Annotated in this window: 52 protein-coding genes and 7 pseudogenes (2 of these 59 only partly in view); 36 read left to right on the forward strand and 23 right to left on the reverse strand. The window is 56.7% G+C overall.

Features of this window, described 5'->3' with window-relative positions:
* From ACYZTR_RS16150 to ACYZTR_RS16175, 6 genes are all read left to right on the forward strand, one after another.
* Positions 1-1182 carry the 3' portion of a DNA topoisomerase III gene (locus tag ACYZTR_RS16150; RefSeq protein WP_461972431.1) on the forward strand. 768 nt of this gene lie to the left of the window's left edge, so 1182 of the gene's 1950 nt are visible here — the last part of the coding sequence; its start codon lies off the left edge, out of view; it ends in the stop codon at positions 1180-1182.
* 78 nt (positions 1183-1260) lie between these two features.
* A complete protein-coding gene (locus tag ACYZTR_RS16155; protein WP_461972432.1) occupies positions 1261-1890 on the forward strand; it encodes a glutathione S-transferase family protein in 630 nt (209 codons plus the stop codon).
* Between the two features lie 21 nt (positions 1891-1911).
* The gene (locus ACYZTR_RS16160; protein WP_461972434.1) at positions 1912-2415 is read left to right on the forward strand and encodes a GNAT family N-acetyltransferase; all 504 of its coding nucleotides are present in this window, start codon (positions 1912-1914) and stop codon (positions 2413-2415) included.
* Positions 2416-2935: 520 nt separating this feature from the next.
* Entirely contained in the window at positions 2936-3265 is a 330-nt protein-coding gene (locus ACYZTR_RS16165) for a hypothetical protein (RefSeq protein WP_282381476.1), read from the forward strand.
* A gap of 526 nt (positions 3266-3791) precedes the next feature.
* The gene (ltrA, locus tag ACYZTR_RS16170; RefSeq protein ID WP_461972436.1) at positions 3792-5084 is read left to right on the forward strand and encodes a group II intron reverse transcriptase/maturase; all 1293 of its coding nucleotides are present in this window, start codon (positions 3792-3794) and stop codon (positions 5082-5084) included.
* Positions 5085-5235: 151 nt separating this feature from the next.
* A complete protein-coding gene (locus ACYZTR_RS16175) occupies positions 5236-5538 on the forward strand; it encodes a hypothetical protein (protein ID WP_461972438.1) in 303 nt (100 codons plus the stop codon).
* Here the strand turns inward: ACYZTR_RS16175 and cynR are convergent.
* The gene (cynR, locus tag ACYZTR_RS16180) at positions 5524-6429 is read right to left on the reverse strand and encodes a transcriptional regulator CynR (RefSeq protein WP_461972439.1); all 906 of its coding nucleotides are present in this window, start codon (positions 6427-6429) and stop codon (positions 5524-5526) included. The two genes, ACYZTR_RS16175 and cynR, sit on opposite strands and share 15 nt — an antisense overlap.
* Positions 6430-6552: 123 nt before the next feature.
* On the opposite strand from cynR, the gene cynS reads away from it, so the two are divergent.
* Both cynS and ACYZTR_RS16190 read left to right on the forward strand, forming a co-directional pair.
* Positions 6553-7020 (forward strand): cyanase, encoded by a 468-nt coding sequence (cynS, locus tag ACYZTR_RS16185; protein ID WP_461972441.1) that lies wholly within the window; start codon positions 6553-6555, stop codon positions 7018-7020.
* Between the two features lie 114 nt (positions 7021-7134).
* Entirely contained in the window at positions 7135-7797 is a 663-nt protein-coding gene (locus tag ACYZTR_RS16190) for a carbonic anhydrase (protein ID WP_461972443.1), read from the forward strand.
* A gap of 80 nt (positions 7798-7877) precedes the next feature.
* Here ACYZTR_RS16190 and ACYZTR_RS16195 read toward each other — a convergent pair whose 3' ends face one another.
* The 3 genes and pseudogenes from ACYZTR_RS16195 to ACYZTR_RS16205 all read right to left on the reverse strand — a co-directional run.
* Complete coding sequence (locus ACYZTR_RS16195) at positions 7878-8228, reverse strand: BON domain-containing protein (RefSeq protein WP_461972445.1); 351 nt, start codon at positions 8226-8228, stop codon at positions 7878-7880.
* 171 nt (positions 8229-8399) lie between these two features.
* The gene (locus tag ACYZTR_RS16200; RefSeq protein WP_461972447.1) at positions 8400-9902 is read right to left on the reverse strand and encodes an aldehyde dehydrogenase family protein; all 1503 of its coding nucleotides are present in this window, start codon (positions 9900-9902) and stop codon (positions 8400-8402) included.
* A 146-nt stretch (positions 9903-10048) separates the two neighbouring features.
* Positions 10049-10585, reverse strand: a pseudogene (locus ACYZTR_RS16205) (glutaminase); the annotation flags it as partial.
* 418 nt (positions 10586-11003) lie between these two features.
* Here ACYZTR_RS16205 and ACYZTR_RS16210 point away from each other — a divergent pair.
* Together ACYZTR_RS16210 and ACYZTR_RS16215 are read left to right on the forward strand one after the other, a co-directional pair.
* Complete coding sequence (locus ACYZTR_RS16210; RefSeq protein ID WP_461972449.1) at positions 11004-11537, forward strand: HvfX family Cu-binding RiPP maturation protein; 534 nt, start codon at positions 11004-11006, stop codon at positions 11535-11537.
* Positions 11538-11651: 114 nt separating this feature from the next.
* Positions 11652-12350 (forward strand): dienelactone hydrolase family protein, encoded by a 699-nt coding sequence (locus tag ACYZTR_RS16215; RefSeq protein ID WP_461972451.1) that lies wholly within the window; start codon positions 11652-11654, stop codon positions 12348-12350.
* 53 nt (positions 12351-12403) lie between these two features.
* Here ACYZTR_RS16215 and ACYZTR_RS16220 read toward each other — a convergent pair.
* The 3 genes and pseudogenes from ACYZTR_RS16220 to ACYZTR_RS16230 all read right to left on the reverse strand — a co-directional run.
* A pseudogene (locus ACYZTR_RS16220) lies at positions 12404-12541 on the reverse strand (aliphatic nitrilase); the annotation flags it as partial.
* A 140-nt stretch (positions 12542-12681) separates the two neighbouring features.
* Positions 12682-12899: pseudogene (locus tag ACYZTR_RS16225) on the reverse strand (GlxA family transcriptional regulator); the annotation flags it as partial.
* Positions 12900-13077: 178 nt separating this feature from the next.
* Positions 13078-13278 carry a YbdD/YjiX family protein gene (locus ACYZTR_RS16230; protein WP_461972453.1) on the reverse strand — a complete coding sequence of 67 codons (201 nt, stop codon included), beginning with the start codon at positions 13276-13278 and terminating at the stop codon, positions 13078-13080.
* A gap of 151 nt (positions 13279-13429) precedes the next feature.
* Here ACYZTR_RS16230 and ACYZTR_RS16235 point away from each other — a divergent pair, with 151 nt between their 5' ends.
* From ACYZTR_RS16235 to ACYZTR_RS16245, 3 genes are all read left to right on the forward strand, one after another.
* On the forward strand, positions 13430-13915 hold the full coding sequence (locus ACYZTR_RS16235; protein WP_461972455.1) for an adenosine-specific kinase: 486 nt from the start codon (positions 13430-13432) through the stop codon (positions 13913-13915).
* A 223-nt stretch (positions 13916-14138) separates the two neighbouring features.
* Positions 14139-14429: a hypothetical protein gene (locus ACYZTR_RS16240; RefSeq protein ID WP_008151518.1), complete on the forward strand. Its 291-nt coding sequence runs from the start codon at positions 14139-14141 to the stop codon at positions 14427-14429.
* 171 nt (positions 14430-14600) lie between these two features.
* Positions 14601-15035: a hypothetical protein gene (locus ACYZTR_RS16245; protein WP_461972457.1), complete on the forward strand. Its 435-nt coding sequence runs from the start codon at positions 14601-14603 to the stop codon at positions 15033-15035.
* Between the two features lie 84 nt (positions 15036-15119).
* Here ACYZTR_RS16245 and ACYZTR_RS16250 read toward each other — a convergent pair whose 3' ends face one another.
* Positions 15120-15740 carry a cell wall hydrolase gene (locus tag ACYZTR_RS16250; RefSeq protein WP_461972459.1) on the reverse strand — a complete coding sequence of 207 codons (621 nt, stop codon included), beginning with the start codon at positions 15738-15740 and terminating at the stop codon, positions 15120-15122.
* A 175-nt stretch (positions 15741-15915) separates the two neighbouring features.
* Here ACYZTR_RS16250 and ACYZTR_RS16255 point away from each other — a divergent pair, with 175 nt between their 5' ends.
* Positions 15916-16767 (forward strand): CAP domain-containing protein, encoded by an 852-nt coding sequence (locus tag ACYZTR_RS16255; protein WP_461972461.1) that lies wholly within the window; start codon positions 15916-15918, stop codon positions 16765-16767.
* Between the two features lie 74 nt (positions 16768-16841).
* On the opposite strand, the gene ACYZTR_RS16260 is transcribed toward ACYZTR_RS16255, so the two are convergent.
* The gene (locus ACYZTR_RS16260; protein WP_461972463.1) at positions 16842-17630 is read right to left on the reverse strand and encodes a DeoR/GlpR family DNA-binding transcription regulator; all 789 of its coding nucleotides are present in this window, start codon (positions 17628-17630) and stop codon (positions 16842-16844) included.
* 379 nt (positions 17631-18009) lie between these two features.
* On the opposite strand from ACYZTR_RS16260, the gene ACYZTR_RS16265 reads away from it, so the two are divergent.
* Together ACYZTR_RS16265 and ACYZTR_RS16270 are read left to right on the forward strand one after the other, a co-directional pair.
* A complete protein-coding gene (locus ACYZTR_RS16265) occupies positions 18010-18303 on the forward strand; it encodes a hypothetical protein (protein ID WP_461972465.1) in 294 nt (97 codons plus the stop codon).
* Positions 18304-18524: 221 nt separating this feature from the next.
* A complete protein-coding gene (locus ACYZTR_RS16270) occupies positions 18525-20201 on the forward strand; it encodes an MFS transporter (RefSeq protein WP_461972467.1) in 1677 nt (558 codons plus the stop codon).
* Positions 20202-20308: 107 nt separating this feature from the next.
* Here ACYZTR_RS16270 and ACYZTR_RS16275 read toward each other — a convergent pair.
* A pseudogene (locus ACYZTR_RS16275) lies at positions 20309-20638 on the reverse strand (GTP pyrophosphokinase); the annotation flags it as partial.
* Between the two features lie 129 nt (positions 20639-20767).
* Positions 20768-20965 (reverse strand): annotated as a pseudogene (locus tag ACYZTR_RS16280) (hypothetical protein); the annotation flags it as partial.
* Between the two features lie 192 nt (positions 20966-21157).
* Here ACYZTR_RS16280 and ACYZTR_RS16285 point away from each other — a divergent pair.
* The 4 genes from ACYZTR_RS16285 to ACYZTR_RS16300 all read left to right on the forward strand — a co-directional run bounded on the left by ACYZTR_RS16285 (position 21158) and on the right by ACYZTR_RS16300 (position 26847).
* The gene (locus ACYZTR_RS16285; protein WP_461972469.1) at positions 21158-23083 is read left to right on the forward strand and encodes an IucA/IucC family protein; all 1926 of its coding nucleotides are present in this window, start codon (positions 21158-21160) and stop codon (positions 23081-23083) included.
* The gene (locus tag ACYZTR_RS16290; protein ID WP_461972471.1) at positions 23073-24284 is read left to right on the forward strand and encodes an MFS transporter; all 1212 of its coding nucleotides are present in this window, start codon (positions 23073-23075) and stop codon (positions 24282-24284) included. Before ACYZTR_RS16285 ends, ACYZTR_RS16290 begins: the two co-directional genes overlap by 11 nt.
* A 14-nt stretch (positions 24285-24298) precedes the next feature.
* On the forward strand, positions 24299-26407 hold the full coding sequence (locus ACYZTR_RS16295) for a TonB-dependent receptor (RefSeq protein ID WP_461972473.1): 2109 nt from the start codon (positions 24299-24301) through the stop codon (positions 26405-26407).
* Between the two features lie 221 nt (positions 26408-26628).
* The gene (locus tag ACYZTR_RS16300; RefSeq protein WP_461972475.1) at positions 26629-26847 is read left to right on the forward strand and encodes a hypothetical protein; all 219 of its coding nucleotides are present in this window, start codon (positions 26629-26631) and stop codon (positions 26845-26847) included.
* 658 nt (positions 26848-27505) lie between these two features.
* Here the strand turns inward: ACYZTR_RS16300 and ACYZTR_RS16305 are convergent.
* Positions 27506-27871 (reverse strand): PH domain-containing protein, encoded by a 366-nt coding sequence (locus ACYZTR_RS16305; protein WP_461979758.1) that lies wholly within the window; start codon positions 27869-27871, stop codon positions 27506-27508.
* Between the two features lie 205 nt (positions 27872-28076).
* On the opposite strand from ACYZTR_RS16305, the gene ACYZTR_RS16310 reads away from it, so the two are divergent.
* The gene (locus tag ACYZTR_RS16310) at positions 28077-28502 is read left to right on the forward strand and encodes a hypothetical protein (RefSeq protein ID WP_461972477.1); all 426 of its coding nucleotides are present in this window, start codon (positions 28077-28079) and stop codon (positions 28500-28502) included.
* A gap of 4 nt (positions 28503-28506) precedes the next feature.
* Here the strand turns inward: ACYZTR_RS16310 and ACYZTR_RS16315 are convergent.
* Both ACYZTR_RS16315 and ACYZTR_RS16320 read right to left on the reverse strand, forming a co-directional pair.
* Positions 28507-28707, reverse strand: a pseudogene (locus ACYZTR_RS16315) (GNAT family N-acetyltransferase); the annotation flags it as partial.
* A 173-nt stretch (positions 28708-28880) separates the two neighbouring features.
* Entirely contained in the window at positions 28881-31466 is a 2586-nt protein-coding gene (locus tag ACYZTR_RS16320; RefSeq protein WP_461972479.1) for a bifunctional diguanylate cyclase/phosphodiesterase, read from the reverse strand.
* A gap of 254 nt (positions 31467-31720) precedes the next feature.
* Between ACYZTR_RS16320 and dapF the strand changes: the two genes are divergently transcribed.
* On the forward strand, positions 31721-32539 hold the full coding sequence (gene dapF, locus ACYZTR_RS16325; RefSeq protein WP_461972481.1) for a diaminopimelate epimerase: 819 nt from the start codon (positions 31721-31723) through the stop codon (positions 32537-32539).
* A gap of 94 nt (positions 32540-32633) precedes the next feature.
* On the opposite strand, the gene ACYZTR_RS16330 is transcribed toward dapF, so the two are convergent.
* Entirely contained in the window at positions 32634-33113 is a 480-nt protein-coding gene (locus ACYZTR_RS16330; protein ID WP_461972483.1) for a VOC family protein, read from the reverse strand.
* A 262-nt stretch (positions 33114-33375) separates the two neighbouring features.
* Here ACYZTR_RS16330 and ACYZTR_RS16335 point away from each other — a divergent pair, with 262 nt between their 5' ends.
* The 7 genes from ACYZTR_RS16335 to ACYZTR_RS16365 all read left to right on the forward strand — a co-directional run bounded on the left by ACYZTR_RS16335 (position 33376) and on the right by ACYZTR_RS16365 (position 40078).
* Positions 33376-34686 (forward strand): flavin-containing monooxygenase, encoded by a 1311-nt coding sequence (locus ACYZTR_RS16335; protein WP_461972485.1) that lies wholly within the window; start codon positions 33376-33378, stop codon positions 34684-34686.
* Positions 34687-34705: 19 nt separating this feature from the next.
* A complete protein-coding gene (locus tag ACYZTR_RS16340) occupies positions 34706-35122 on the forward strand; it encodes a RidA family protein (protein ID WP_008027166.1) in 417 nt (138 codons plus the stop codon).
* Positions 35123-35289: 167 nt separating this feature from the next.
* Positions 35290-35967 (forward strand): DUF1028 domain-containing protein, encoded by a 678-nt coding sequence (locus ACYZTR_RS16345; protein WP_461972487.1) that lies wholly within the window; start codon positions 35290-35292, stop codon positions 35965-35967.
* Entirely contained in the window at positions 35964-37115 is a 1152-nt protein-coding gene (gene argE, locus ACYZTR_RS16350; protein ID WP_461972489.1) for an acetylornithine deacetylase, read from the forward strand. The genes ACYZTR_RS16345 and argE overlap by 4 nt, the downstream gene beginning before the upstream one ends.
* Positions 37116-37403: 288 nt before the next feature.
* The gene (locus tag ACYZTR_RS16355; RefSeq protein WP_461972491.1) at positions 37404-38819 is read left to right on the forward strand and encodes a purine-cytosine permease family protein; all 1416 of its coding nucleotides are present in this window, start codon (positions 37404-37406) and stop codon (positions 38817-38819) included.
* A gap of 184 nt (positions 38820-39003) precedes the next feature.
* Entirely contained in the window at positions 39004-39222 is a 219-nt protein-coding gene (locus tag ACYZTR_RS16360) for a PLD nuclease N-terminal domain-containing protein (RefSeq protein WP_461972493.1), read from the forward strand.
* A 562-nt stretch (positions 39223-39784) separates the two neighbouring features.
* Positions 39785-40078, forward strand: a complete 294-nt coding sequence (locus ACYZTR_RS16365) for a fructose-bisphosphate aldolase (RefSeq protein WP_461972495.1) — start codon at positions 39785-39787, stop codon at positions 40076-40078.
* A 92-nt stretch (positions 40079-40170) separates the two neighbouring features.
* Here the strand turns inward: ACYZTR_RS16365 and ACYZTR_RS16370 are convergent, their stop codons facing one another.
* From ACYZTR_RS16370 to ACYZTR_RS16380, 3 genes are read right to left on the reverse strand one after another with little or no spacing between them, the layout of a single operon-like run.
* Positions 40171-40527 carry a DUF7079 family protein gene (locus ACYZTR_RS16370; RefSeq protein ID WP_223433039.1) on the reverse strand — a complete coding sequence of 119 codons (357 nt, stop codon included), beginning with the start codon at positions 40525-40527 and terminating at the stop codon, positions 40171-40173.
* Positions 40512-41294: a hypothetical protein gene (locus tag ACYZTR_RS16375; RefSeq protein WP_461972497.1), complete on the reverse strand. Its 783-nt coding sequence runs from the start codon at positions 41292-41294 to the stop codon at positions 40512-40514. The genes ACYZTR_RS16370 and ACYZTR_RS16375 overlap by 16 nt, the downstream gene beginning before the upstream one ends.
* Before the next feature lie 10 nt (positions 41295-41304).
* On the reverse strand, positions 41305-41850 hold the full coding sequence (locus ACYZTR_RS16380) for a PAAR domain-containing protein (protein ID WP_461972499.1): 546 nt from the start codon (positions 41848-41850) through the stop codon (positions 41305-41307).
* 193 nt (positions 41851-42043) lie between these two features.
* On the opposite strand from ACYZTR_RS16380, the pseudogene ACYZTR_RS16385 reads away from it, so the two are divergent.
* From ACYZTR_RS16385 to ACYZTR_RS16395, 3 genes and pseudogenes are all read left to right on the forward strand, one after another.
* Positions 42044-42441 (forward strand): annotated as a pseudogene (locus ACYZTR_RS16385) (tyrosine-type recombinase/integrase); the annotation flags it as partial.
* A gap of 370 nt (positions 42442-42811) precedes the next feature.
* Positions 42812-45808 (forward strand): reverse transcriptase domain-containing protein, encoded by a 2997-nt coding sequence (locus ACYZTR_RS16390; RefSeq protein WP_461972501.1) that lies wholly within the window; start codon positions 42812-42814, stop codon positions 45806-45808.
* 191 nt (positions 45809-45999) lie between these two features.
* Positions 46000-47436, forward strand: a complete 1437-nt coding sequence (locus ACYZTR_RS16395) for an IS1182 family transposase (RefSeq protein WP_461972503.1) — start codon at positions 46000-46002, stop codon at positions 47434-47436.
* Positions 47437-47684: 248 nt separating this feature from the next.
* Here ACYZTR_RS16395 and ACYZTR_RS16400 read toward each other — a convergent pair whose 3' ends face one another.
* Positions 47685-47972, reverse strand: a complete 288-nt coding sequence (locus ACYZTR_RS16400; RefSeq protein ID WP_461972505.1) for a hypothetical protein — start codon at positions 47970-47972, stop codon at positions 47685-47687.
* 72 nt (positions 47973-48044) lie between these two features.
* Positions 48045-48362, reverse strand: a complete 318-nt coding sequence (locus tag ACYZTR_RS16405; protein ID WP_461972507.1) for a DUF6966 domain-containing protein — start codon at positions 48360-48362, stop codon at positions 48045-48047.
* Positions 48363-48593: 231 nt separating this feature from the next.
* Here ACYZTR_RS16405 and ACYZTR_RS16410 point away from each other — a divergent pair, with 231 nt between their 5' ends.
* The 4 genes from ACYZTR_RS16410 to ACYZTR_RS16425 all read left to right on the forward strand — a co-directional run bounded on the left by ACYZTR_RS16410 (position 48594) and on the right by ACYZTR_RS16425 (position 53146).
* Positions 48594-49364, forward strand: a complete 771-nt coding sequence (locus tag ACYZTR_RS16410) for a hypothetical protein (protein WP_461972509.1) — start codon at positions 48594-48596, stop codon at positions 49362-49364.
* 250 nt (positions 49365-49614) lie between these two features.
* The gene (locus ACYZTR_RS16415) at positions 49615-49989 is read left to right on the forward strand and encodes a DUF4238 domain-containing protein (protein WP_461972511.1); all 375 of its coding nucleotides are present in this window, start codon (positions 49615-49617) and stop codon (positions 49987-49989) included.
* Between the two features lie 845 nt (positions 49990-50834).
* Positions 50835-51854, forward strand: coding sequence for a nucleoid-associated protein (locus ACYZTR_RS16420; RefSeq protein ID WP_461972513.1), 1020 nt, complete (start codon positions 50835-50837; stop codon positions 51852-51854).
* A complete protein-coding gene (locus ACYZTR_RS16425) occupies positions 51854-53146 on the forward strand; it encodes a hypothetical protein (RefSeq protein ID WP_461972515.1) in 1293 nt (430 codons plus the stop codon). Before ACYZTR_RS16420 ends, ACYZTR_RS16425 begins: the two co-directional genes overlap by 1 nt.
* A gap of 459 nt (positions 53147-53605) precedes the next feature.
* On the opposite strand, the gene ACYZTR_RS16430 is transcribed toward ACYZTR_RS16425, so the two are convergent.
* From ACYZTR_RS16430 to ACYZTR_RS16440, 3 genes are all read right to left on the reverse strand, one after another.
* Positions 53606-54154, reverse strand: coding sequence for a cupin domain-containing protein (locus ACYZTR_RS16430; protein ID WP_007895886.1), 549 nt, complete (start codon positions 54152-54154; stop codon positions 53606-53608).
* Between the two features lie 440 nt (positions 54155-54594).
* Positions 54595-55893, reverse strand: coding sequence for an NAD(P)/FAD-dependent oxidoreductase (locus ACYZTR_RS16435; RefSeq protein ID WP_461972517.1), 1299 nt, complete (start codon positions 55891-55893; stop codon positions 54595-54597).
* A 52-nt stretch (positions 55894-55945) separates the two neighbouring features.
* A protein-coding gene (locus ACYZTR_RS16440) for an aldehyde dehydrogenase (RefSeq protein ID WP_461972519.1) crosses the window boundary here: on the reverse strand, positions 55946-56709 show its 3' portion. Its footprint extends 727 nt past the window's final position; the window shows 764 of its 1491 coding nt (coding positions 728-1491); its start codon lies beyond the right edge, outside the window — the gene reads right to left on this strand; its stop codon occupies positions 55946-55948.

The following is a 56709-nucleotide window of genomic DNA, read 5'->3' on the forward strand; positions in this document are numbered from 1 at the left end:
GCGGCGATTGGCAGCGCGGCGAGTGCCCGGGTCATCAAACTGCGCACCGAGCGGATGCGCGAAGTGGCCCCCCTGCCCTTCGATCTGGGCACCTTGCAGGAAGTGTGCTCGAAGAAGCTCGGGCTTGGCGCCCAGGAAACCCTCGACATCGCCCAGGCTCTGTACGAGACCCACAAGGTCATCACCTATCCGCGCAGCGACTGCGGTTATCTGCCCGTGAGTCAGCACAGCGAAGCACCGGGCATTCTTGCCGCGCTGAGGCAGGCTGATCCGGCACTGAACGCCTTGAACGATTTCCTGGAGCCTCAGCGACGTTCACGGGCCTGGAACGATGCCAAGGTCAGCGCTCACCACGGCATTATCCCCACCGCTGCGGCGAAAAACCTCGAGCGACTGGCGGGCAAACAGCGGGCGGTCTACACCCTGATCCGCGCGCGTTATCTGGCGCAGTTTCTGCCCAACCATGAATTTGACCGGACCCAGGCCGACTTCGACTGCGCCGGTGAAGCCTTGCGTGCCGTCGGCAAGCAAATCGTCGAGCCCGGCTGGAAGCGCGCCCTGCCCGAGGCCCTCGCCCCGGCCAAGGGCCGCGAAGCACCGGCACCGCAAACACTGCCGGCATTGGCCGAAGGGCGTGACTGCGCGGTGGCCGACGTCAAGCTCAAGGACCTCTGGACGCAACCGCCCAAACCCTTTACCGAAGGTGATCTGATCAAGGCGATGAAGAACGTCGCCAAACTGGTGGAAGATCCACTACTGAAGCAGAAACTCAAAGACACTACCGGTATCGGCACTGAAGCGACCCGTGCCTCGATCATCCAGGGCCTGCTCGACCGTGGTTATCTGATCAAGAACGGCAAGGCACTGGCCGCTACCCCGGCCGCTTTCAGCCTGATCGATGCCGTGCCGCGCGCCATCGCCGACCCGGGGACCACGGCGATTTGGGAGCAGGCGCTGGACATGGTGCAGAGCGGCGAGATGAGCCTGGAAGAATTCGTCACCAAGCAGGCCGCGTGGATGAGCAAACAGGTCGCTCGCTGCGCCGGCCTGAGCCTGACCATCAGCGGGCCGGCAAGCCCCGCCGGGCGCGGTGCCACGCCGTGGAAAAGCAAACGCAAGCCCGCCAAACGCAAGCCCTCGACGGGCACCAAACGCGCGGCAAAACCGGCGAGCAAGGCTTGATGGCACTTCGAACGAGCCACAAGGGTCTAGTGTTCTTCAAGCCCAACGACAACCCCATTTTCTGATAAGGCATCGACCATGATTATCGTGCATCACCTGAACAACTCCCGTTCCCAGCGGATCCTCTGGTTGCTGGAAGAACTGGCCATCCCTTACGAGCTGAAACGCTATCAACGTGACCCGAAGACCAACTTGGCACCGCCGGAATTGAAAGCGATCAATGCCCTGGGTAAATCACCGGTCATCGAAGACGGCGCGCAGAAGCTGATCGAGTCCTCCGCGATCATCGACTACCTGATTCGCCGTCATGGCGAAGGTCGCTTGCAACCCGATCCGTCCACCCCCGCCTATGATGAATACGTTCAGTGGCTGCATTTCGCCGAAGGTTCGGCCATGTTGCCGCTGATGTTAAACCTGTACGTGGGGCGTCTTGGTGACGCCGGCACGCCGTTGCATCCGCGGATCGACTCGGAGGTGGCCAACTACCTGAGCTACCTCGACACGGCGCTGAGCCAGTCCGACTACCTGTTGGGCAATGAATTGAGCGCCGCCGACATCCAGATGAGTTTTATTGGCGAGATCGCCAGAGCCCAAGGCAAGCTCGGCGACTATCCTCATACAGCGGCCTGGATTGCACGCTTTCAGGCTCGCCCGGCCTATCAAGCCGCACTGAAAAAAGGTGGGAAATACGATTTCGCCCCGCACTGAGTGCCTCAGGAGCCACCCCGCATGCCCTTGATAGAACTGCACGCCGCCCAGCGCGACGAACTGGAAACGATTGAAAACCTGATGCAGTTCTATCTGTATGACTTCAGCGAGTGGCTGCCGCTAAAGCTCGGGGAGCATGGTTTCTTCAACGCCCAGCCTAAACCGGGTTACTGGCGCAAACCCGAAACCAAGCCGTTTCTGATCAAGGTCGACGGAGAATTGGCCGGTTTCGTGACCGTGGACGACGAAACCCATACTCACGGCGCCGAGTACAACATTGGCTACTTTTTTGTCAGTCGGCGCTTTCGTGGCCAAGGCGTCGCGAAGTTTGTCGTTTCCACCCTCTTGAGCCGGTTCCCCGGTCAATGGCAAATTTTCCACCTCGACGCGAACCAGCCTGCGCGGGCGTTCTGGGCCCGGGTCATAGCTAATCTCACCCATGGCGAGTTCACCCTGCATCAGCTATCGGTAGACGGTTATCCCTGCACCTTTTACCGATTCCAGATATCGCCGCCATCGTCCTGACTGGCGCCTTCCGATCGCGCTTTTTAATTCCAAACGACTTTGTCCGACAATATGTAGTGACCAAAAATAATCACTACAAAACCGTTGACGCGTCCGATTTGCCCTTGCATGATGCAGACATCTCCCCGATCGGGAGTACAGGCAACACGTTTGAACAAGCTCGTCTGACCGCCGAGCTGTTTTTCCCGGATACACGCTGCCCACAAGGCAGATTGAAGAAGCTGACCTGGCCTGAACGTCCAGTACAAGGACGAGAAACGCTGGCGATCAATCCTCATGAAGCTTGTGGCCGACCCTGAAAATGTTGGCAGTGGCCTGAAGGTTTTCGCTGCTTCTCCTCGTTGTGACGCTATTGCGTAGCAGTTATTCAACACGACTACATGCAACAGACGCGTGACCCCGTCAATTTGGCGGCCGACCGCTGACGTCCTGGTTTCGGTGCCAGGGATCAACTAACCGATGGGCTACCTGTATTAGCGAATCAACTTTGAAAGATCACCAAATGGTCAAGGGGCTTACTATGAATCTGAACAATCAACCCACTATCGATGAACTGGCTCATCTGTTCGCTGCGCAAAAAGACAGCCATGACAGCCATATTCTGTGGATCAGCAAGTCGGGCCAGGTGCATATCGACTGCCTGTCGCCTCACGCCCATGAAGCGGAGTTCGACAAGAACAACCAGAACCTGCTCGCCCGACTGAAGATGTACCGTCGCGGCCAAGGCTATGTCGGCAAGAAAGCCGCGGCCGACAAGGACTTTATCGGTCATGTTCTGCAAACGCTGAAACAGGCGTGGGCATCGATGCAGTACCAGAACGAAGTTCGGGTGATTGATCGGTTCTCCTGATACCCCAGGGGTTTTATTCCACACCCCCTCCATAAAAAGGCCCCGCTCGTGACATCGAGCGGGGCCTTTTTGTTGTGCGCCCAGCATGGGCGCAATCTTGTGGGTGAAAGTCCCGCCGTAAGCTGACCACAGCGAACGAAGTGAAGCGCAACTGCATGAGGGTGACCGAGTGTGGGGAGGAAGCGTGAATCGAAACCGTGAGCCGATGGACAAGAACCGGATATAAGGCGATGCCGATCAGGGCGAGCGGGCAGCAAACCGCGAAGCTCTTGTGGTCAAGGGTCAGGCAGCGTAAATCCGGCGGTTGTGCGGGGAAGGATTGCGTTCTTACCTGGGGAGATCTTGCCTTGTGCCTGAAAGGGCGACGGCGCCAGCCGGAGCGAGAAGTCAGCAGAGGCCGTAGTAGTCTTTTTTTTTGACGAAGGGCCGAACGAGAGAAAGCGTTATAGGCCATGTTGATGCGAACGACCGGAAGTCAGATGCCTGCCAAACGCGGGGCGGATGTGAGGACGGGAGCGGTGAAACCGTGAGAAGCCCCATCAGCGACGAGGTCAATCGCCCGCAAGATGAATCCGACAACGCAGGGCAAGGGCTGTTGGATCGGGCCTTTGCGAGAGAAAACCTGAAGCGGGCGTGGAAGCGGGTCAAAGCCAACAAAGGTGCAGCGGGGGTCGACGGTCTGGATATTCAACAGACGGCCGAACATCTGCTGACTCAGTGGGCGGCGATTCGTGAACAGCTTCTATCCGGCATCTACCGGCCCAGTCCGGTACGCCGCGTGGTCATTCCCAAACCCGACGGTGGTCAGCGCGAGTTGGGAATTCCGACGGTCACCGACCGTTTGATCCAACAAGCGTTGCTGCAAGTCTTGCAGCCACTACTCGACCCGACTTTCAGTGAACACAGCTACGGCTTTCGCCCGGGACGCTGCGCGCAGGACGCCGTTTTGGCGGCTCAGCGCCATGTGTCTTCGGGGCGCAGAGTGGTGGTGGATGTTGATCTGGAGAAGTTCTTCGACCGGGTCGACCACGACATTCTGATGGATCGTTTACGCAAGCGGATTGCGGATCGGGCGGTTATCCGGCTGATTCGGGCGTATCTGGATGCGGGAACGCTGATCAATGGCGTGGTCGAGAAAAGCCGTTGCGGGGCGCCGCAAGGCGGCCCGCTGTCGCCGTTGCTGGCGAATGTGCTGCTGGACGAAGTGGATCGGGAGCTTGAACGTCGAGGTCATTGCTTCGTACGCTATGCCGACGATGCGAATGTGTATGTTCGCAGCCGCAGGGCTGGGCAGCGGGTAATGGCTTTGCTGAAGCGTCTGTATGAAAAGCTGCACTTGAGTGTCAACGAGAGCAAGAGTGCGGTGGCGAGTGCGTTTGGTCGCAAGTTTCTTGGATATGCCTTTTGGGCGTCGCCCCAAGGCGTCAAAAGAGCTGTGGCGGTCAAAGCGCGCAAGCAGTTCAAGCAACGGATACGCGAACTCACCCGTCGCTCAGGTGGCCGCAGTCTGCGACAAGTCGTCGAAAATCTACGCCCTTATCTCTTGGGCTGGAAAACTTACTTTGGGTTGTCACAAACACCGAAAATCTGGCGAGAGCTTGATGAATGGATACGACACCGACTGCGAGCGATCCAGCTTAAGCAATGGCGGCGTGGACCGACGATCTACCGCGAACTGAGGGTGCTGGGAGCCAGCAGTCAAACGGCCCGGAAAGTGGCGGCCAACTCGTGTAGCTGGTGGCGTAACAGCCGATTTGAGCTGAATCGAGTGTTGGATGTGGCATGGTTCGACAGGCTGGGACTGGTGCGACTCTCATAACCTCAATCTCTCGAACCGCCCGGTGCGGACCCGCATGCCGGGTGGTGTGGCAGGGGAGCGGCCTATGAAGGCCGCCCCCTATGCCGATTGTCTCGTGCGCACCAAACAACGCTATCGTTAACCGTGTGCACTGGATTATTGGAGGTTTGCGATGAAAAAACATCTGACGGGCTTGATGCTGCTGGTGCTGGCCAGTGCTGCCCTTGCAAACAGCGTCCCCGGAGTTCCCTCATTCAATATGGACTGCCCCGGAAACATCGTCGTTCAGGCGGATCAGGACGGGCCGGTATTAATCAACAGCAAGGAAGCCGCCACCAAAGCCATCAACGATCGCCGCTTCGAAGCCAAGGGTTCGGGCTACACAATCTCGATCATCCTCACCGATGATGACTCGGTCACGGTGTCCTCCACTGGCAAGACGCCCAATGGCGTGTGCCAATCAATGGATGACTGACGTCGTCGACTCAACTGTAGCCGCACCCAACACCAGCTCCATAAACGCCACCGACGCCGCACTGTGATAGTTGTTTTTGCGTCGAAGCAGCGCGGCCCCTCTTTGGGGCGCCTCCCCTAGCAATGGGATTTTGCGCAATGCACGGTCCTGGGTGGCAATGGGCTCTGGAAGAATAGTGGCCATGGCCGTGTGCCGAATGACTTCCAGCAAGGTGCTCACCGAGTTGACCTCGATCACCACCTTCGGCGTGATCTGCTCTTGGGCAAAGTACCCGTCAATGCGGGTGCGGGTAACGAAGTCCGCAGTCAGCAGCGCAAATTGCAGTTGCGCTACCTCTTCAGCAGACAACGCCACCTGGCTTTCGTATAACGGGTGATCGCGCCCCACCATGACGCCCAATGTCTCGGTAAACGCCGGGATGGACTCGATGTCGGCATTTCTGACCTGGGTAAACGCGATGGCGATGTCCAGTGAGTCATCCACTAGACCGGCCTCGATGTCATCCATCGACAGCTCGAAAATCTGCAGATGGATGTTCGGAAAGCGCGCCACGTAATCGCGCACCAACGGCCCCACCAGGTACGCCATGAACGTTGGCGTCATGGCCAGCCGCAAGGTGCCGCGGGACAAGTCCTTCACGTCATGCAGCGCACGTTTTCCCGCCTCCAGTTCCACCAGCACCCGACGAGCGCATTCGATGTAGGCCTGTCCCGCATCGGTGGGTTTCACCGCGCGCGAGGTCCGGTCGAACAGGCTTACGCCCAGGGTTTCTTCCAGTTGCCGGACCTGTTGGGACAGGGTCGGTTGCGAGACGTGAAGCGCCTCGGCGGCACGGGTGAAGCCGCCGTGGTCGGCCACCGCCAGCAAATAGCGCAAATGTCGTAGCAGCATGGGGGATCACACTCTATAGGCTGTGCTTATGCGCTGCATTGTATATGGGTCTTGGACGCTATGGATCGATCCGCAGAAGATTGCTCCACACCCAAGCAATACCACCCCGGCAGGAGAAACCCCATGCAACAGTCCCACGCTTACAACGACCCAAGTCTGGCGCTGACCACGTCTATCCTCGATGCAAAAGCGCGTAAAAACCTGTCCTGGCAGGACCTGACCGACGGCACCGGCCTGGGTCTGGCGTACGTCACCGCCGCCCTGCTCGGTCAGCACCCACTGCCGGAAAGCGCCGCCAAAGTCATTGGCGAAAAACTGGACCTGGACGCCGAAGGCGTGGCCCGCCTGCAGATCATCCCGTTGCGCGGCAGCCTCTCGGGTGTCTCGACCGACCCGACCATCTACCGCTTCTACGAAATGATCCAGATTTACGGCACCACCTTGAAAGCCCTGGTACATGAACAATTCGGCGACGGCATTATCAGTGCGATCAACTTCAAGCTGGACATGAAGAAAGTCGAAGACCCGGAAGGTGGCTCCCGCGCAGTGATTACCCTCGACGGCAAGTTCCTGCCACTGCGTCCTTTCTAAGTGGATGCCGGTTCTGCGAGGACTTCGTCCGAACGCGGCCCGCCTCGGACGCAGCCTCGCGGGCTCGGCAGCTGCTACAAAATAATCATTCTAATTACGCATGAGGACATCGCCATGAAAGCGCTCATCGAAGGTTTTTTGAAGTTTCAGAAGGAAGCCTTTCCGCAACGCACCGACCTGTTCAAACACCTGGCCACCACCCAGCATCCGGGTACGTTGTTTATCACCTGTTCCGATAGCCGGGTCGTGCCAGAACTGCTGACCCAACAAGAACCCGGTGAACTGTTTGTGATCCGCAACGCCGGCAATATCGTGCCCTCTTACAGCCCGCACCCCGGCGGTGTATCGGCCACGGTCGAATATGCGGTCGCGGTGCTCGGCGTTACTGACATTGTGATCTGTGGGCATTCGGACTGCGGCGCCATGACCGCCGTCGCGAAGTGCACCTGCATGGACCACCTGCCCGCTGTCAGCGGCTGGTTGCAACATGCCGAGTCGGCGAAAGTCATCAACGAATCCCGTCCTCACGCCAGTGATGCGGCGAAGGTGAGTTCAATGGTTCGGGAGAATGTCATCGCGCAACTGGCCAATATCCAGACGCACCCAAGCGTGCGCCTGGCTCAGGAGAAAGGCCTGTTGAATGTGCACGGTTGGGTCTACGACATCGAGACCGGTTCGGTCGACGCCCTGGATGCCAACAGCCGCCGTTTCGTGGCGCTGGCAGAGTATCCGGACACCTGTGCCCTTCGAGCTCAATCCGTAGAAGCAGCAGCCTGAAGCTTAAATCCACTCGCCGCGAGACGATCGATGCAGCGCTCCCGGCTAACGGGAGCGCTGCGCTGACTCGATCGACAGGGTCATTTATCGTCCATCTTGGTGGACGATTGAGGCCGAATCTCAGTGCTCTCTTCGGCGTTGGGTGGTTCTGGAAAACTGCCTGGCGTGAACACGTGAGTCAGCAAGTCTCTGGCATCGACTTCGACGACTCCCTGAACCGAACGGGCCAGAGCAACAGCCTGCTCACACTGTTTATGGGTGTTGACGCGACCGCTCAACGCCACCGTGCTCCCATGGGTTTTGACATGGATTTGCAGGCCGAGGCTGGGTTCGGCCATTGCCAGGGCTGACTTCACCCTGGCGGTAATCCACGTATCGTGAACGCCCCTTTCCAGATCCTGAGAGTAATGTTGAAACGAATGAAGTTTCATGGTGCGACCCTCTTCACGTAATCAGATGCGCTGTCCGTCCCATTTGCTATGCAGCCCTCTGCCTCTCAGGCGAGCGTTATGGGACATCTGATTCGTTTTGGAGTGCTCGCCACGCCAATACAGACGCACATTAAGTATAGTGCGGCCGTCGCCTGGGGTCGGGATGCCGTCTCAGCGTTTGACCGACAGATCCGTCTGGGTCATGCGGCTACGGATCGTGAACACCCCGTCGCCCGAGAGAATCGCGCTGCGAGCAAACAGTCGACCGCTTTCCCAGTTCGAAAGACCCAGTTCCGGCTTGTTCAGCGCGTATTGCCCGTCGACCCAGCGGGTAATTCCGTTGCCGACAAAAGGTGCGTTGACCGCGTTGTAGAAGCGTTCCTGAGCCTCGGCATCCTCACTGATCAATGACACGGTGAACTGCGGGCTATAGCGATTGAACAACGCGATGGCGCTGTCCAGGTCATCGACGATCTTCAGGCTGACTTCCGGGGTTTCTTCCCATTCCCACTCGCGGCCCAACTGATCCTCGGGCAGCGGTTCGGCCAAGGCTTCGGTTTGATAGCCTTCGGCGCGATACACCTCAACGCTTGCGGTCTGCCAATCGGTCGGCAAGTATTGCTCGCTGCCCTCGACGATGTGCAATTTGCAGCCCTGTCCCCGTGCGGTGCCGGCCTGTTGCAGCGCGTCCAGGAACAGCGGCAGCAATTCGGCGACACGGTCACGGTGGATCAGGCAGACGTTCAGGGTGTTGCAGACTTTGCGATCCAGCGAATTGCGCACCACCGCGGCAAAGCGCTTGGCGTCGGCAACCTTGTCGGCAATCAGCCAGGCGCCACCGGTACCATGCAGGCTGACGGCGGTGCCAGCCTGTTGGGCGATGCTACCCAGTTGGCTGACGGCACGACCCGAACCCCGGGCCACCGCCAGCGACAGGCGCCGGTCGGCGAACATCGCCCAGCCGGCGGCGTGATTGACGCTTTCCACCAGCGACACCGCGCCGGTCGGCAACCCGGCGTCGCTCAGTGCCGGATTCAACGCGTGGGTGACGATGGCTTGCGCCGTGCCTAACGCATCGCTGCCGATGCGCAGCACCGCCGTGTTACCCGTGCGCAACACACCCGCGGCGTCGGCAAAGACGTTCGGTCGGCCTTCGAAGACGAAAGCGACGATGCCCAGGGGCGAGACCACTTGCTCGACCTTCCAGCCGTCATGCTCGACGCAACTGACCATTTTGCCGCGCGTGGCCGACGCATCGCGCCAGGCCCTGAGGCCGGCGATCATGTCGCGGCGCATGCGTTCATCCGCCAGAAGCCGCGTGGTGGAGCGTCCGCGCGCCTTGGCCCGTTCGATGTCGGCCAGGTTGGCGGCTTCGATCGAGGCCCAGCAGTCAGGATCTTCCAGGCGTTGCGCGAAGCGATCAAAGAACTCGCTGATGGCTTGGTCCGAGACCGCGGACATTGCGCTGAAGGCCGCTTCGGCACGCTCGATAGCAATGGCCGCCGCTTGCTGGTCAGCCACCGGGATCAGCAGCAACTCGCCGCTGACCTGCTCCACCAGCAAATGGTCCCCGGGCTGAAAGCGCGCGGCCAGTTCGGGGCTGACCACAGAGACACGATTCCCGGCGAAAGGGATAGGCGTGCCAGCGACTAGACGTTCGAGCGCAAGAGACATGAAGCGGTTTCACCATGCGATGGGCGGCCGGAAAATGTATAGGAAAATCCCTGGATCGTCATTAACCGCACGCCTGACCGGAATCGACAACCCGGCAGCCCGTCACCCCTACGCTAAAAGACCACTGTGACCCGGCACCACCGTGTCTAGAACACCGACCAGCCAATCCGCTGACTCAGCACCTCCAGCGCGGCCATGCCTGCGAGGGAGTTGCCGGCGGTGTTCAACTCCGGTGACCAGACGCACACCGTGAATTGCCCCGGCACCACCGCGACAATCCCACCGCCCACGCCGCTCTTGCCGGGCAAACCGACGCGATAGGCAAAGTTGCCGGCTTCATCGTAGAGGCCGCTGGTGGCCATGATCGAGTTGACCTGCTGGGTCTGGCGCGCGCTGAGGATCTGTTCGCCGCTGTGTTTGCAGAAACCGTCGTTGGCCAGAAAACAAAACGCCCGGGCCAGATCCACGCAGGTCATGCGTAGCGCGCAATGGCTGAAGTAACTGCGCAACACGGCTTCGACGTCGTTATGAAAATTGCCGAAAGACTGCATCAGATAAGCCATGGCAGCGTTGCGCGCCCGATGCAGGTATTCGGAATCGGCGACCTTGCCGTCCACCATGACTTGCGGGTTGCCGGACAGCCGGCGGACAAAGTCGCGCATGGACAACGCCGGCGCGGCAAAGCTCGCCCCATGGAATGGCGGGGACACTGACGCTAGACGCCACTGGTCGGTGCTGGATCACACAATCTCAAAAACACCGCCCCCCTTGTGGGAGCGAGCAAGGGATCAATGGTTTACGTATCAGAGTGTGTACAGTTGCGCCCCCGACACACCCCGCCCCTAAAACCCCGCGCCAAAGACACATCGCAGATACACCTGTTTGATGAAATGTGCCTGTCGATTGGCCTCGCCGGTCAAAGCGCTCAACTCACTCAATACTACGGAGTATCACCCTGTTCAAGCTCTCGACTTCTTCTTTGACCCTCGACCTGATCATCGCTGGCGGCCTGGCCTTGTCCTCAAGTGCGGCGCCGGCGAGTAACCCCCTGCGTGGGGCGCGCCGCTGCCCCACTCCCCTGACTGAACGGAGATCAAGTCCATGACCACCTCACTCTCATCGGCCGTGAAAGGCCTGCACCTGAACCTCGACCGTGCCGGCAGCTGGGTCGCGCCGCTGACTCTGCGGGTGTTTCTCGCCTGGGAGTTCTTCGAGTCTGGCCTGGAAAAATTCAATGGCGAAAATTGGTTCGCCGATATTCAGGACAGCTTCCCGTTTCCCTTCAACCACGTGCCGGCCACGCTGAACTGGGAACTGTCGATGTGGGCCGAACTGATCTGCGCCCTTGCCATACTGGTCGGCCTGGGAACGCGGATCTCGGCAATCATTTTGATCCTGGTCACGGTCGTTGCGACCGCTGCCGTTCACTGGCCCGCCGATTGGTCTACATTGAGTGAGCTTGCTCAGGGTTACGCCATCAGCAACAAGGGTCACGGCAACTTCAAGTTACCGTTGATCTACCTCGCGGCCTTTATGCCGCTGTTGCTCTCGGGTGCCGGCAAGCTTAGCCTCGACGCGCTGCTGGCTCGATTTTTCTGGCGTCGTAATAATTGCTCAACACCAGCACGCCGATAATGCCTCGCGCTTCACAAGAACGGAGCAATCGTACGTATGCAGGCACTCCCAAGCTTCCAGGCCACACAACCCCAATAAGCTTCACCCCACTCACATGCGAAGACAGGAGCCACCATGAGCGTGACCACCCAATGGATCGAGATCGACAGCCCCGACGGTAAATTCGGCGCTTACCTGGCAATTCCGCACACCCGCAAAGGCCCGGGGATCGTGTTGATCCAGGAAATCTTCGGCGTGAATGAACACATCCGCTCGGTCGTCGAGCAGTACGCCGCCGACGGCTACCTGGTGATTGCACCGGACCTGTTCTGGCGCAGTGGCCCGCGTATCGAACTGGGCTACGACGAAGCCGGCTGGAAAAAAGCGGTCGAGTTGATGAACGCCACCGACATCGGCAAGGCGCAAAAAGATATCGAACTGGCCATCGACGCCTTGAAAGCCCAGCCCGGCCTGGACGGCGGTATTGCTTCCATCGGTTACTGCTTTGGCGGCCTGCTCTCGTACCACACCGCCGCCAATGGGCTGGTGGACGTGGCCATCGCCTACTACGGCGGCGGGATCCAGAATCATCTGGACCGCGCCGATGAAATCGATGTGCCATTGCTGATGCACTTCGGTGAAGCGGACAGCCACATCCCACTGGAAGCCGTGGAGAAAATCGCCGAGCGTTTCGATACCAACGATAACGTGGAAATAGTCGTGTATCCGGAAGCCGAACATGGCTTCAACTGCTCGCACCGCGACAGCTACAACCAGCGCGCAGCGGTTGAGGCCCATGGCAACACGCTGATCTTTTTGGGTATGGAACTGTAAGGCCAGACGAACAAAAAGGGGACTTCCAGAGTCCCCTTTTTTTCATCTGCCGTTTAACGGCTGACTTCTTCCACTGTATCGGTCACCGCCCGCTTCGGATGAGCACTGCGCTCATGCACATGGGCAGTCGGCGCACGGTCGATCAGCAGGCTCAACAGTTCCGGACGGCTGTAGTGGCCGCGCGAATCCACCTTTTAAGACACCACAGACCTGTAGGAGCCAGGCTTGCCGGCGAAGGCGTCTTAGGAATCGCCTTCGCCGGCAAGCCTGGCTCCTACAAAGCAGAGCGTGTCGTCAGCCTCGATTGGCGCGTTGAATGACCTGCGGTGGGTTCCTCAATCGACAGCGCGGGCTTCAGGTTCTGCTTGGCATAAGCCAGCGCAGCCTGGATGCGATCGGTCTTGGGCTCAAGTTCGAGCATCACTGAAAACTGCGACTGCCCTCCCGCTGCCGGTGGTACACCACCAATTGCCGCGCCACCCGCCGCACTTCCGCACCCAAGTCGCTTTCAACCAGGGCCAGCGCCAGATCGACGCAGGCGCTCATGCCCAGGTGGCATGACTGATTTAACAACCACTGACTTCGCATCGCAAGATGATCGTCATTGCACGCTTTTGGGGTGAGCGTTCTCACGCTACGCCGACGACCCGCTGATCAGGGCGCTGCGACTGTCGCTGACCGGTATCGGCGGCTCGGCCATTGTCGATGCGTTGAACTATGCGAAGTTCTAGCAACAACGCGTATTGCATTTTCCACGGCCGAAGCGGGCTTCCTGACGCTCACGAAAAAACGCCGAATAGCTCATGACCGGCTCGCCGGGATGATTAAGCGCCATCTGCGCCACGTAGTTGTCGTAATCGGGCACGCCAACCATTAAACGCGCACCTTGGCTGATGAATCTGGCGACCTGCTGCAGTCTGCGGTACATGGCAAATCTCTCTATGAGTGTGGGCCTGGCCCATGAAACCGCACTGATGTATCTGCAATGTGTCAGCAGTATCAAAAGCAGTGACGCTCAACACCGGCTCGTTCTCACGCTAGGCTGAAGAGTAACGACATCGTGAAAGGAAGCGTTCGAGATGCAACTCATCACGTTGAAAATCGATAAACCGGAAGCGACGAACTTTATTTTAGGCCAGACGCACTTCATCAAGTCCGTCGAGGACATCCACGAAGCGTTGGTCAATGCCGTGCCAGGTATCCGCTTTGGCGTGGCCTTTTGCGAAGCTTCCGGCAAATGCCTGGTGCGCTGGTCTGGCACCGATACCGCCATGATCGAACTGGCCCAGAAGAATGCGACAGCCATCGCCGCAGGGCATAGCTTCATCATTTTTCTCGGCGATGGTTTCTATCCGCTGAACGTGTTGAACACCGTCAAAATGGTGCCAGAGGTGTGCCGTATTTTTTGTGCAACGGCCAATCCGACTGAAGTGATTCTCGCCGAGACGGAACAAGGGCGAGCGATTCTGGGCGTCGTTGATGGCTTCTGTGCCAGTGGTATTGAAGGCGAGGAAGACATCCTGTGGCGCAAGAACCTGTTGCGGCAGATCGGCTACAAACTTTGAGCACCTTGCGCTAACCATGCGCTGAACGTCACACCATTCAGCGCCTTACACCTTACGCCTGAGAGGCTTTTTGGCGGCCTGCCGCTGTAGCGGCAGATAGGGCCCAGTACGAAGATCACGAACACAGCACAGGTCTCACGGCCAGGAGCTGCCGGTGGTCGTTGCATTTCGCTTGTCACCGGCGTTTGACTAAGCTGAACAAATCGGTACGAAGGAGACGATTATGTATGCGGTTATAAGAACCTACTCGGGTCCCGGCGCAAAGCAGCTTTTCGATGTTTTAGAGAAGCAAAAGGCCGACGTCGAAGCTGCCCTCCGTAAAGTCGCTGGCCTCGCAAGCTACACACTGCTACCTCTCGGTGATGGCGGTATGTCAGTGACTGTTTGCACGGACAAGGCTGGCACCGATGAGAGCATGAAAGTCGCTCGCGACTGGATTCAGAAAAACGCCTCGCACATCCACGCGAACCCACCGGTCGTCACGGAAGGTCCGGTCATTGTGCAGATCAATTAGCGCGCCCTGGCGATCCCTCACGACAATATCGCTGTCGCCGTCATTGCTTTTGCCGGTCCTTGGCACTGCGCAGCCAGCTACCCGCGTGGACATTTTTACCTGCTTGTGCAGCAGAAATTGTGAGTAACGTGGCGTTGCTATCAGTCATCGGGAGACCCGCTGTTGCGATGAATGACGCTTGGCTTTCTCGGTTTTGTACTGATCTACGCGTTGCATGGTGTGTTCACCGGGCTTGCACATCACAATATCTATCTCTTCCTGCTTTATGGACCGGCCTCTCGACTGGTCATGTCGATTCTGCTGTTAGTCGGAATGCTGTCGTACCACCGCCCACCTGATACCGCGGACCAACGAATGAGGGCCCGCCCGTGGTTGACCTGGATAGGACTGTTCCTGCTGGTTGACGTGGCAGTGGCGTACGTCGCGAATTCGCCGATCGCCGGCAATCTCGCGGTGCGCCTCTCAATGGAAGGTGGTGCCCTCGTTCTTTCCACATTGACCGTGACAATGCTCCTGTTGCGCCGTATCCGTTCGCCGCTGATGATGATTTTTGGCCGTAACCGTGTGGTCTTTTCCATCAAAACCAGCCTCCAACCTCTGCCCTGACCATCTGATGCTCTTTATGGGGTCGGCAATCCGGACGTTTACCAATCTCGGCTGGCAGATGTCGCTCATTACAGGCTCACACCCCTACCGCGCCGACCCACCACGCGGCTTATAAAAGAGGAACATCGAGGTCTCGGTGGTCTTGAGGTATTTCCTGGCCCAATTGGGTTTCACATTCCTGTCGTGGAAATAGATCGCGCCATGGGTTCGGTCGTTCAGTTGTTTGTTGAGCGCTTTGCGCCCGATTTCCTTGGCAATCGCGTATTGGGTTTCTTCCTGGGCCTGATCCGAGCGTCCATCACACCACCACGAAAACTGACAATTCTTGCTCTCAGACCCCTGCTTGACCACTGAGCATACCGTTTCCGGAAAACCCTCATGGCCCAGTCGGTTCATGACGACGCTGGCGACGGCTTCCATGTCGGCGGGCGATTTGCCTTTGGCTTCCCAGTAAATGGAACGGGCCAGACAGGTAATTGCATCGTCCATCGGCGACTGACCGGCCGGATCGACCGCCTGAACTTCGGATTTGGTGATGGTTTCGGACTTGGGTACCGATACATCGGTGCCCTTCTCCGCCGCTTTTTGTTCAAGGACCTCGGCCTTGTCTTCAGCCACTTCCTTTTTTTGCTCCTGCTCAGATGCAGTGGCGTGGCCGAAGACAAGGGTTATTGCGAAGCAGGCGGCTATCCAGATTACTCGCATGATCACCCCTTCCGACTGAATCGGGAGCACGCCACGCTGGCGACTTTGCTTGATTGTAGTTGCGGAAATTCATTCCTACAGATGGACAAAAAAACTGTATTTGGGCGCGAAAAGGCATTGCGCTCGCGGGGGTGAAATCGCGCATTATGGGCGCAGTCAGCTCAAGGGGATTTCCATGCGCTTCAAATCATCCGTTACGCGTTTTGCCACGTTGTCACTGGGTCTGTTGTTCGCCGTAAATGCGTTGGCAGTCGACGAGACACAACTGATTGATTCGATCAACGTCTACCGCAGCCAGGTGCAGCGCTGCGCGGGTCAGGTCTCGCAGGAACTGCCACCGCTGGCAGGCGATCCACGGTTGGCGCTGTCCGCCACCAGCATCGGCAATCTGCAGCAGGCGATGGCAACCGCGGGTTATCCAATGAAAAATGTACAGGCGATCAGCCTGTCCGGGCCGCGCGATGCGCCGTCGGCGATGAAAGCCATTCAGGAAAGTTTTTGCCAGATCGTGCTGGACCCGCAGTTCGTCGATGTCGGCGTGAGCCACCAGGACCGCGAGTGGCGCATCGTGCTGGCGCGTCCACTGTTGAGCGCACGCCTGGGTGATTGGCAAGCGGAAGGCCAGAAGCTGCTGGCCGAGCTTAACGCCGCGCGCACCCAGCCGCGCCAGTGCGGCACGCAATCCTTCGCCGCCGCCACGCCACTGACCTGGAACGCCACGCTGGCGACGGCGGCCGAGGAGCATGCCCGGTCAATGGCCAATAACAATTACTTCGATCACAAGGACCGCGATGGCCGTATGCCGGGTGACCGGGCTGAACTGGCGGGTTACAGCGGCGGGCAGATCGGCGAGAACATCGCTGCCGGGCAAGACTCTGTGCGCAAGGTGGTCGATGGCTGGGTGTCCAGCGCCGGTCACTGCGCGAACCTGATGAACCCTCAGTACCGGGAGTTGGGGGCTGCGTATGCGGTAGATCCGAAGAGTGATTCGGGAATTTACTGGACGGTCATGTTCGGGACGCCTTAAGCGCCCGTTTTTTTTGCCGGGTCATCCATAGTGATTGGGCGACCCGCCAAGTCACGAAGTACTGATGGGGCGCTTCACGACTCCGCCTGCACCACCTCGATCCCAAGCTTTCGATAGTCCTCGACATTGCCCGACGCCACATGACGCTCGGTGATCAGGGTATGGATGCGCTGACACGGCGCGACCACGAACGGCTCCACCGCCCCCAGTTTGTCGGCGGTGGTGACGGCAACGACATGGGAGGCACTGGCGAGCATCGCCTGTTTGACCGGCACCTCGTCGAAATGCAGGGAGCTGATACCGACTTCCGGGTGAATCGCGCAGACCCCGGTGAACAGCAAATCAGCCTTGATGCCCTCGATCAGCCGCAGGGTTTCATGCCCGCTCGCGGACAGGGTCGCGGGATTGAGTTGCCCGCCAGCCAGTATCACCGTGATGCCTTTGAATTCGGCCAAGGTGATTGCGATCACCGGGGACGCGGTAACGGCCGTGATGGAAATGTCCGACGGTAGCGATCGGGCGATCTGCAGCGTCGTGCTCCCCGAATCGAAAATCACAATCTGGCCGTCCTGTACCTGGCGTGCGGCGAGTTGCGCCAGGTGTGTTTTCACTTCATCGGTTTCGCTGACGCGGGTGAAAAAATCCTTGCCGGTGTCCCTGGGCCGCGGCAGTGCCCCACCGTGCACGCGCTGCACCAGTCCGGCGGTAGCCAGCTCCGCCAGATCACGGCGAATGGTGTCTTCGGACACCGCGAAATGCTGGCTCAACTCGGAGGCCATGACCTTGCCGTCACGTTCGAGGATCAGCAGGATTTTTTGTCGGCGCAGATGAGGGAGCTCGGCGGCTGAGTGTTGATGGTGCATGTTTTTGCCTGTTTTTGCGCGTAACTGCGTGTTTGTGCAAGACTAGCCAAAGCGCGGGATAAACACAAACCCACCGGACATCAATTCTTTCGATGATTCAAATCAGAAAGCCGAATTTTGAATTTTTTTGTGACCTGTTCAAGATGGCGCCATCACACATGCTTTGGATGAAAACTTCATGAATTTAAATTTTGCCTTTGCGTGCATGGTCGTCGTCTCGTTTGCTATTGCGTTGGGGCACGCCTGATCAGCTGAAACCAAGGGCGATGCGTTGCTGAAGGCCCCTTCACGCTGCGCCCAATTGCTGCGGCACGAGGCCGGGCTGGCGGATTATGGGAGCTCGCCGACTACCACAACGCCGTTGCCCACCATGAGACCGATGCAAACCGCACGCGTACTCGGCGGCCCGATTCCCGGGCGCCCCTGGATGTCTGCGGGTTACGGCCTCGGGCTGATGCAGGGCACGGTGGCAGGCGGCCTGATCTTGAACGGACACACCGGCGGCGGGCCGGGCAGCGTAGTGGCGGTCTATCGCTGCGTTGATGGCGACGACGCGGCGAGTTGTGCTGTTTTTCATGAAGGCGCCAACCAAGGTGTTGCTGAAGCAGACGTTGTCGAGCGCCTGTTGGCAGTCCTTGGAGCGCTTCGCGTGAGAGCTCGCAGCGCTGATTAGCCCTTCAACAGCATGTCAGCCTGGGGTTGAGTGTGATGGCGAGTGGATATCTGGCGGAACGTGATTATGCTTCAAGAAACCTTGCAGCGATGCGAGGCCGTCAGCCTGTGTGCATGCTTCGCGCAATTCGTCATCCGACGACATCAGCCCCAGGGCCTGGGTGCGGCAATAAAGGTAGTGAGGTACTCCGGCCTACAACAAGAGCAAGACGGAGAAGACTCATGGCCGCAATCGACAATACATCCACGGGCAGTGCGCCCCACCACGGGATGACCAAGGAGGAGCGCAAGGTCATCTTTGCCTCGTCCCTGGGCACCGTGTTCGAATGGTACGACTTCTACCTTTATGGCTCTCTCGCCGCGATTATTGCCAAGCACTTCTTCGCCGGCGTCAATGAGACAACGTCCTTCATCTTCGCGCTGCTCGCATTCGCCGCGGGGTTCGCCGTACGCCCCTTCGGCGCCATCGTGTTCGGCCGACTGGGCGACATGATCGGGCGCAAGCACACCTTCCTCATCACCATTGTCATCATGGGTATTTCCACGGCCATCGTGGGCTTTTTGCCCGGCTATGCGACCATCGGCGTGGCGGCGCCGATCATCCTGATCATCCTGCGCCTGCTGCAAGGCCTGGCCCTGGGGGGTGAGTATGGCGGCGCGGCGACTTACGTGGCCGAGCACGCGCCGAAAGGCAAGCGCGGCTACTTCACCTCGTGGATCCAGACCACCGCGACCCTCGGCCTGTTCCTTTCGCTGCTGGTGATCCTCGCCTGCCGCACCCTCCTCGGCACCGAAGCCTTCGAGGCATGGGGCTGGCGGATCCCCTTCCTGCTGTCGATCCTGCTGCTGATCGTCTCGGTGTACATCCGCCTGCAACTCAGTGAGTCGCCGGTGTTCTTGAAGATGAAAGCCGAAGGCAAGTCCTCCAAGGCGCCGCTGACCGAATCCTTCGCCCGCTGGGACAACCTCAAGATCGTGATCATGGCCCTGCTCGGCGGCACTGCCGGCCAGGCCGTCGTCTGGTACACCGGGCAGTTCTATGCGCTGTTCTTCCTGCTGCAGACGCTGAAGATCGACCCGCAGACCGCCAACTTGCTGATTGCCGGCTCCCTGCTGATCGGCACGCCGTTCTTCGTCATCTTCGGCAGCCTGTCCGACCGCATCGGCCGCAAAGGGATCATCATGGCCGGCTGCATTATCGCAGCGCTGACTTACTTCCCGATCTTCCATGCGTTGACCCAATACGGTAACCCCGACGTGTTCACCGCACAGGAGAAGAACCCGGTCACGGTGATCGCCGATCCTGACCAGTGCTCGTTCCAGTTCGACCCGGTGGGCAAGGCCAAATTCACCAGCTCCTGCGACCTCGCCAAGACGGTGCTGGCGAAGAGGGCCATCCCCTACAAGAACGAGAAAGCTGAGCCGGGCGCCGTCGCGCAGGTCCGCATTGGCAACAAGGTGATCCCGAGCTTCGAGGGCACCGGCATGCCGGCCGCCGACCTCAAGACTCGCAACGACGCCTTCACCGCCACACTCGGCACCGCCCTCAAGGACGCCGGCTACCCCGAGAAGGCCGACCCGGCCAAGACCAACTACCCAATGGTGCTGCTGCTCCTGACCATCCTGGTGATCTACGTGACCATGGTCTATGGCCCGATCGCCGCCTGGCTGGTGGAACTGTTCCCGGCGCGCATCCGCTACACCTCGATGTCGCTGCCGTACCACATCGGCAATGGCTGGTTCGGCGGCTTTCTACCCACGGTGGCATTCGCCATGGTCGCGGCCACGGGTGATATCTACTACGGGCTGTGGTACCCCATCGTCATCGCGGTGATGACGGCGATTCTTGGCATCTTCTTCCTGCCGGAAACCAAGGATCGGGACATTCATCACACCTAGGCTGGCACGTGCCCTCTCCCGCAAGGGAGAGGGCAATCCTTCCGTATTGAGTGTGTTGCATCGACCGCTTTGGACGGAAATGCGGACGGATCTATTTGTTCGGCTCGTTATGAGCGCAACACGCCAATCGCCCGCCAATACTTTTCAATGCGCTCCAGGTCTTCCCACGACTGCTGCGCAATCCGTGACAGATCGCTGTTCTCTTCAAGGTCCGCCAGTTTGACTACCCGGCCAATGGGATTCTGCGCCGCGCGTTCGACGATGGCCTCATAAGATTCACCCGGCACTTTAGTGACCGATTCGATGGCTGTCAGAACGACTTCGCTGAACCCTTCCTTGCGCAGGTCATCAAGGCTGATGCCGCAGTCTTCGACCACGTCATCCAGGATGTAAGGGTTTGCGCCCTTGTCGACCTGCCCCTCACACGACGGCGCAGCTCGACACTTTGCAGCCAGTCCAGGATGAACAGTGTGCGCTCGATCCGGCCCGCTGCTGGTGCGGCCCGTAGCTGAAGCACCTCCAGAAAGGCCGGAGTGTAGCGGCGCAGCGTGTTGAAGTTCTCGCTGACCTTCGCGGACCAGCTTGAGCAGGCGGTTCTGGTGGGTTTGCCGGTCGAGCCCTTCCGGCAGGGCCACCAGTTGGAAGATCTTCAGACGTTCGATGTGTTCCATCATGCGCCGCGAATTCGGTTTCAGCGGTGACTGTCGCAGCCAGGTCAACCAAGTGCTGTTACTACCCGCTTTGAGGGTCAGCTCGTCGAGCTTGTTGCTTTGTCTGTTTGCTGGGCTAGCTCGGTCAACTCGCGTAGTTAAGCCCTCAACCGAAGAGCATTACACGCGGCGTGCTGCATTCAAGGACCTTCTCAACACCATTAGTAATAGTTATCATTGGCATTAAGTTCTTTGGAGCGTATTCTTTTCGCGTTTGTACCTGAATTTGTCCATGTGGAGTCGGATTTGAAGCACGTCTACCCGGAAAAACAGCAGCAATTGCTCGCACGCTGGAGCGAAGCGCTTGGCACCCCAGCCTTCAGATCCTACCGGATCACCCTCGATCATTTGAGCGACGCATTAGCGCCCGCTTCGCAGCGCAGCTTTCAACGTCTGCTCCAGGCACTGTTTCGCGAAGGCCTGATCACCCCCGATGATTGCAAATACGACGAACACAATCGCTGCTGGTTGCCGCTGGACAATGGCGTCCAACTTTGCTTTGAACATTTGTCGGCAGGGCGGATGAACAGCTGGGACGTGCGTGGCAGCATTACTCTGCATAGCCCCTCCAGTTTGCCTCACAAAATCCAGCTGCCTTCCGAATTGCTGGCCCATCTCAGCACCCGGCTCAACCCGCCGGCCTCGAGCGAAGTGCTGCAGCGCCTGGCCGAGGAACTCGATGACAGTTTCAGCAATGACACCCTTTGCCTGGCATTCCATCACGGCTGGACACTGCAACTCAAAGAGCAGGTCGGTACGGAACATGGCGACAATCTACTGGCCTGGCTCAAAGCCAGCCCTTCGCAGCAGAACCCGACTTCACTGCTTGAACAGTGGGGCACCCTGGGGCACCCCTGGCACCCTAACTACAAGACCAAACTAGGTTTGAGCGCCTCCCAGGTCATCGCGTTCTCGCCGGAATTCGAAGCGAGTTTTCCGATTGTGCTGTGTGCGCTGCACCGTCAGTACGCCCACGTCGAATCACTGGCCGGGACCGGGGATTACCGGGACTGGTGGCAAGCCAACTTCCCCCAAGCCGCAGCGCAGTTGCATGCTGAACTACAACGCAGAGGGCTGGATATAAAGGATTATGTCCCGCTTCCCGCGCATCCCTGGCAGGCACATGAAGAGTTGCCGCGCTCGTTCGCCAACGAGATTGGCGATAATCTGTTGATCGTGACCGACATCGTCGCCTTTACGGGTCATCCCACCATGTCGTTCCGCACGGTCGTACCGGATGCCAGTCGCACCGCGCCGATGGTAAAGCTGCCGGTGGCACTGCGCCTGACCAGTGTGCAGCGTACCGTTTCGCCGCGCTCGGCGCGGATGGGGCCACGCATCAGCCAACTGCTTTTGCAAATTCTCGATCAAGAGCCGCAAATCCGGCGCTTGCTGAACATCGTGCCGGAGCGCATCGGCGTGCATTACGCCCCGCAACCGGTGAATGACGAACATTCACGGCATGCCGCGGTACTCTACCGGGACAACCCGTTGAGTTTGTTGCAGGCGGGTGAAATGGCTGTGCCGGTTGGCAGCCTGTTTGCCGTGGACGAACACCATCAACCGTTGCTTCGCCAGTGGGTGCGATTGGCCCAGGGCCGTGATGACAACGAGGCAATGCAGGCATTTTTCCGCGACTATCTAGCGATCGCCGTCCCGAGCCTGCTCGGCATTTACCTGATTTACGGCGTGGCCTTCGAAGCTCACCAGCAAAACAGCTTTATGGTGATGGGGGCCGACGGGCAGTTGAGTCACCTGCTGCTGCGTGACTTCGGAGACATTCGCATTGATCGCAAAGCCCTGCATGCCCACGGCCTCGATATCCAACTGCACGACCCGAAGATGACGCTGTACGACGAGTCCGGTTTTGTCCGAGACAAACTCCTGCACACCACCTTCATGTGCCACTTGGGCGAACTGGCCTTGCTTTGTGCACGTCATTGGAATGTGCCGGAAAGCCTTCTGTGGAATGAGCTGGCCACACAGGTCAGCCAGTGCTTCGACACACTGCGCGAACGGGTTGAACCGCAGCGTTGGGAAACCGAGCGTCAAGCGTTGCTCGAGCTCGACTGGCCGGCCAAGTCGTTCATGCGCATGCGTCTGCTGGACAGCCACGCGGACATCGTCGGACGCCTCAGCAATCCATTGAGTACGTTCGCCAATGGCCGCTAACGGCCGCGCGTTGCGCTTGTTGATAGTGATCCAGCTTATCTCCATGGGCGCCATGGAGATGAGCGGCCCGTTCTGGCCCTTGCAGATTCAGCATCTGCTCGGCCCCGAACAGGCGCGGCACACAGCCTTGCTGTCGGCGATGGTATACGCCGGGCCGATGCTTGCAGCCATGCTCCTGACGCCATTGTGGGGGCGGTTGGGCGATCGTACCGGGCACAAGCCGATGATCATCCGTGCATTGCTGGCGCTGGCCTTGTGCCAAGGGCTGGCAGCTATCACGCTTGACCCTTGGTTACTGGTCGCGATTCGAGTGATGCAAGGCGCATTGGCCGGGTTCCTGGCCGCTGCTCAAGCTTACGCCCTGGCCTGCTGCGACTGCTCGAGTCGCGGGCAAACGCTCGCGCGCCTGCAATCGGCAACCGCTGTCGGCTCGTTGGTGGGGCCGGTGCTGGGCGGTTGGCTGATGGATATCTCGGGCTTTGCCTTGCTCTGCTACGGCGCCATGCTGATTTGCCTGTTGTGTGCACTGGGCAGTTTCTTTCTGCCCGCCGATACGGCGCGGGCGTCGCACAAGAAAACACCCGCCAGCGTGGCTTTGCCCAAAGGCTGGCTGGGCGCAATCATGCTGGTGATCGTGCTGATCCAGGCCGCGAAGATGATGCCCCAGCCTTTCTATGCGCTGTATGTCGCCGACGTGCTGCAGGCCCCCGGATGGTTGATCGGCGCCACCTATGCCGCCAGCGCGGCGACCCTGGCTGTCTCCGCACCGCTGTGGGGGCGAATGTTCGATCGCTGGGAGTCGGCCTACACCCTGCGCGTCATCGAAGGCGTGGCGTGGCTGTGTGCACTGACGCTGGCCCTGACCGCCCTGGCCAACGAATGGATGGGCTTTCTCGCCACCCGATTGCTGTGGGGCATCTGGCAAGGGGCCTTGTTGCCAGTGGCCTATGCCTTGATCGCCAACACCGTTTCCTCCAGCCAGCAGGGTTTTGCCCTGGGCCTGGGCAACAGCGCGGCGAAAGCCGGGGCGCTGCTGGGAACCGTACTCGGCGGGATCGGCATGGGGCTGGTCGGGCTCGCCCATAGCTTCTGGCTGGTCGCCCTGACCTACGCCCTGGCCGCCTTGGGCATCCGCTGGGCAAGGGCATCCGCGTCGATGCCTCAGTCCTCTGTTTTTTCTACCACCACTCATCACAACTAAAAAAAGACCGTACCATGACTCGAACCAAACTCTCCGTGCTCATTCCGTTGCTCAGTTCCTTCAGCGCCCAAACCTGGGCCGAAGAAATCGAGCAGCCGGGCACCCTGAACATGCAAGCCACTGTTGTCTCGGCCACCCGCAGCGAAGCGAGCATCGCCTCGATTCCAGGCTCGGTGCAGGTCATCGACGAACAGCAGATCCGCGAACAAAGCGGTACCGGCCGCCGGGTCGCCGATATCCTCGGGCAACTGGTGCCGGGCATGGCACCCTCCAGCGGCGGGATGAGCAACTTCGGCCAGACCCTGCGCGGGCGCAACATGCTGGTGTTGATCGACGGCGTGTCGCAAAACGCCACCCGTGACAACTTCCGTCAACTCAACAGCATCTCGCCCGCCAGCATCGAGCGCATCGAAGTGGTGTCCGGCGCGAGCAGCATCTACGGTGCCGGGGCTTCGGGTGGCATCATCAACATCATCACCAAACGCAACCAGGGCCAGGACCTCGCCTTCAGCAGCAAACTGGGCCTGGGCAGCGGCAACAACCTCAATCCCAAGGGCTTCGCCTACGAGGCGTTTCAAAGTGCGACAGGCCGACAGGACGCCCTGGACTGGTATGTCTCGGCAGACCTGATCCAGCGCAACGACCAGTTCGACGGCAACGGCAAGCGCATTCCCCAGGACACCTCCCAGGGCAGCAACATGGACACCGAAACCTATGACCTGCAAGGTCGGTTCGGTTATGAGCTCGATGCCGACAAAAAAATCAACCTGTCGCTGCAGGACTACAAGGACCAGCAGGACACCGGCTACACCAAGGACCCGAGAAACCGCACCGAAGCCGTCGCGGTCAAGGGCTTGAAGCTCGACGACCAACCCTACACCCATAACCAGGCGGTCAACCTCAACTACACCGACAAGGATTTGTACGGGCAGGGTCTGCTGGTCGAAAGCTACTGGCGTCGTGCCGACGCGCTGTTCTTTCCCGACCTGGCGCGGGGCAGGGCCGGTGTCTCGGACAACAACAGCGTGCAAGATGTGTACGGCCTGCGTGCTGCCATCGACAGCCCGTTGCCGTCTATCGGCGATGCCACCGGCAATCTGGTCTGGGGCGCCGACTACGACCACGAGCGCTCCCGCCAGCGTGGCGATCAGTACCGGGTCAACGGCCTGAACTACACCAAGACGGGCACCACCTTTGAACTGGGGCCGGACATCGAAACCACCACCAAGGCATTGTTCGGGCAGATGTCTTGGGACATTGCCGACTGGACCCTGCGTGGTGGCATACGCCGTGAGTGGATCGAAAGCGAAGTCTCCGACAGCATCGCCTACGGTGAAATCGTTCAGACCGGCCGGCGCTCGACGTTGCCCGGTGACACCCTCAAGTATGACGATACTCTCTACAATCTGGGCGCGGTCTATCACCTGAGTGAAAACCAGGATGTGTTCGCCAACTTCAGCCAGGGCTTTTCGCTGCCGGACATCCAGCGTTTCATGCGCGATGTCAGCAGCACCTTCAATATCCAGAGCCTCAATGCCCAGGCAATCAAAGTCAACAGCTACGAGCTGGGCTGGCGTGGCACTTGGGATCAATGGCAGGCCGATGTCACCGTTTATGAAAACACTTCGGACGTCACCCAGTTCTACGACGCCAACGACCGCGTATTACGCCTGATCAACCAGAAGGAACGCGTGCGCGGCATCGAGAACAGCCTGACCTATCGCGCAACCGATCACTGGTCGGTGGGCGGCACTTACGCGTGGGCCAAGGGTGAAACCCAACAGAACGGCAAATGGATCGACCTGCCGGCCACCCGCATTTCACCGGCCAAAACCACGTTGTTCGTCGGCTTTACCGAGGACGACTACAGCCTGCGTCTGCAGGGCATGCACCTGTCCAGCTACGACGAGGCCGCCAAAGACAACAATGGCCGCGAAATCCAGGGCTATACCCTGGTGGACATGCTCGGCTCAGTGGAACTGCCGGTTGGCCGACTTGAGGGCGGGGTTTACAACCTGACCAACCGCACCTACCAGAACCTCTTCGCCCAAGCCAATGCCCGGGCGCCATTTGCCAACGCCGAAGGGCGTACGCTGAGCGTCAGTTACTCGGTCGACTGGTAACTCAAGAGGTACATAACTTGTAATCTGTCATCGTTTTTTGAACGATGACAGATTACAGGAGCTCGCTCGTCGGGAGTACTTCCCATCGACCGTATGATGCAGTCCCAAACCCACTCGCGTGGTCGTGCTTTGGCGGCACCGAATGCCGCCAGGAAGAGACCAAAATAGCTGGTGAGTTCAAACACTCAAGCGTCGCCTTATGCGTTCAAGCCGATCCAACCATGTATACCGACGCCATCGTGACCCATTGCGAAGAGCTAGGGACGTTCCCACATCGAGGGAACCAGCGGGACGATATACGCCCAGGTCTGCGTATCGCGAACTATCGCAAGCGGGCCGTGATTGCCTTTGCCGTTGATGCCAAGCAGGTTTCCATCTTGGGCGTTTTTTACGGTGGACAGGACTTCGAGGTCGCCTTGCAATTTGAGCCAGACTATTAGCGCGCAGCAGGGCTGGTGTTTGATCCACGGGCTCAGAGAGCCCGACGCCAACGTCAGAAAATCTTAGCGTACGATTTTTTCCGAATTCTGCGGGCTCCCCAATGAAATCTATCCCTGCATCCCTCCCATATTGCTGACTTGCGAACCACTCTGCGTGATTGTAGTTCGTGGACTCAAGGGTCTTCAGGTCTACAGATGAGCGAAGCAGATCGGCGCAGGTGACGGCAAACTCCCAAGGCTCTGGGTCGCTGCCGAGCAAGTGCCGGACAAACTGTCCGGCAAGTCCCTCGCTGACCAACCGTAGCCAGGGCCCGCCATGCGCAAGCAATGATGGACCTCATGAACGATTTGCCGATGCAGCGTGCCCGTGCGCAGGCTTGCCAAAATTCGGGTTGTCCGGGTCGGATAGTCATCGTGAACATGGTGCTTCGATAAGCCCGCCCCAAGAGGCCAATTTCAGGAATGGTCTCGCCAGGGAGCCTCTGAATCAACACATCAAGTCACGCAGGGGTAATCAGACGAGAGACCGTCTTGTAAGCGGCGTCCAATTCTCCGATCAAATCGGAGCGAAGTTCGGAAGGCTTCCTGAGGCTTCCAGCCAATGCAGTGTCCATACTTCGATTGTCACCTCTGAAAAGTTGCCACGAAGCCCAAAAACTCAGCCCAACAGATGCAGTGAGATGAGTTTCGAAATCTCGACCATCGACGTCTTCCCGGTGAATTCAAACTTCACTTTGCCCAGCGCCGAAAAGTAGATTTCCAGTTCAGAAGCCAGGTCGAAGGTGCCCGAGGTCTCCACGGAGTAGGCGACGATGTTTTTGTAAGGCAGTGAGGTGAAGTCTTTTTTGCTGCCGGTGATGCCTTGTACATTGACCGCGATGATTCGTTTATTGGTAAACACCACGCCGTCGCGCATGGATTTGTAGGCATCAATGACTTGCTCGCCGTCCAGCAGCAGCGCGGTGACTCGCTCTGCATACTCGTTGTTTTGCTTGAGCTTGAAAAAGCCTTTGTTGTTGACAATCGATCATCCGCCATTCCTTTCCTTAAAGAGTGTTCCCTGAATTGCCAGCGCGTGGCGCGGTGAGCATACCATCGGGTCTTCGCTTTTTGCGCCCCCTCCCGCAGCGGGCCTATAAAACGAATTGAACCCCACGCCTCATCGCGTTTTCGAAACCCTATAAGCGCGATCCTTGATCAAGTAAAGCGCCACTGGAGAGAAAATCCCGATGAACAGTAAACTGCTGTTTCTGCTTGCCAGCCTGAGTCCCACCCTGGTCATGGCTGAAGGCTGTGACGTGCTGACCCGCTCCCAAAGCCCTTCCGTTCCGGTGGTGGAATCTCATAGCTGCTATGAGTACGACGGCATGCCGGTGAGCGCCATCGATTGGTCATGCAGCAACGAGAGCAAAGACATGCTGGCCAGCACCAAGAAAAAAGTCGAACAGTGCGCCGATCATTCTCAGGCCACGTGTATCGCGAAGTTGACGCAAGAATCGCTGGCCAACCCTCACTCAACCAGCAAGGACAAGAACAGCAAATCGCTGAATATTCCCGACAATGCTCAGGTCACTACGTATTACTACAACGCTGAGCATTTGAGTCAGGCGAAGATTGATTGCGAGTCGGGCGGTGGTCACTGGAAAGCGAAGTAGCTGTTCAAGAACGCAACAGCCTCTTCACCATTGGAATGCAAGCGAGTTGCAGGCCGGAGGGCGAGTGGCAAATAGCCGTTTGATCACCGACGAAACCGCATCGCCGGTAAAACTGAGCAGCGTTTAACGTAGCGTCCAGTTTAACTTCCATCCGCCCAAAATCCCGTGCCAGGCATTCAAGGTAATCCAGAATGCGCTTGCCAACGACTGTCGAATGCCGTCCAGCAATCGCCGTGACGGGCTCGTTTAATCTCCAACATTTCAATCTCCGTTAGCCAGTGGCGGACAGAGAACTAAAAAGCCCCGTCCATTTCTGGCGGGGCCTTGGGAATGAGTCCAAGTCATTTGGCACTCTATGCCTGTCGTCTGTACTGCGCCTTACACGTTGCTTTTAATACCTGTACGTTCTCTGACTCCCACCAAAGTGTTGAACGCGCAAGTATCGAGCGGCCGGCTCAAGAAATAGCCTTGACCTTCGTCACACGACACCGCTTTCAGTAACTTCAGATGCTCGGCTGTTTCAATGCCCTCTGCGGTAACGGTGAGCGACAACGCGCGGCCCAAGCCCACAATGGCCTGGATGATCGACTTGTCACCCTCGCTTTCACCCAGCCTGTTTAAAAAGCTGCGGTCTATTTTCAAGCCATCGAATGGGAAGGCGCGCAGGTAGCTCAGCGAAGAATATCCCGTTCCGAAGTCGTCCATCGATATGCGCACGCCGAGGCGTTTGAGCGTACGCATTATCTCAAGCGCACCTTCAGCATCTTCGAGCATGACGTTTTCGGTAATTTCCAGCTCTACTCGGGCAGGATCGATTCCAGAGTCGAAGAGTATTTTCTGGAGGCGCTCTACCAAATTGCCTCGCTTGAATTCGATGGGCGACAGGTTAACTGATACGAACAGGCTTTCCGGCCACCGCGCGGCGTACCTGCAGGCGGTATCGATGACCCAGTTGCTCAAGGAAAGAATCAGCCCGCTTTCTTCCGCAATGGGGATGAACGTGTCGGGTGATATCAAACCACGTTCAGGATGTTGCCAGCGTACCAACGCCTCGGCACCGACCATCTGACCGTCAGCGATGCGATAGCGCGGTTGGAAATGCAACCGCAGCTCTCCGTGTTTGATCGCAAAACGCAGGTCGCTTTCCAAACGGCGGCGCTCAATGATCTTCGCGTTCATATCGCCTGCGTAAAAGCGCCATGTATTACGACCGCCGGCCTTGGCTTCGTACAACGCAATATCCGCATAGCGAAGCAGCTCCGTAGCCTCGCGAGCGTCATTTGGCGCCATTGCGATGCCAATACTGGCGCTGACGAACACTTCCTGCTCATCGATCTCGATAGGTCGCTCGATGGACTCGATCAGGCGGCGACATAGCGCCTCGACTTCTTGCTGGGAGCTCACATCGGTCAGGATCAGGACAAACTCATCACCCCCGACCCGGGCGACAAGGTCCCCGTGGCGCACGCAGTCAGCCAGGCGACTCGATATTTCGTTGAGTACCAGATCACCTGCCGCATGTCCCAACAGGTCATTCACCGGCTTGAATCGATCCAGGTCCAGACTGAGCATGACCAGCGGTTGTTTTACCGTTGGCAAAGCCTTGAGTTTACCGTCAAGAAACTCCTGAAGCCGTGTCCTGTTAGGCAACCCGGTAAGCGCGTCATGCTGTGAGAGAAATTCGATTCTGCGACGGGCTTCGACTTCCTCGGTGACGTCAGTTGCAGTACCCCGAAATCCTCCACCGGCCATTTCTCGCGCCGAAAGACGCGTGATTCTCTCTTGGCCTTTAGTATCCACGTAGCGGCACTGAACACTGATATCCGCGCGACGGTTCGGGATGCTGAGCCACTGAGATAACGTGCCTAATTCGGTGCTCAGCAGATCACCCATCGCCGCACCAATCCAAGCATCCCTGGAGAGCCCTGTTACATCCTCAAATCGCTCGGATAGATAGGTGAAATGCCAATCAGCGTCTATTTCCCATACCCAGTCCGAGCTGGCTTCAACGACATCGCGAAAGCGCGCTTCGCTGGTGGCGAGGGCAGCCTGACTGCTTTGCAGTGATGTGTAGCTGGTGTCAAGCGCCTGTGCACCCGCGGTCGTGCGACGCAAGATGGCCCAGGTCATCAGCCACACCAAGAGCGCGGCGATGCCGATCAATGGCAACCCTAGTCCCAATAACCGCAGACCTGGCCTGGACGGACGCCAGTGCACACTACCGGCAGTACCGTTCTCGCCCAATGGAAAGACAGACGTTTTGCCGATTTCGTCAGAAGTGGCGACGTGCAGGCCATTCACCCCGTAATCCCTGCCTATCGTCTCGAGTTTGGCGCTGTCCAGAATGTCGACGAACATCAACACCGACGGCGACCGGTCATCAGACTCCACTGTCGGGTCAGTTCCCGGCGTAATCGCCGCGGCCGCGACCAAGGCTGGAACGCCTCCAACGACAATGAAGGCGGTTGTCGGCGTTTCCGTTTCCGCGCCTTCACGAGCCTTTACGAGAATCGCGTCAATGGACTGCTCGAGCCACTCCTCGACTTCAACCGATTTCAACTCACCCTTGAGCACAGAGTAAACAGTGCGATTGACGTCGTTGATGACAAACACGCCCGGAAATCCAAAATCCGTGTAAAGCGGTGTCCCGACGTTTTGTCGTATGTACGCCCAGTCAGCGTCTATTTCAACATGCAGATGCTTGTAAGCATCGCCCCAAAATGCGTAGTCCTTGACGGTCGACCGCAGCGATTTTTCCAGCGATTGCATGGCCTTCTTCGTGTAAAAAGCACTTTCGACCTCCTCCGTTCGGTCTAAATCATGCGCAAGATAAACAAGTGAATAGCTGGCAAGGAAAAAAACGCCCGCCAAGAGACCCGCAAACTTGAACAGAGAAGCGCGTGCCAGCGATACGCTTGAACGGTCGATCGGTGTGCGGGGGATAGAAGGGAGATTGTTCGACATAGATTCCCGCTGGTCGTTGAGGCAAGTCGGCTGCATCTCAAGCTATCGGCTGCAGTTGCTGAAGGGTGAGTGACCATGCGTCACCCGGGCTCATCTCCCCGCTGCCGGTTACAGTTCAAGTCCTGCGCTAAGCTTCAGCACCGCCAACATCCGACCCGCCTGAGCGTCCAGCCCCAACTTGAAAAAGTTAGGCGAATGCGGCTTGATCGCCTTTAACATCAATTCACCACATGTCTCGTCGCCAGGATCCATTTATGCCGCTGAGTTTTCATAAGATGCACGCCAATGGCGATGACTTCGTTATTGTGGACTCGCGAAACTCGGACAATCCAATGACAAGTCTCATGGCTCGGCGAATGGGTGATCGGAACCGAGGCATCGGATTCAATCAACTCGCGGTGGTGCTCGATTGCGATGATGCCGATGCGCGCTTGATGTTTTGGAATGCAGATGGCTCCACGCTGGATGCCTGTGGCAGCGCAACGCGGGGCGCCGCAGATAGGCTGATGCGCGAATCAAATATGACGTCGATAGCGCTGCGAACCAACCGCGGTCTACTCACTTGCGAACGAACCTCAACCGGTGCAATTTCCGTCAACATGGGAGAGCCACTTTTCGGCTGGTCGGATATTCCCCTGGCTCTGGAACTGGATACTGCTGTTTTGCCCCTTGCCGGTGGCCCAACAGCTTGCAGCATGGGAAATCCGCACTGCACCTTTTTTGTCGATGATCTAACAGCCGTTGATATAGCGACAAACGGACCGACAATCGAAACCAACCCCCTATTCCCCCTCAGGACGAACGTGCATTTCGTCCAGATCATTAACCGAAATCACATTCGATTGCGCATTTGGGAGCGCGGGGGCGGTATTCCGCTCGGTTCAGGCTCCTGCTCTTGTGGCGCCGCTGTTAATGGCATTCGTCGTGGCTTGTTAGACCATTCCGTTGAGGTTGAATGTGATGGCGGAATCGTAACGGTTCAATGGGATGGCGTGGGACCTGTCTTTCTCATCGGACCGGTAGAGACAACTTTTTCGGGAACAATCACCGATAGCTTATTACCAGTTTTATAGCTGCTTTGGCATTGATCCCGTGACTCAACGCGACACCGACAACAAAGACGCCAGAAAGCGAACGTAGTCGGTGCCCAGCCCCAGGCAACGTTGGTTAACGCTTAACAGCCGCTTCAATCGCCGCGATGTCGATCTTTCTCATCCCCATCATGGCGTCGAAAGCGCGCTTGGCCACCGCTCGATCAGGATGGGTTATCGCGGCTGTCAGAACGCGTGGTGTGATCTGCCATGACAATCCCCACTTGTCCTTGCACCAGCCGCATACACTTTCCTGGCCGCCATTTCCGACAATCGCGTTCCACAAGCGGTCTGTTTCGGCTTGATCGTCGGTCGCAACCTGGAACGAAAAAGCCTCGGTGTACTTGAACGCCGAGCCGGCGTTCAGTCCCAGACAAGGGATGCCCATCACCGTGAACTCGACCGTCAAGACATCGCCCTGTTTGCCCGCCGGGTAGTCGCCAGGCGCGCGATGGACAGCGCCGACAACGCTGTCCGGGAACGTCTCGGCGTAGAACGTTGCAGCGTCCAACGCGGTGCCGTTGTAGCAGAGACTAATCGTGTTTTTGCTGATCATCCTGGTTCTCCAAAATGGGGCCAATACTTGAGCAGGATCACCCCCGAAGGTTTTCTCGCGGCCGGTCAGTCGCAAGAGGAGTGCTTGCGCTCGACCCGCCGACGAGCATGAAGCCGATGCCAGCGCCTAGCGCTCTGCATCAGTTATTTATACTCAAATGCCAGCTTAATAATATTTTACCGATACCAGGGTGATCCCTAGTCTTGACCCCAAGAAATGGCAGGCCGTTACCGACCTAAATCCAACTTCGAAGGGTATAGAGATGACCACAGAAAAAATAAAAACGGATACGCTGATTGTTGGCGCCGGTCAGGCTGGCGTGGCCATGAGTGAACACTTGAGCAAACTCGGGGTGCCGCACCTGGTGCTGGAGCGCAACCGTATCGCCGAACGCTGGCGCACCGGGCGCTGGGATTCGCTGGTAGCCAATGGGCCTGCCTGGCACGATCGTTTTCCCGGTCTTGAGTTCGACGACCTCAGCCCTGACGGCTTTGCCCCGAAAGAGCGGGTAGCCGACTATTTCGAAGCCTACGCCAAGAAATTCAACGCCCCCGTCCGCACCGGCGTGGACGTGCTGAAGGTTGAGCGCAATGTCGGTCGGCCGGGCTTCACCATCGAAACCTCTGAAGGCGTGATCGAGGCCAGCCGTGTGGTGGCCGCCACCGGACCTTTCCAGCGGCCGGTTATCCCGCCCATCGCGCCGAAAGATCAGCCATTCCTGCAGATCCACTCGGCCGATTATCGCAATCCAGCGCAACTGCCCGAAGGCGCTGTTCTGGTGGTCGGCGCCGGTTCGTCGGGCGTGCAGATCGCCGATGAATTGCAGCGTGCCGGCAAGAAGGTTTACCTCTCGGTCGGTGCACATGATCGCCCTCCCCGCGCTTATCGCAACCGTGATTTCTGCTGGTGGTTGGGTGTGCTTGGCGAATGGGATCAGGCCGCCATGAAACCCGGCCGGGAACACGTCACCATCGCTGTCAGCGGTGCGCATGGCGGCCGCACGGTGGACTTTCGTGGTCTCGCCCATCGCGGCATGACACTTGTAGGTCTGACCCAATCGTTCAACGGCGCCGTGGCCACCTTCCAACCAAACCTTGCCGACAACCTGGCACGCGGCGATGAGAATTATTTGGCGCTGCTCAATGCCGCCGATGCCTACATCAAACGCAATGGCCTGGACCTGCCGGAAGAGCCTGAAGCGCGCCACACCTTCGCCGATCCGGAGTGCGTGACTAACCCTATTCTGGAACTCGACCTGGCCAAGGCCGGCGTGACTTCGATCGTCTGGGCCACCGGCTTTGCCACGGATTACAGTTGGCTCAAGGTTGACGCCCTCGACGCCAATGGCAAGCCGCAGCATCAGCGCGGCGTGTCGAGTGAGCCTGGCGTGTATTTCCTCGGCCTGCCGTGGCAGTCGCGTCGCGGTTCTTCGTTCATCTGGGGCGTTTGGCACGATGCCAAGTACGTAGCTGATCACATCGCCATCCAGCGTTCCTACCTCGACTACCACGATGCGGCGCAACGCGAGGCCGAATCCGCCCCGGTCGCCCATAAAACCACTGTCAGCGCTTAAGACTTTTCAGGAGCTGCAAATGTCCACGCCAACCCATACCCGTATTCGCATGTTCAACACCAAAGAAACCTACCCGAACCAGAGCCTGGACAACGACCTGTGCCAGGCCGTCCGGGCCGGCAACACCGTTTATGTTCGCGGCCAGGTCGGCACTGATTTCGAAGGCAACCTGGTGGGCCTCGGTGATCCGCGTGCGCAAACCGAGCAAGCCATGCGCAACGTCAAACAGTTGCTGGAAGAGGCCGGCAGCGATCTCAGCCACATCGTGAAAACCACCACTTACCTGATCGATCCGCGTTACCGCGAGCCGGTGTATCAGGAAGTGGGCAAGTGGCTTAAAGGGGTGTTTCCGATTTCCACCGGGTTGGTGGTTTCCGCGTTGGGGCAGCCGCAGTGGTTGATGGAGATTGATGTGATTGCGGTGATTCCTGAGTAAGCAGGTTTACCGAGTCGCGGCCATCGCGAGCAAGCTCGCTCCCACAGTGGATCTTCAGCAAACACAAAATTTGTGAGTGACACAGATCCAAATGTGGGAGCGAGCTTGCTCGCGATGGGGCCAGCCCAGACACCTCATTTGCAAAGGCAAACCAAGGAGCAAAACCCATGACCTTCTCCATCGCAGCACGTTGCCCCGAAACCGGTCAGCTCGGCATTGCGATCAGTTCCTCAAGCATCGCCGTCGGCACACGCTGCCCCTGGCTGCTGCCGGGTGTTGGTGCCGTCTCCACACAAAACATCACCTTGCCGTCGCTCGGCCCGGAAACCCTTGCCCTCATGGAGCAAGGCCTCACGCCTGCTGAAGCACTGGACAGAGTCCTGACCCGCAACGGCTACAGCCAATACCGTCAAATCACCGCAATCGACCACCTCGGCCAGACCGCCCACTTCAGCGGCGCGCAAACCCTCGGCAACCACAATGCCGTGTCAGGCGAGCAATGCGTGGCCGCCGGCAACATGCTGGCGGATCGGTCTGTGATCGAGGCCATGGTCGAGGCGTTCGAACATGGCGAGGGCCAACTGGCAGACCGCTTGCTGGCTGCAATGAAAGCGGCCATCGCGGCGGGCGGCGAAGCCGGGCCCGTGCATTCGGCGGCGGTGGTGGTGGTCGGCGAGCTGACCTGGCCGATCATCAACCTGCGGGTCGATTGGGCGGATCACGATCCAATCGGCCAGCTTGAGAAACTCTGGGAAGCCTATCGCCCTCAGGTTCAGGACTACATCGATCGAGCCCTGGCCCCCGACAAATCCCCTGGCTACGGTGTCGCCGGAGACGACCGATGAGCAACAGCCTCGATTTGCTGAAAACGTTGGTGGCGTTCGACACCACGAGCCGCGAATCAAACCTGCACCTCATCGAGTTCGTCCGCGACTACCTCGAACGCTTCGATGTGCCTTGCGAACTGGTCTATAACGAGCAGCGCAGCAAGGCCAATCTGTTCGCGACCATTGGCCCGGCGGATCGGCCCGGCATTGTGCTGTCGGGGCACACCGACGTGGTGCCCGTCGACGGTCAGCCGTGGACGGTGGCGCCGTTCCAGCTCACCGAGCGCGACGGCAAGTTGTACGGGCGCGGCACCGCGGACATGAAAGGCTACATCGCCTGCGTACTGGCCCTGGTCCCGTCGCTGGTGAAGGCCACGTTGCGGCTGCCGGTGCACATCGCGCTGTCCTACGATGAGGAAGTCGGCTGCCTCGGCGTGCGCTCGTTGCTGTCGGAGTTGGAGCAGCGCCCGGTCAAACCGATGCTCTGCATCATTGGCGAGCCGACTGAATTGAAACCGGTGCTCGGCCATAAGGGCAAACTGGCGATGCGTTGCGATGTTCACGGTGAAGCGTGCCATTCCGCCTACGCCCCGCGCGGAGTCAATGCGATTGAATACGCCGCCGAACTGATCGGTGAACTGGGACGAATTGGCCACCGACTCAAAGCGCCCGAGCATCACGACGCGCGTTTCGATCCGCCGTTCAGCACGGTGCAAACCGGCGTGATTTCCGGCGGCAAGGCCTTGAACATCGTCCCCGCCGATTGCCGCTTCGACTTTGAAATCCGCGCCCTGCCCTCGCATGATCCAAGTGAGGTTGCGCGAGAGCTGAAGACCTACGCCGAGCAGCAGGTATTGCCCCGAATGCGCGCCGTGAGTGAACAGAGCGATATCCGCTTCAGTGAGCTGTCGGCGTATCCCGGATTGGCGACCGACGCACACAGCGAAGCCGCTGAATTGATCGCCGCTTTTTCGTGCTCACAGGAGTTCGGTACCGTGGCCTTCGGAACCGAGGGCGGTCTATTCAACGCAGCAGGCATTCCCACCGTCGTCTGCGGCCCCGGCAGCATGGATCAGGGCCACAAACCCGACGAATTCGTCAGCCTCGAGCAACTCACAGCCTGCGACGCCATGCTGCAACGAATGCTGCTATCAATCAGCGAATAGCAAAGATTTTGAACACCCCAAAATCCCCTGTGGGAGCGGGCTTGCCCGCGATGACGACCTGACAGTCAATATTGATTTGACAGACAGACCGCCATCGCGGGCAAGCCCGCTCCCACAGGGTTTTGCGGCGACCAACCGACATACATTTTTTAACGTCTATACCAACAATCTTTGTAATTTATCTATCCCCACCCACCGCACATCATCAACTCCAACAAGAAAAGCGTCGCCCCCGTGCAGCGCTCACCGAAGTACGTCCACGTACTCACTTTTGCCTTGGAGTCCGTCATGGTTACCGCAGCAACAACCTCCGCCCCGCTCATCGAAAAACACACCATCGGCTACGTGCGCCCCGAAGATCGTCACGGAAAAACCCGCGACCTGTTCACCCTCTGGTTCGGCGGCAATATCGCGCCGTTGCCCATCGTCACCGGCGCCCTCGGCGTGCAGATGTTCCACCTGAACCTGGTGTGGGGCATCGTCGCCATCCTCGTTGGGCACCTGGTCGGCGGCGTGCTGATGGCGCTGCACTCGGCGCAAGGCCCGCAGATGGGCATCCCGCAAATGATCCAGAGCCGCGCCCAGTTTGGCTCGCTCGGCGCACTGCTGGTGGTGCTGATCGCCGGCATCATGTACATCGGCTTCTTCGCCTCCAACATCGTCCTCGCCGGCAAATCCCTACACGGCGTGGTCGACAGCGTGCCGGTGCCAGTCGGCATCGTCATCGGCGCCCTCGGTTCCGGCATCATCGGCATCATCGGCTACCGCTTCATCCACGTGCTCAACCGCATCGGCACCTGGGTGCTCGGCGCCGGCATCGTGCTGGGCTTCGGCTACATCTTCACCCACGTGCAGACCGCCGACTTCCTCACCCGCGGCAGCTTCAACATCTCCGGTTGGCTCGCCACCGTCTCCCTGGCCGCACTCTGGCAAATCGCCTTCGCGCCCTACGTCTCCGACTACTCGCGCTACCTGCCCGCCAACGTGCCCGTGGCCGCAACGTTCTGGACCACGTATCTGGGCACCGTGCTCGGCTCCAGCCTCTCGTTCATCTTCGGCGCCGTCGCCGTCCTCGCCACACCCGTCGGCATGGACACCATGGACGCCGTAAAACTCGCCACCGGCTCCATCGGCCCACTGATGCTCGTGCTGTTCCTGCTCAGCGTCATCAGCCACAACGCCCTCAACCTCTACGGCGCCGTACTGTCGCTGATCACCCTGGTCCAAACCTTCGCCTACCGCTGGATCCCGACCGCAAAAAGCCGCGCCGTCCTCTCCATCATCGTCCTCGCCGCCTGCTGCTTCGCCGCCGTCGGCGCCTCCGCCAACTTCATCGGCCACTTCGTCGACATGGTGCTGGTGCTGCTCGTCGTGCTGGTGCCGTGGACCGCGATCAACCTGATCGACTTCTACGCCATTCACAAAGGTCAGTACGACATCGGCTCGATCTTCAAAGTCGATGGCGGGATCTATGGCCGGTACAACCCGCAAGCGCTGTTGGCGTATGCGATCGGGATTGTGGTGCAGATTCCGTTTATGAATACGCCGCTGTATGTCGGGCCGATTTCGGAGCACATCAATGGGGCTGATTTGTCGTGGTTGGTGGGTCTGCTGATTACCTCCCCGCTCTACTACTGGCTAGCCAACCGCGACACCGCCTACAAGCGCCGCCTCTCAACCGGAAAACTCGCCAACTCGATCTAACTAACCCCCCAATCCCCTGTGGGAGCGGGCTTGCCCGCGATGAGGCCCTGACAGTCAATATTGATTTGGCTGACAGACCACCATCGCGAGCAAACCCGCTTACGTCTCACCCTCAAACCCCGAAATTTATTGAACCCCGCCCACACCCACCCGCCTAACTGAATGACCAGCAGGAGGGTAACCAATGCAAACCGAAACCATCTGGATCGTACTCGCCGCAGTTCTCGTAGTGATCGAGTTATGGGCAATCAACAAAGTGCGAAAAGCCGAAGGCAAATCCAGCAACAAACTCGTATGGATGGTGGTAATCGTATTTGTACCGCTATTCGGGCTGATAGCGTGGGCACTGGCGGGACCGAAACACACCGATCCCATCCCCCACTCACCGCAAGCCAGACAATGACGGGGGGTGCTGTGCGGTAAGGATTTTTGGAACTGCGCAATCGCAAAAAACAAAGCCCCGATGATTCGGGGCTTTGTTTTTTCTGACCACTCAATTTCATAAACCTGACGTCCGAAAATCTCGTAGGAATTTACCCTTTGTGGCGAGGGGATTTATCCCCGTTGGGTCGCGAAGCGGCCCCAAAACCTGCACCCCATTTCCCAAGGCACTCCACACGGCCCGAATCACCGCGACAAGCCCGAAAACAGTGGCATTCAGCCTTGTCACAACAAACTCCTAACCGTCCTACAGCCCGGTTGTGAGCACCAAAATGACCGCCTATATTCGACCCGTCGCTGACCGCAGTTAGCGACAGGGTTTCGTAGCCCAACAGAAGTGGTCACACCGCTAAATAACAACTGTGGCAAACTTTGCCGCCATTACGTTATGGCGGCTGTGTGTGGGAGACCTTCGGGTCTGCCGGCTTTGATCTCTTCTCCGGTCTGCGAACCCGCACATAGCTGCCACCCAATTGTTTCGCAGCAGAAAGGTGGCTTCATAATCCTTTGAAGAGCTCATCCTTATGACAACGAACAATCCGCCTCGCCGCTTCACCCCCATGTCCCAATTCGCCACCGAATACCCCGTCCTGCTCATCGACAGCGACGCCCCACTCCGCGAACTCCACAACTGCGTCAGCGAACGCCTCAGCGCCGTCCTCAAATACCTCAACCTCATGGCCTGCACCAGCCTCCCCGACTACGCCGAAAACGACATCAACACCGTCACCAACATCGCCCGGATCATGGTCCAGGATGTGAGCGATGTGTTTCGGGTGATTGAGCAACGTGGGTTTGATACCTCCAAAGGCCAGTGATCGAATTTCAGCCAAAAAAAACCCGCATTGATGCGGGTTTTTATTACTTGATCATATGTTCAGCGAGTCGCTAGTCCATTGTGCGTTCAGGTTCAAAGCCTGCTGGCGATTTCCTTCCATATGTAGGCGTAGTTGTATTTCAGCCAGCGAACCAGCACTTTATCGAACTGCCTGCGAAACCAATTTCGTTCTCTTGCTGCCAGCCTTTCCTCTATCGAGACTCTGAGTATGTCAGGATCAAAGCCCGTCCATACCGGAGGCACAGCTGCTACAAGATTGGTGAAACACACCGGTGCGACCTCTGAATAAAGGATTTCGTACAGAATGTCAGGGTCGACGCCTCTGACCTTCTTCGCTACATAGTCATATTCGACTGGGAAATCGTTGAATGGCTCGGAGAGTGCGGCTCTGACCTTTGTCAGTTGTGGTTCAGTCAGAAGATGTCCCAATGTGTGAATTCCTCCAGCTCTTCATCCAGTGAGCTCGCCACCGCTTCGCCTGCGACACCACCGGCGACTGTCCCAGCCAAGACAACTGCAATTGCGCAAATGGGCATGGCAGGGCCGCAAAGCGTGCTTACGCCCATGCCCGCGAGGATACCGCCCAACGCACCCGCACCAACAATGATGCCTTGGCGCACCGCTTCTTTGGGTTTGTTTTCAGCATCCAATATTTGATAGGTCGCCAGAGCGGCGGTCACCAGAACGCCGAGCTTGCCCATGATCAGCATTTTTTTGGTGCCGGTCGTGAATTTGGCATTATCACGGCCCGAGGATTCCAGAATGGCGTAGTGGACCTTATTTTTTTCTACTTCTGAAAGGCTGTCGTAACCCTTTTGGAATAGGTTTTCAGCGTACATATCTAAGAGCGTTTTGAGCCCCTTTCCTTCCTTTTTCTTCCTTTGGACGATAGCCAAACCCTGCGCAGAGGTAAGTTTGCGATGTTCCATCATGATTTTGTTTCGCATCTCATGACTGAACTTCACACCTTCTTGCGCAGTAATCTTTCCAGCTTTCACGTCATCCCGAGTTTGCTGAGACATGCGATTGATGTTCCTGGTGTAGCTTGCCCTGACTTTTTCATCAGAGATGGCATCCAGAGAAAACCTCAGGGCAGTGCCCTCCATCAGCTCTAACGCCCTATCGAGGGGCGAGTCTTGCAAGGCGTGCTCACGCTGAACGACATAGCTGCCGGTGACAATGTACGGCTCTGTCATAGGATGGTCCTTATCCTAGAATTTGGTTCAATAGGCTCTCAGTGAGCGAGGGCGCCTCTGCGGATGCTTGCTCTTCAAACTTGAGCATCACGCACGTCGTGCCCGACGGGTTCGAAAATCTAACAGCGTTGTCCTTATCGAATACGCCGGGGAGCGATGAGCCGTCCTCAAAGTGCGCGGTGCACGATAAGCCCTCATAGCTTTCTTCAGCACGGACTCTGAAGCCGATCCAGCTCGCGTAACCCGCCAACAACGAGGGAGGAACAAACTCGCAGGCTGTATGGGTACTGCCAATTATCACCGTCCCCGACCCGCCAACTACAACGCCGCCGTGGGTGCCACCAGTGTCGATGGTTGCGGCATTCTTGCCGTTGATGAAAACAGTCGACGACAGCCCTGATGAAAGCGCACTGCCGCACGTGCAGGTGTCGCCTTGCCGTGCTGCGGAAAGTCCGTCGAAAAACACGTCGGGAGAGCCTACCGCAATGGGATTAGTACCGTGCCCTGGCAACGGGCAGCTGTATGGATCACTCTTCCGCGCTGCTGGCTTAGCCACTATGACCTCCTGTCAAATCCGTGTGAGCGTCGTAACCTACCAGAACAGATCGCCCATTAGAAATCTCTGTGGTGATGGGCGCATGCAATGATCAGCGATCAGCGCCTGCATGAACTGATCAGCGCTTGAACCAAGAATTAACTATGGAGTGAAGAAAAAGCTGCATTTGAATGCAAAGGTCAAGGGCAGCAATCGGCCATCACGAGCCATGGTGATGCAGCAGAAAACGCAGCGGCCAGTGCAGTTCGAGATCACTGAGCAAACACGGTTTGCTGTCGCGGCCTGGATACATCAGGCCCAGCTACGCAGCGAGGACTGCCTTTTTCCTAGCCGGCTGCATACCTCAGACCATCTATCCACTCGGCATACGCTCGTATCGTCAACGGCTGGGTGAAAGCCGTTGGCCTTGATCCAGCCATGTATGGCACTCATACAATGAGACGTACGAAAGCATCACTGATCTATCGCAGGACGAAGAACCTGCGGGCTGTTCAACTGCTACTCGGCCATACGAAGCTGGAGAGCACCGTTCAATATCTGGGGATTGAGGTCGACGACGCCTTGGAGATGGCGGAACAGACTGAGGTTTGACCATGCATAGCGACGGTCGAAGTCAGGCCGTCGCTAACAGGCCAAACGCGGACTCTGACGAGATTCACTCATTAGTCGTCGAGGACGCTTCCAATGACTACCCATTGCTGAAGCCTTACCGCTAGAGAGTCGCGAAAATACTGAATACGTTGCGTATTTTATGATGGCACTTTAGTCTTTCCATCATAAAAAAATAGTCGATATGACAGGGATCAAAGATGCTTCATATGCATGAGTTATCGGGGTTGAAAAATAGTCCTCCGATTCTACAGCTTGACAACAAAATGTTATGGGACAGCGTTCCGCTCTGGTTAGCAGTTGAATGCAAGTCAGCATCCAAGAGAAAACTCATGCCACTGGAGGTTATTCTATGAGCGTTACGCTGAAAAACCTCGGTCTCGCCTGGCGCAAGGCAAAAGTTGACCTCTACTATTCGACTCAGCCACAGATCTTGGAAATGGCCGAGTATGAAGACGACCTTGAAAAAAATCTTGAGCTGCTGAGAGAAAAGCTAAACGGCGAGGATGAGCGCTGGATTAGCGAGGCCAGCTTTCTTGGTGAATGGACACTGGCACCAAAGGCCATCAAGTTTGATCCCGTCGAAAAAAAAGAAGGCTCAGCACTTATCTTTGCTTCCCCTGAAGATGAGTGGCTTAGCCTGACTGAGGGCGGTAAACAACCTACAGCCGAATTCCGCCTTATGGCCCAGTGCAGCATGGACTTCCATACAATGTCCACGTTGTGGATGATGGAAGTCGGCAATCACTTTGATAAGGTGCTTGGCGACAATATTTACGGTAGTCGCCTGCGCCGAAATCGCCGACATCAAATCAACAAGCTGTCACTGGGTTCATTCAAGCCCTACCTCAAGCCGTTTCGTGACTGGCGCGACGGCGGAATCAAGGCTATGCGTTCAGCTCTGGCCGACAAAAAGAAAGTACTAGCGCTCACGGCTGACGTGACCAGTTTCTACCATGAACTCAATCCCGGCTTCATGCTGGATGAAAAATTTCTTCGCTTGGCAGAAATCCAACTTAGTGAAGCTCAGGCGAAGCTTCACCGCATTTTCATTGGAGCCTTGAAAATGTGGGCGAAGAGGACGCCCTTAGGCAAAGGTTTACCGGTTGGACTTCCTGCGTCCGCCGTCGTAGCCAATTCCGCATTACTCCGGCTTGACCAATTCATTGAGCAACAAGTTGTGCCGCTCTATTACGGCCGTTACGTTGATGACATCATGCTGGTGATGGAGAATACCAGCGATATCAAAACCACTGAGCAATTCTGGAAATGGGTATTCAGCCGCGATGGCGGTAAGGATCTGCTTGAGAGTAAGGGCGGTAGTATTATTTTCAAACCGGATTATCTCACTGACAGCCGTATCGCCTTTGAGAACAGTAAGAACAAATTATTTGTCCTTTCTGGCGACCCGGGCATCGCATTGGTAAATGCCATCTCCGAACAGATCAACCAGCGTGCAAGTGAGTGGCGCGCTCTGCCAAACTTACCAACCGCACCCAATACCGTTGCTACTGACCTGCTCAAGGCTACCAACCACGCAGGAGAGCAGGCCGATAACTTGCGCAAAGCCGACGCTTTGACCATGCATCGAGCAGGCTTCGCTCTCAATTTGCGCGACTACGAGGCCTATGAACGAGATCTCCTCCCCCAAGCCTGGCAGGAACATCGTCATACATTTTTCGATGCCGTAATCGATCATCTTTTGAAACCGGTGAAATTCTTCGATTTAGCCCAATACTTACCACGCATAGTTCGTATGGCAACCACATGCGAAGACTTCAATCAACTAAGTAGACTTATCAAAGCCCTTGATGCTTTGCTATTAACTGTCGAAAAAGATTGTCAGATAGAGATAAAGGCGCACAAAGAAGCGGTATCGGTAGATAAATGCTTAGAGCGTTGGCGCCTTTCTATGGCAACTACGCTTTATGAAAACATCGTTTCTGCCTTTCCAAACTCCATGAGCAAAAAAGGCGCAGCAAGCTGGAATAAACTCTTGGAAAAACTCGAGACCAGCTTGGACTTCATCGGCTCTTATCTGTTTGGAATGCTAGAGGATTTAGGGGATGTTCAGAAAACCTATACTTTCCTGTTCAGTCACGACTTGGCACACACTCCATTACGCTTCGCTGGCCTACCTAAAGAGATGCTCAGTCCGCGAGGCATTCCGCAGCTCAACGATCTCAAGACAATGAAATCCGCTGGGCTGTTAGGTAAAAAAGTGCTTGGAGGTATAGGTATTTTAGCTGATTGGCTCAATTTGGATCATGGCACCCCTGCCGGGATGGTTTTCGCCACTCGTCCTTTCAGTCTTAGTGAGCTGTATCTAATAGCGCCCAACCCTTTTGCAGAGCAAAAAATCTCTCGACTTGGTAAAGTCATCTGGGCTTTGCGCGGATTTGAACTGAAAGATCACCAAATGCCCTATTGCGATGCAGACTCGAAGGCACTTTGTATTCCCAATGGTGCTCCTACCGCTAAACAGACTATAGCAGTAGCCAGTTGGGAAACCCTCGACCAGAGTTTTGTAGCCGCAGCAATGGGCAAACCCGACCCAGACAGCCGTCGTCGTTATCAGCGCCTCAACAGGCTAATCAACGAGCTAATATCAAGACCTGATGGCAGCAGTTACTTGATACTTCCAGAGCTGGCCCTTCCACCCCAGTGGTTCATGCGCATAGCAGAAAAACTCAAAGGTCGCAGAATCTCGCTAATTACCGGGGTAGAGTATCTCCACAGCGGCAAGCGTGTACACAATCAGATCTGGGCTTCACTCACTCATGACGGCCTAGGCTTCCCCTCTCTTATGCTTTATAGACAGGACAAGCAATTCCCGGCATTCCATGAAGAGCAGGAGTTATTCAGGCTCGCAGGAGTCAGGATGAAACCCGCAGTAAAATGGAAATCGCCACCACTGATTCAGCACGGAGACTTTCGCTTCGGCTTACTTAACTGCAGCGAACTAACCAACATTCACTACCGAGCAGCCATGCGCGGTCAGATTGATGCTCTATTCGTGCCAGAGTGGAATAGCGATACGGATACATTCAACGCCTTAGTGGAATCAGCAGCTATAGATATCCACGCCTACGTAATACAGTGCAACAACCGCCAGTACGGTGATAGCCGCATACGCGCGCCTTACAAGGAGCGCTGGAAGCGCGACATACTGCGGGTAAAGGGCGGAAATCATGATTACTGCATAACTGGCGAGATCGATGTGCAAGCTCTTCGTCAGTTTCAGTCCAGCTATCGCTCACCGTCTAAGGATTTCAAACCTGTCCCTGATGGATTCAATGAAGATATGGCCCCCAAGCGAAAAATAATACCCAAAGGGGGCCAGGGATAAGTCCAAGTCTATAGTTAGCTCGGCGAGGCCATGGGCGGGTGTCCGCTTCTGGGCCGTCTCCACCTGATCAGTCGACTGACCGCTATTGGCCGTTTTCTGCCCCTCGCGAAAGGCAGATAACGACCCAGGCTGTGTGAAAACACCTGCAATTGTCTAATCTTCTGATCGTCGAGATCGTATCGGGGGCGATCATGAAGCGATTCATCGAAGGTGAGGCACGGACGCAAGTGACGTTTCTGCCGGAGTGTCTGGACGATTACGTAGCCGAAGAAAATCCAGTGCGCGTGGTCGATGTTTTCGTCGATGAACTCGACCTGGGCGCACTTGGTTTTGAGGGCGTCGATCCTGCCGCAACTGGTCGTCCGGCCTATCACCCAGCGGTGTTGCTGAAGATCTATATCTACGGCTATCTCAATCGGATTCAATCCAGCCGCCGACTTGAGCGTGAGGCCGAGCGCAACGTCGAGTTGATGTGGCTAACGGGGCGTTTGGCTCCGGACTTCAAAACCATTGCCGACTTTCGCAAGGACAACGGCAAAGCCATTCGCAGCGTATGCCGCCAGTTCGTAGTTCTTTGCCGCAACCTCAATCTCTTCTCCCAGTCGATCATCGCCATCGACGGCAGCAAATTCAAAGCCGTCAATAATCGCGACCGCAACTTCACTCAGGGCAAAGTGAAGGCACGCATGCAGCAGATCGAGCAGAGTATTGATCGATATCTGGCGGCGATGGATTCGGCGGATCGGGCAACACCCGAAGTCGCCGAGGCCAAAGCAGAGCGGCTTAAAGAAAAGATAGAAACACTGAAAAAGCAGATGCAGAAACTCAAGGACATCGAGGCGCAGCTCCACGAAAGTCCAGACCAGCAGATCTCCCTCACAGACCCAGATGCACGCTCAATGGCTACGAGCGGCCGAGGCACCGGAACGGTTGGCTACAACGTACAAACAGCTGTCGACGACAAACACCATCTGATCGTTGCCCATGAGGTGACCAACGTTGGTAATGATCGTGGGCAACTGAGCAATATGGCGAACCAAGCGCGTGAAGAAATCGAGGCTGAATCGCTAACGGTGGTTGCCGACCGAGGCTATTACAAAGGTCTGGAAATCCTTGCTTGCGAGCAAGCCGGCATCACTACCTTCGTACCGAAACCCCTCACATCTGGCAGCAAAGCCGAAGGCAGATTCGGCAAACAGGATTTCATCTATCTTATTGCGTCGGACGAGTATCGATGCCCAGCGGGGCAGTTACTAACCAGGCGGCATTCGTCGATGGAAGACGGCATGTTATTGCATTGTTACTACTTCTCGGGCTGCCAGTCCTGCTCAATGCAAAAGCAATGTACGACGGGTAAGGAGCGCCGTGTGAAGCGCTGGGAACATGAGGCTGTAGTCGACGCGATGCAGGTTCGGCTAGAACATGATCCAGCGATGATGAGGGTTCGTCGACAGACCGTTGAACATCCTTTTGGAACGCTCAAGTACTGGATGGGAAGTACCCACTTCCTGACCAAAACCCTGCCGAGGGTGAGCACTGAGATGAGCCTTCATGTGCTCGCCTACAACCTCAAACGAATGATGAGCATCTTCGGCATCGCAGGACTGCTTGAGGCGATCAGGGCGTGAACCCAGCCGCTTGGCTCGCCAGTTAGAAGCCGTTTGGGCCGCTGACGCGGCCCAAACGGCATTACGAACGTCTATGTCACTGACTAAGCTAATTCGTGCTTTCGCCCGCTGATTCCTTAGGCAACCCTCGCGACTCTCAGTTTTCGAGGTTTCTAGCGCGTTTTCACACAGCCTGGACCCATTGCAGCCATTCCCGAACGCCCAGGCACGCATTCCCAGTAAGCGGAGCGAATGACTTGAGTCGCCTGTCAGGAGCTGAGCTGGTCGAATAGCTTTTGCACAAAAACATCGCCCGCCACTGAGTCTGATAGGAAATAATGCCCAGACCAATTGTCCCAGCCGGCTGCGAGGCTGAACTCAGCACATTGGAAATTCTGGTGAATTTTTTCATCAATGCCTATGACAGGTGAACCCAATCGTTTGAACCCTCGGAGTTTGATCAGGTTTTCAGCTAGCGATAGCCAACAGGCGTCTGACAACTCGTTGAAATTGAGTGTCAGATGTCCATTAGCTGCCGTGTCGAGAGTTGGGTTCATCTATTGCCGTCTAAGGTTTGGCGCGAAGGGAATGCACAAACGTGGTTGCGGGGGCGTTGTTTAGGTGCCTGATCAAGTTTGAGACCGTTTTATTGCGTTGGCGAGCTGTTCGGCGTTGTTGCGCAATTCAATGAATTTTTCGTTTAGCTCGACATGACCTGGATTCCAAGAAAGGACGCCATCGACATAGCTTTGACCAAGAATGAGATCATTTAATGAGCCCATTCCGCCATAGGCTGACAGTAGATACTCAATCCCATAGTAATCAGAATCCAGCAATAGTGCCCTTGCCTTACGCATCCAAAAGCTCCAGTGGGTGTCTCCATCGCTTTCAAGCACGATTGCAAGCTGATCAAGAATGCAGATCAGCTCTTCAGTTTTCGGTCCCATTTCTCGACATCGTCCAAAGTGAAACGCGGCATGGGCGGGATGATCCGCTGTTGAGTATTTCTCGCCCGCTAGCTACATAAGCTACTGTTTCGCCATTAGGGTGTCCACAGGCCGCTTTTGGCCGAAGACGGCATTGGCTGCGTGTGGGTAATGAGGCTAGAGAGTCTTTGCGCTGGTGGGTCATGACCCGAGTCTGTATATTTCGGATTTTATAACTGTATTGAGGGAAATGTGAAAATATTTCGTCAGTTACTGAGGGAGTTCTGGATACCATTTTTAATCTCTTTGGCGTGGACCGCTTATTCTACGTGGGGCGGCGGTGCAGATATTAAAAAAATAGTATCTATTTTTGGACCTACCTTCTTCTTGATAAGTTGGATCGTGGGACAAGTTTTTAGGGTTCGAAAGCAGGTGGGTGTAGAGAGTAGCTTTACTAATGTCGAACACCGTCTGGAAAAGCTCACGTATAGCCTGGAGCGTAATGTGAGGACAATGGTCGGCCATATAAATGGAGGCGACAGCTTCTGTTACCTAATGCCGAATGGGAAATATGAACATAAAGGTGCAAGTTTTGTTTTAAGGCATTGTGGAGAGTTCCCATTATTCAACCTGCAAGTTCGCATTGTTGACATTGATTCCTTGAGGCAGGGTGTTACTGCGGAACACTCCTTCACTATTGATGAATTTTCAGTGACAGGTACTAACCTACTCGATACTCCTCATTTTTCGGAATCCAGAGCGCTTAACATATTTTATCATTCCAGAAGCGGGAGGGTTGTTCAAGAGGTTAGATTTGCGCAGGTCGGTGATCAGAGATGCTACGCCTACCATATTACACGTGACGGTGAGGTGTTGGCCCAATACTTGCCCGAAGGCTTTGAGCTAGACGAGGAGGACAAAAAGTCATGGCTTAAAACCACAGGAGTTAGTGGGCCTCAGGCACATTGGACGATAGAATATGCATTCCTTGATCTTATGAAAGCGAATGCAGTCTCTCGATGAAAATCGTGTTGTCATACGATGCCTTTGAGCACTGATAGCGGCGGCTACGAAGGTTAAGTGGCTGGTATTGGCCGTTGGCCGTCGGTCGCGAACGACCGATTAAATCCACAGGCAGGAGCGGGCAGTAAAAAAGGTTGATAACATTAACATTTCGCGGGTTAACTCTTGGCAATGTTAAAGTGATATGGCTCTATTGAAGCTTTGCTGCGGCTTAGTGTGATGCCCCTCAAATCAGGACTTGGATCGATTCATGAAGAAACAGATTACCATCAACCAACACTACGTTCCGCAACACTACATGAAGCTGTGGGCCGATGCGAGCGGGAAAATCTGGTTGCATGACCTAGCCAACAATATAAACGGCAAGACGGGAACAAAGAGTATTCTTTCAAATGAGTACTTTTACGAAGACGACAAAAACAAGCCAACCAACGAAATTGAAGATATTCTAGGAGAAATTGAAAATAAGGCAGCTCCTGTTCTTAAGGCAATCGCAGTGATCATCCTGTTTCCGAGTTTTTTACTAGTACAGCCGATGTTCTTCCGCAGCCTGTATATAACCTTTTGCATGAGACACAAATCATTGCATTGTTCCCCATATCGCCGACGTTTCATTGCACCCTGATCCATAGAGATAATAAGCAAAGGCTCAAGACTCCTTACCATTCTAGGCAATTGAGTTCAAATGGTCTGAATGGTTTGCCAATTTCATGGATGTGGATTGACGAGGCGCTCATCGGTTATTTCAGAGACTTGCATTCACGCTTTGGCAGGAAACATCTGATCAGCAATCGCGACGAAGCGGCCCTATTAAATAACTAACTGCGCTCTGGAAAGAAGAAAGTTTAGTTATGTATAATCTAATTTTGCGCGCTGATGTAGGCCTTTCTATAAAGCGAGCGCCGCAAAGATCGCCACGGGAACTAGAAGACGATGCTATTTTCTGTTCTATGAAGTCCTTTGGATGTTTTGTTCTGGTGCTGCGTTTCGTGGCGTGCACTTGCGTTTGGAATCGTCACTGGTGCCGAATTCGACGTAATCAAGGCATATTCAGTTCTAAGATTGAAAATGAATGGCCTTGAGGGTCTGCTTTTGGCCGAATCCAGACGGTTGCGGCTCGCGGACCCCGGGATCGAGGAGAACGGTAGGATAGTTGTGGCCGTTACCCCTCAACCGCACCTGTGTGTTTTCTGGGGGCCTCGATCCGACCGCGCCATTTTGGCTATTCTCCCTAATCTGGCGCAGAAAATGAGGCTATTCGGACCTCATATCACCATCGCGAACTACCCCGGCTTGCCAGCAGAGCGAAAATGAAATACTGTTTATTTATACAGTTTTTGCCGTGCCGAGATGACCGATATCAGGTGTTGACCACAGAAATCGAAGCATGAAGGAATGTGGCCTCATGCCAGTATGAGCTAGAATCCCCGCCACTCCGGGGGATGCCCGCTGCTTACGATAAGGACTGTCATGGAATTTCAGCTGCAAGGGTTTGTGTTTCACAAGATAGTGACCAACCAGCGTGACAAAAGCGTTGTATTGCTCCCTCGCGAACGACAGATTGATCTTCCAGAACCCAAGGCTGACACCCTTGTGAGCACGATCCTGACGAGTTACCAAGGCGAGGGCAACATGGCGTACGCCCGCATCCTGGCCGACAGCTGGTTCGACACCAAAACCAAGCGCTATTTCGCTAAGGAGCTAGGGTTTTATCAGTTCTCTAGGGATACCCTTGCTCAGCTTAAAATCGAACTAGAGAAAGCTCCACTGGCTACCGGCGGATTCTTAACCATCATCGACTATCTGATGGATGGAGAGCCTAATCTCATGATTGTTCTTATAAAGAATGCCAAGGGAATCGGTATCGATGAGAACCTCAACCTTGAGGAAATCGACACTCTCGATATCGACAAGCTGCACTTTGCGGCGAATATTGACATACGCCGTTGGCAGGAGGCTGATAAGGATCTAGAGGCGCCCCATGTTTCGTTCTTGAAGGGTAAGAATCGGAAGGACACGGTGGTTGGCTATTTCAAATCCCTCCTTGGGATTGATGAAGAAGCCTATTTGGACCCATCCAAACACACCCAACAACTCGTGACCTTGATAAAAAACTATTGTGAGGAGTTCAAGAGCGAGGACGAGGCGTTGAACAGCCGCCGTGCCATTCAAGAGTGGGCGGACGGGAAAATTGCCAAGGGAGAGAGCATTACCCTGCGTGAAGTGGCTAACCAACTGGAACCGAGCGACCCTGATAATTTCATCACTTATGTCACTCAGAGCAAAATAGAGATCCCCGCAGAATTCGAGCCGGTAGCCAAACACCTGAAGTCACTTCTCAAATACAGAGTCTCGGGACCTAATAAGGAATATACGCTGTCGTTCGAGCAGGCGGCCTTGGAAAACAAGACCATCTACCTGAATGCTGAGGGGCACCTAGTCATCACCAAGGTCCCTGAGAGCATCAAGCCAAACATTCCGAAAGCCTGATGATGGCTTCCATTACGCCCATCGACGAAATAGAGGATATTCTGCGGTTGAACCGCATGTGTCCGTTGCAATGGTCCGATCATCGACTCACAGCGACGTTGCGCCTGCAAGCGCCGCAGCGCTCAATTTTGGACAGGCTGAACGAGAGCGACACAGTCGAGGTTGAGGTGCGTCTGAATGGGCGACTGATCACATTTGGCGCCGCCGCCGAGCAGAACGTCGATATCGCTATCACTCCTCCTCGCGGGTCTCAGTATTGTCTAGCTAAAGACGAGGACGATCTGCTCGCCGTCTTCAACCTGCACTGCCTGCCTGAGCATTTCGCACTGCTCGACTCGGGCTATAAAACCTGGGACGACGAACTGACGAACAGCCCTCCTGCGGTGATCCGGGCTTCCAGTTTCATCAAAGAGCTTGAGCGCAATGCCATATTGGAAGTGACAGGAAGTCGCTTTACGCTGATGACCTACGACCAGAAAATCTATCTGACCTATGGAGTCAGTGCACCTATGGTGCGGCGTACCGCCGGCAGCGTCGCCAATGGCCTAAAAAAACTGGAGGAAATGCTATCCGACTCGCTGCACGGAACCGAAAAGAAACGGCTCATTCGTAACGCACTAATTTCCAGCTTGAAGTCCTGCGAAGAACCCAACCGGTTGGCGCACTTGTTAAGCCACTGCGATGAAATCCTTGAAAATGCGCAGCAGAACTATGAGCTGTTCATCTCCAATTTTTCTTTCAACAACGATCTCGACAAGCTCAATGAGCAGAAGCGAGAATTCAGCGTCAAGCTCAATGGATTGCTTATAGGTATTCAAGGCAAACTGCTGGCAATACCTGTATCCACGATACTAGCCACAACGCAACTAAAAGACTCGACAGACGACAGTCATCTCACCATTAATTGTACGGTCATGATGTCGTCCCTTTTTTTCCTGACGATCATTGTTTGGCTCATCAAAAGCCAGATGATTGCCATCAATGCGATCAGGTATGAGATCGTGCAGAAGGAAAAGCGCTTCCGTCAGGAGTTGCCAAAGCTATTCACTGAAGTAGCGACGATTTTCGAGAGTTTGAAATCCGACTGCAATCTAAACTTGAAAATGGCGTGGTCGCTCACTCTACTTTCCTTTGTACTGACGGCCGTCACAGGCTACGTGTTTGTGGTCAAGACGCCGGAAGCTATGTTGCTGCTGACGCTGCTGCTCGAATGGGCCTCAGAGTTGTGGACTTGCGCCGTAACGAGAGGTGGCAAATTGCTGGACATATTTTTTTCCGGTAGGACTTGGTAGGCTTGTTCGGAGCCATGACCATCCGCAGGCGGCAACTACCGCCCTGTGCTGTCGCAGAACTCAATCTTTAAGCTTATGTGATCCGGAGAGCGGCGTCGGGGCTTAGACGTAGCTTGCCGCAGGCTTCACATCCCGCCAGGCTACTTAGCCCACCATAATTTGCTGTCCCATTTACTAAGCCGCACTCCTTGTCGGCTCGTTTTTTTGACCTGACCAGTTATTTTCATAGGGTTTACGAACCTATTTTCAAGCACGACCGGCAGCTTTTGGCCGATTACTGCCTGTCATGACAAGTAATAGTCGACACTTGGCAGCCGTTCGAGATACCGGATGCGTGGCGTAGTTAGAAGTGAAGTCCATTTACTTTGAAAACCCCTCTGCCGCAGTTTCCATTGGGCATTAGTGTTGGCCGCAGACGCAGCCTTCGGCAGCTACCACAGGTTGGCGTCCGTTTTGATATCAGAAGTTAGCCGGGGTGTTAGCACTGATGATTTCCGCCTCATCCGCCCCAATATTCCGAAACCGATGCGGCAGGGTCGTCGGAAAGTAATACCCATCCCCAGCATTCAGCACACTAATCTGCCCATCAACGGTCAGCTCAACCGTACCCCGCGTAACCAACCCACACTCCTCCCCTTCCGAATGCACAATCGGCTCCTCCCCCGAACTCGCACCAGGCGCGTATTGCTCGCGCAACAGCCGCATCTGCCGGCTCGGCACCGAAGCGCCAATCAACAACAAACGCAATCCATGACGGCCGAGATCCGGCTGTTCATTGGCGCGGAACACGTATTGGTGCTCGCGGGGTGGCTGGTCGAAGGTGAAGAAGTCCGCCAAAGACATAGGAATGCCTTCAAGCAGTTTTTTGAGGGAGCTGACGGAGGGACTGACGCGATTCTGTTCGATCAGGGAGATGGTGGCATTGGTGACGCCGCTACGCCGGGCCAGCTCGCGCTGGGACAGTTTGTAGCTTTCGCGTACTAATTTGAGTCGTGAGCCCGTGTCCATGACAGCCTTATGCGAAGAATACTTAAGGGTTATGGGGGTGGATGGCGGGCGACTTTTGGCCGCGAAAAACACCGCTTCCCTGTCCCGGAAATTTGAAAGGCGGGTATTAAATCACGTTTGGTGGTGTTGCTCAGCAGGTTCGATGGGTGGGTGGGTGAAAAGGTTGTTGGGCGCTGATGGCAGCCAGTTCAGTGATGCAAATTGTGGGAATGAGTCTGCTTGCGATGGGGGTGTGCCTGGCGATATCGATGGTGACTGATATGGCCTCTTCGCGAGCAGGCTCGCTCCCACAGGTTGGTCCCGGTCGATCACAAATGCTGTGTGCACCTAGATCTACTGTGGGAGCGAGCCTGCTCGCGAATGCGGTGTGTCAGTCAACATCAATGGTGACTGGTATGGCCTCATCGCGAGCAAGCTCGCTCCCACAGGGATTGCGCTGCTTAGATACCGAACCGGTCACGCAGCGCGTAGTACGCGGCGCCCATGGCGGTGAGTGGGGCCTGGAAGGTGCGGCCGCCGATCATGGGCATGTGCGGGAGCGAAGCGAACGCGTCGAAGCGTTCGGCGTCGCCGCGGATCATCTCCGAGATCAGTTTGCCGGCCAGGTGCGAGCAGGTGACGCCGTGGCCGCTGTAGCCTTGCATGTAGTAGGCGTTTTTCTCGATGCGGCCGAATTGCGGCATGCGGGACATGGTCAGCAGGAAGTTGCCGGTCCAGCGGTAGTCGATTTTCACGTCCTTCAGTTGCGGGAAGGTCTTGAGGATTTTCGGCTTGATCAGTTGTTCGATGTCGTCCGGTTCGCGGGCGCCGTAGACCACGCCGCCGCCGTACAGCAGGCGGTTGTCAGCGGTGAGGCGGTAGTAGTCGAGCAGGTAGTTGCAGTCTTCGACGCAGTAGTTGTTTTTGATCAGGCTGCGCGCGACTTTCTCGGACAACGGTTCGGTGACGACGATTTGCGAACCGCACGGCATGCTTTTGCGCGTGACGCGGTTGTCGAGGTCTTGCGGCAGGTAGGCGTTGCCGGCGATCAGCAGGTACTTGGCGCGCACCACGCCTTTGGCGGTGCGTACGGTGATCGGTTCGCCGTAGGTGATTTCCACCGCCGCCGATTGCTCGTAGATTTTGCCGCCCAGGCCGGTGATGGCCGAGGCTTCGCCGAGGGCCAGGTTCAGCGGGTGAACGTGGCCACCCTGCAGGTCGAGCAGGCCGCCGACGTAGTTGTCGCAACCGACTTCGCGCTTGATGTCGGCCGCGTCGAGCATTTTCAGGTTCTTGTTGCCGTAGCGTTCCCAACTGCTTTTCTGCTCAGCCAGGCCTTTGAGTTGCTTTTTGTTCAGCGCAGCGAAGATGCCGCCCGGCTTGTAGTCGCACTGGATGTCGTAGTGTTGTATGCGCTGACGGATGATGTCGGCGCCTTCGAAAATCATGCTGCCGAGGACTTCGGCGGTTTTGTCGCCGTAGCGTTCTTCGATCACATCAACGTCGCGGCTGTAGGAGTTGACCAGTTGGCCGCCGTTGCGACCGCTGGCGCCGAAACCGACTTTGGCGGCTTCGAGCACGGTGACGCTGTAGCCTGCTTCGGCGAGGAACAGTGCCGAGGACAAACCGGTGTAGCCGGCGCCGATCACGCAGACGTCGCAATCGACCGCTTGTTCCAGCACCGGGAAGTCGCCGGTGAAGTTGCGGGTGGCGGCGTAGTAGCTGTTTACATGCTTTTGATTAACAGAGCTTTGTTTCATAGGTTTCTCCGATGGCCGCTGGCACCTGCCGGCGGCCGCCGTTGTAGAGGTGTTAGAGCTTGATCCAGGTCGCTTTGAGTTCGGTGTATTTGTCGAACGCATGCAGCGATTTGTCCCGACCGTTACCCGACTGCTTGAACCCGCCGAACGGCGCGGTCATGTCGCCGCCGTCGTACTGGTTGACCCAGACGCTGCCGGCGCGCAAGCCGCGCGCAAAGGTGTGGGCCTTGCTCAGGTCGCTGGTCCACACGCCGGCGGCCAGGCCGAAGATGCTGTCGTTGGCAATCGCCAGCGCTTCATCGAAGGTGTCGAAGGTGATCAGCGACAGCACCGGGCCAAAGATTTCTTCCCGGGCGATGGTCATGGCGTTGGTCACACCGTCGAAAATCGCCGGTTCCACGTACAGGCCACCGGTGTCTTCGAGGGTGCGACTACCGCCCGCGATCAGTTGCGCGCCCTGGTCTTTGCCGACCTGGATGTAGCGCAACACGTTGTCCAGTTGACGCTGATCGACCACTGCGCCGACGGTGGTTTCTGGATCGAGGGCGTGCCCCGGTTTCCAGGCTTGCAGCGCTTCCACCAGCAGTGGAATGAACTGCTCGCGAATTGAGCGTTCCACCAGCAACCGCGAACCGGCGGTGCAGACTTCGCCCTGGTTGAAGGCAATCGCACCGGCCGCCGCTTGTGCTGCCGCGCTTAGATCCGGCGCGTCGGCGAACACCACGTTTGGACTCTTCCCCCCTGCTTCGAGCCAGACGCGTTTCATGTTGCTTTGCCCGGCGTAGATCAGCAGTTGCTTGGCAATCACGGTCGAGC

It is taken from the genome of Pseudomonas sp. Hz4 (genome assembly GCF_054898165.1).

Coding starts and splice junctions, on each gene's coding strand:
- ACYZTR_RS16290 (WP_461972471.1), top strand. CDS start 23,073: ATGGCCGCTAACGGCCGCGCGTTGCGCTTGTTGATAGTGATCCAGCTT.
- ACYZTR_RS16330 (WP_461972483.1), bottom strand. CDS start 33,113: ATGATCAGCAAAAACACGATTAGTCTCTGCTACAACGGCACCGCGTTG.
- ACYZTR_RS16420 (WP_461972513.1), top strand. CDS start 50,835: ATGGAATTTCAGCTGCAAGGGTTTGTGTTTCACAAGATAGTGACCAAC.
- ACYZTR_RS16340 (WP_008027166.1), top strand. CDS start 34,706: ATGTCCACGCCAACCCATACCCGTATTCGCATGTTCAACACCAAAGAA.
- ACYZTR_RS16425 (WP_461972515.1), top strand. CDS start 51,854: ATGATGGCTTCCATTACGCCCATCGACGAAATAGAGGATATTCTGCGG.
- ACYZTR_RS16405 (WP_461972507.1), bottom strand. CDS start 48,362: ATGGGACCGAAAACTGAAGAGCTGATCTGCATTCTTGATCAGCTTGCA.
- ACYZTR_RS16230 (WP_461972453.1), bottom strand. CDS start 13,278: ATGTACCGCAGACTGCAGCAGGTCGCCAGATTCATCAGCCAAGGTGCG.
- ACYZTR_RS16320 (WP_461972479.1), bottom strand. CDS start 31,466: ATGTCGAACAATCTCCCTTCTATCCCCCGCACACCGATCGACCGTTCA.
- ACYZTR_RS16175 (WP_461972438.1), top strand. CDS start 5,236: ATGAAAAAACATCTGACGGGCTTGATGCTGCTGGTGCTGGCCAGTGCT.
- cynR (WP_461972439.1), bottom strand. CDS start 6,429: ATGCTGCTACGACATTTGCGCTATTTGCTGGCGGTGGCCGACCACGGC.
- dapF (WP_461972481.1), top strand. CDS start 31,721: ATGCCGCTGAGTTTTCATAAGATGCACGCCAATGGCGATGACTTCGTT.
- ACYZTR_RS16415 (WP_461972511.1), top strand. CDS start 49,615: ATGAAGAAACAGATTACCATCAACCAACACTACGTTCCGCAACACTAC.
- ACYZTR_RS16190 (WP_461972443.1), top strand. CDS start 7,135: ATGAAAGCGCTCATCGAAGGTTTTTTGAAGTTTCAGAAGGAAGCCTTT.
- ACYZTR_RS16270 (WP_461972467.1), top strand. CDS start 18,525: ATGGCCGCAATCGACAATACATCCACGGGCAGTGCGCCCCACCACGGG.
- ACYZTR_RS16295 (WP_461972473.1), top strand. CDS start 24,299: ATGACTCGAACCAAACTCTCCGTGCTCATTCCGTTGCTCAGTTCCTTC.
- ACYZTR_RS16390 (WP_461972501.1), top strand. CDS start 42,812: ATGAGCGTTACGCTGAAAAACCTCGGTCTCGCCTGGCGCAAGGCAAAA.
- ACYZTR_RS16265 (WP_461972465.1), top strand. CDS start 18,010: ATGCAAACCGCACGCGTACTCGGCGGCCCGATTCCCGGGCGCCCCTGG.
- ACYZTR_RS16215 (WP_461972451.1), top strand. CDS start 11,652: ATGAGCGTGACCACCCAATGGATCGAGATCGACAGCCCCGACGGTAAA.
- ACYZTR_RS16375 (WP_461972497.1), bottom strand. CDS start 41,294: ATGACAGAGCCGTACATTGTCACCGGCAGCTATGTCGTTCAGCGTGAG.
- ACYZTR_RS16200 (WP_461972447.1), bottom strand. CDS start 9,902: ATGTCTCTTGCGCTCGAACGTCTAGTCGCTGGCACGCCTATCCCTTTC.
- ACYZTR_RS16400 (WP_461972505.1), bottom strand. CDS start 47,972: ATGAACCCAACTCTCGACACGGCAGCTAATGGACATCTGACACTCAAT.
- ACYZTR_RS16430 (WP_007895886.1), bottom strand. CDS start 54,154: ATGGACACGGGCTCACGACTCAAATTAGTACGCGAAAGCTACAAACTG.
- ACYZTR_RS16300 (WP_461972475.1), top strand. CDS start 26,629: ATGTATACCGACGCCATCGTGACCCATTGCGAAGAGCTAGGGACGTTC.
- ACYZTR_RS16360 (WP_461972493.1), top strand. CDS start 39,004: ATGCAAACCGAAACCATCTGGATCGTACTCGCCGCAGTTCTCGTAGTG.
- ACYZTR_RS16210 (WP_461972449.1), top strand. CDS start 11,004: ATGACCACCTCACTCTCATCGGCCGTGAAAGGCCTGCACCTGAACCTC.
- ACYZTR_RS16240 (WP_008151518.1), top strand. CDS start 14,139: ATGTATGCGGTTATAAGAACCTACTCGGGTCCCGGCGCAAAGCAGCTT.
- ACYZTR_RS16310 (WP_461972477.1), top strand. CDS start 28,077: ATGAACAGTAAACTGCTGTTTCTGCTTGCCAGCCTGAGTCCCACCCTG.
- ACYZTR_RS16250 (WP_461972459.1), bottom strand. CDS start 15,740: ATGCGAGTAATCTGGATAGCCGCCTGCTTCGCAATAACCCTTGTCTTC.
- ACYZTR_RS16160 (WP_461972434.1), top strand. CDS start 1,912: ATGCCCTTGATAGAACTGCACGCCGCCCAGCGCGACGAACTGGAAACG.
- ACYZTR_RS16245 (WP_461972457.1), top strand. CDS start 14,601: ATGACGCTTGGCTTTCTCGGTTTTGTACTGATCTACGCGTTGCATGGT.
- ACYZTR_RS16155 (WP_461972432.1), top strand. CDS start 1,261: ATGATTATCGTGCATCACCTGAACAACTCCCGTTCCCAGCGGATCCTC.
- ACYZTR_RS16335 (WP_461972485.1), top strand. CDS start 33,376: ATGACCACAGAAAAAATAAAAACGGATACGCTGATTGTTGGCGCCGGT.
- ACYZTR_RS16255 (WP_461972461.1), top strand. CDS start 15,916: ATGCGCTTCAAATCATCCGTTACGCGTTTTGCCACGTTGTCACTGGGT.
- ACYZTR_RS16435 (WP_461972517.1), bottom strand. CDS start 55,893: ATGAAACAAAGCTCTGTTAATCAAAAGCATGTAAACAGCTACTACGCC.
- ACYZTR_RS16355 (WP_461972491.1), top strand. CDS start 37,404: ATGGTTACCGCAGCAACAACCTCCGCCCCGCTCATCGAAAAACACACC.
- cynS (WP_461972441.1), top strand. CDS start 6,553: ATGCAACAGTCCCACGCTTACAACGACCCAAGTCTGGCGCTGACCACG.
- ACYZTR_RS16365 (WP_461972495.1), top strand. CDS start 39,785: ATGACAACGAACAATCCGCCTCGCCGCTTCACCCCCATGTCCCAATTC.
- ACYZTR_RS16395 (WP_461972503.1), top strand. CDS start 46,000: ATGAAGCGATTCATCGAAGGTGAGGCACGGACGCAAGTGACGTTTCTG.
- ACYZTR_RS16235 (WP_461972455.1), top strand. CDS start 13,430: ATGCAACTCATCACGTTGAAAATCGATAAACCGGAAGCGACGAACTTT.
- argE (WP_461972489.1), top strand. CDS start 35,964: ATGAGCAACAGCCTCGATTTGCTGAAAACGTTGGTGGCGTTCGACACC.
- ACYZTR_RS16195 (WP_461972445.1), bottom strand. CDS start 8,228: ATGAAACTTCATTCGTTTCAACATTACTCTCAGGATCTGGAAAGGGGC.
- ACYZTR_RS16260 (WP_461972463.1), bottom strand. CDS start 17,630: ATGCACCATCAACACTCAGCCGCCGAGCTCCCTCATCTGCGCCGACAA.
- ACYZTR_RS16345 (WP_461972487.1), top strand. CDS start 35,290: ATGACCTTCTCCATCGCAGCACGTTGCCCCGAAACCGGTCAGCTCGGC.
- ACYZTR_RS16165 (WP_282381476.1), top strand. CDS start 2,936: ATGAATCTGAACAATCAACCCACTATCGATGAACTGGCTCATCTGTTC.